Below are 57,671 nucleotides of genomic sequence, written 5' to 3' on the forward strand. Positions count from 1 at the left end.
TGCCAGGAAATTCAGCGCTCTAAAGCCGGCGTATGACGGAGGGGATTGTGGACTTGGCGGAAACAATCAGACTGTAACATTACAAAATAATTACATTTTCGTAATGCTAAATCTCGCTGCGGATGGGGGGAGGTGAAAACGGGAATGTCAGGGTGGATTTATTTTTCTGATGAGCCTGTCTGCCGCCAGAGCGAAGCGCTGCTTCCCTCTCCCTGTGGGAGTGGGTCAGGGTGAACGGGGGATGGTTGACTGCGCCCCTCACCGGCCAACGGCCACATGTCCCCCGCGGGGAGAGGGGTACGCGGCGGGAGAAATGGATTATTCCCTTGAAAGCTGGTAGACAACCACCCCACGCTTGCGGAGGTTGCTGATGTAGGCCCGGTTGCCGCTGTCCACAATTAGGTCGTCGGGTGCGATCAAGTCGCCCGGGCCGAAACCGTGCTTGGCAAACTCGGTAATAAGGGCGAAGTTGCGGTCAAAAACCATCACCACGCAGCGCAGCTTGTCCACCACCAGGTAGTTGCCGTTCCGGTCCACGGCGACACCGGTCGGTACACCGAAGAGACCCGGCCGGCTGCCTCGGCGGCCATAGGTTCTGCCGTTCGTGCCTTCACTGCTCACTGTGTGCAGCTTTGCCGTGGCCGGGACCGTGAAAGCAAAGCCACCGTCCCGGTCCAAGGTGAAGCCGCCCAAGCCGGTGTCGTTGCGCTCCTGATCGGAGTAGCCGGCCGCCAGGGCCAAGTCGACGGCACGGATAAAGGTACCCTGCTCATCGGTCACCACAAGCCGCATGCCGCTCATGCTGACCAGATACAAGTGCTTGTCGCGATCATAGATCCGGTTGGGAGTGAATCCAGTGAGTTCAGGAGGAAGTCCCTTTAATGGGATTTCACCCAGTTGTTCGCCCCGGTAGTTGCAGAGCATGAGTTGAAACCTGTTGTTTTTGCTCGTCAGCAGCATCAGTTTCTGCTCACTGGTGACCGCGATGTCAACAATCGAGCCGATAGACGCATCGGAATCAATGCGGAAGATTTCCATGCCGCTGGGGTTGAAGACGGAGACCGAGTCGCCATTAATGACATAGACCTCGCCCTTGGCAGGATCAGCCTTGAGCCGAGAGGAGTTGAACGGTTTTGCACCGGAAAAGTCCGACAGTTTGTGGAGAAAGGTGGCCTTGTATTCCTCTGCCTTTACCGCGGCAGGCTGCTCAGGTTTGAGGGCTGTTGCGCCCGGCTGCTCCCCAGCGGCGTGAGCCGGGAGGAGGACCATCGCCAGATGAAGGAAGGAAAGCAGGGGCAGGATGTATAAAAAACGTAATGCCACGGAAGAACCTCACTGTTCAGTGTAAGGGTGTGGGTGAACTGCAAAACCCTGTTAATCATAACCTGCTGATACCCTTCAAGTAAAGAGCAAAACTGGAGCTGGGTTTCGCCCTGCGTTGCAGAACCGGCTTGTTTTAGGTGCAGGAGGGTGCATAAGAGCAAAGCCCAATACCGGCCGTGCTGTCGTGCCTGCATTTTGGCGCGTTGCATCGGGCGCTATGTACGGCTGTTCATATTTTGAATTGATTTCAAGCCGCAGTCGTAGTTTAATGTGTCGTCGTCAAACCCAGCGCGGAGGAAAACTTATGAAAAAATGTTCCATACTTGCGACAGTTGTGACAGCCGTCATCCTGGTGGCCGTTCCGGCTCTTGCGGATTACCGAATTGGCATGGGGGCATACAGGGTGAAAGACTACAAATGGGCTATGAAGGAATTCAAGGCCGATCAGAAGAACCCCAATTCCCTCTACAACTTGGGAATCATGTATTATAAGGGGGAAGGCGTCAAGGCCGATCATAACCAAGGGATTGAGTGGATTCGCAAAGCCGCCGAAAAGGGGCATGTACAGGCGCAGTTCCTGCTCGGCACCTTTTACGACTCAGGTAAGGACCTTGCCCAGGACCGTGCAACCGCAGCCCAGTGGTATCGCAAGGCTGCTAAGAAGGGCCACACCCAGGCCCAGTTCAATCTGGGGCTGATGTACGTCAATGGCGAGGGAGTCGAAAAGGACCACGGCAACGCGGTGGTCTGGCTGAAAAAAGCAGCCCGCGGCGGGCATCAGGATGCTGGCAGACTCCTCAAGACCATGGGTGAGGATGTGCCTGCTCAGGCCCTGCCCAAGAAGGGCAAGGCCGCGGAAGGAGCAAATGCTCCCGCTGCCGGCACGCCGTCAGCATTGCCACCAGGTCACCCTCCAATGCAGTAGATTTGCAGATGCACCATTCCGTTCGTCCGGTTCCGCAGGGGCGAAGCAAAAGCTTGACTTGCTTCGCCCTTTATATTGTGCCTTTCTACCACTGAGATCAAAGCTGGGCGAAGCTGATAAGCCTTGCTCCGCCCCTAAGGGCAATGTTTTTGATCGGGAATCAAGGACGATGTTTCTTGCCATATTCATTCCAACTGCCTCAACCGTCTCAGCCAGTCCCGGGCCATGGCGGAATCCGGTTTGATCCGTAACACCTGCCTGAAGTATCCGGCCGCCTCGTTATTCCTGTTCTGTTTGGTCAGAAAAACCCCGTAATTGAAATTCGCCTCCACCGAATCAGGGTCTATCCCCAGCGCCTGTCTGAAATAGTCGGCCGCTTCGTCGAATCGCCCCTGCTGGGCAAGCTCGACGCCAATGTTGACCGGGGCCCTGGCCGAGTGGGGCTCAAGCCGCAGCACCGCCTCGTAATGCTGCCGGGCCTCATCGCGGCGTCCGCTCTTCAGGAGCAGGATGGCCAGCTGAAGATGCCCGTCGCTATTTGACGGATCCAGCTTCAGGGCCCGTTCATAACAGGTCAGGGCCTCGTCGACCTTCCCCAGGCCGGCCAGTGATTTGCCCATGTTGACCACGGCCATCACGTAATCCGGCTTGAGCCGCAACGCCTCCCGATAGTGTTCGATCGCCTCGGCGTACCTCCCTTTACGCTCCAGCACGGTCCCGATGTTGTTGTGGGCAGTTACTGAGCGGGGCCAGATCCGCAGCGCATCCTGGTAGAGTTGCAGGGCGGATTCGTAATCGCCGGCTTGGTCCATGGCAATGCCGTAGTTGTTCAGGATCAGGTAGTTGTTGCGGGTGACCGCCAGGGTGTGGCGGTAGAGTGTGATGTTGTTGCGCCAGTAGCCGATCTGGACCCAGGTCGTTGCCGTTATGGCGCAGACGGCCAGTCCGGCTGAAATCATCAGGGCTTCCCGGCGGCAGCGCCACTTCTCCAGCAGCTGCGGGACTCCCCACGCGAGCATGATGAACAGGCCGGTCAAGGGGATGTAGGTATAGCGGTCGGCATGGGACTGGCCGCCGACCTGGACCAGGCCGATTACCGGCAGCAGGGTTATCAGGAACCAGAGCCAGCCAACCGCCAGCCAAGGGAAGCGGCGTCCCACGTAGAGCACCCCTGCCGAGATTAGTGCCAGCAGCAGGGCGGCGCCCACCAGCTGCCCCAGCAGGATGAATGTGGGAAAGGGGTAGAGCATGGCCAGATCATGGGGCCAGAAGGCGTCCACTATGTAGGTGGCATAAGCGATCACGGCATTGCCGAAGCGCAGCCCGAGTGGGGCTTTGTCCAGAGTCGCCATCGCCCCGCCGTGGTGCTGGGCGTAGATGGTAAATGCCGAGGAGAGCACCGAGAGCAGCAGAAAGGGGATTTTCTCCATCGCCAGTTTAAAGACTGCCGGTTTTGCTGCGGCAGTTCCCCCGCCCTCTGCCGGGCAGAAACGGTTCAACGGCCACCAGTCCAGCAGCAGCATCACCAGCGGCAAGGTCACCAGCATCGGCTTGGTCATCAGTCCGACAGCGAAGCAGGCCAGGGTCGCACCGTAGCGGCCGGCACCAGGATTTTTGACATAGCGGGCGTACAGGAGCAGGGTCAAGGTCCAGAAAAGCCCGCTGAGGACATCCTTACGCTCGGCAACCCAGGCCACCGATTCCACGTGCAGCGGGTGCAGTGCAAACAGGGTCGCCACAAAGAGGCTCTGCCAAGGTGCGGCAGTGATCTGCGCGAGCAACAGGAATAGCAAGAGGGCCGAGAGGGTGTGGATGATCACGCTGGTCAGATGGTGGCCGTAGGGGTTGAGGCCGAACAGTTGGACATCGGTCATATGGGAGAGCCAGGTGACCGGGTGCCAGTTAGAGGCGGTGGTGGCAGTAAAAGCCCAGGCGATGGTCCAGGCTTTGAGGCCGTCCTTGACCACCGGGTTAGTCGTGACATAGAGCGTGTCGTCAAAGTTGATGAAATCATGGTTGGCGGTCTGGGCATAGACCGCCAAAGTGACCAGAAGCATCAAAATGCAGAGCAGATGGGCTGGGCGCATGGGATTCCTTTCATTGTTCGATGAGCACTGACCGTATTCCGGCAAGACCGGGGCGGCGGGTCGCCTGTACGGTTTTTACCGTTTCCCCGTCAGCCGGAGCAGGTTGTTCCTGGCGTTGGCGTTCTGGGGATTGAGGTTGACCGCCCGTTGTAATTCGATGATCGCCTCGGCGCTCCGCCCGCTCCTGTCAAGGGCGATGCCCAGGTTGTGATGGACCTCGTCGTAGTCGGGGATGATGGCGGCGCAGGCTTGGTATTCCCGGATCGCCCCGGCGAGGTTGCCCTGGGCCAGGTAGATATTTCCCAGGTTATAGCGGGCCATGGCGTCCCCCGGTTCCAGCTTCAGCACGGTCTGGTACTGCTTGATGGCGTTGTTAAAATCCCCCATCTGCTTGTAAACAATCCCCAGGTTGTTGTGCAGCTCAAAGTTGCCCGGCTCGATAACCAAAGCCTGCTGCAGTTCCCGGCGTGCTTGGTCGAGGAGCCCCTGCATGCCGTAATAGAGAGCCAGGTTCTGATGGGGCCTGACTTTGGCCGGGCTCTTTGCAGCAGCGTCCTGCCAGAGGGTAATCTCGCTCTGCCAGACCCGATTGCGCACCACTGTCGCCGCGCAGAGCGCGACGATCAGAATTGCCGCGATGATGCAGAATGGTTTTTCATCTCGGGCATATCGACGCGACCACGCGGCGCCGAGGGTGGTGACGGCCATGATGACGCCGATGGAGGGGAGGTAGAGCCGGTATTCGGCCTGCAATTCCCCCAAGGGGATGATGCTGGACTCCACCGAGAGGGCCACGAAGAACCAGATGATCCCGAAGGGGATGATCCGGGATTGCGGCGTTTCGTTGTTCCGCAACGAGCGAAACAGTCTACAAGCTGCCCATGCAAAAAGTGACAGGAGCAAAAGGAGCGAGGCCAGCACCGGTAGGGAGGCCAGGCTGTGCTGCACGGGGATGTCGTGGTCGATGTTCTGCCCCGCAGGGAAGATGAGCATCCGCAGGTACAGGACGATCACCCGGAACTGGGTCAGCAGGTAATCGATTCGTGAGATCTGGGATGAGTCGGCGGCGGTTATGGTGCGCATGGTGCTGTCGAGAGCGGTGACGCTCCCCTTCTGGAGAAAGACCAGCAGCGGAATGATCGGGAAGGTCAAGGCCAGCGGCGCCAGGGAGCGGAACCGCTCGCGCAGGCCGGCGCGGAAAAAGGAAACCTCGTAGAGGGCGATCAGGAACGGCAGGGTAAAGGTGAACTCCTTGCACAGCATTCCCAGGGCGGCCGAGAGGACGGCCAGCGTCTGGAAGAAGCGGCCGCGTGCCGCCGGAGCTGTGCGGAACCTAATATATGAAGCGAGCGAGAGCAGGGAGAAGAAGGAAGCCAGCAGCACGAAACGGGAGGTGATGTAGGTCACGGCATGGGTCTGGATCGGGTGGCAGAGAAAGAGCAACGCCGCGGCCAGGGGCAGCAAAACGGAGGCAGGTTCTCCCTCCCTCTCAGTGCGGGCGCACGTCATCCCCCTGAAAGCGTGGTCCAGTATGGCGTAGAGCAGCCAGGCATTGAGGATGTGCAGCAGCAGGTTGAGCACATGGTAGCCGACCACGCTCAGCCCGCCCAGTCGGTAATTGACCGCCAGGGACAGATACCCCAAGATGCGGGTCATGAAGGCAGAACGGAGGGCGGGGGGGATGCTGGTGGGGGAGAGGGAACTGCCCCCGGCTATATCACCCGGGGAGAGAAAGGTGCTGAAATCCCTGATGGCCGGGTTGTTGACGACATAGGCGTCATCGTCGAACTGGAAGGGCACCGAAAAGGTACCGGCGTACGCCAGCAGGCCAACCAGAGTGATCAGCAGCGGGATGATGTATGGTTTGCGGAACAGGTTTGTCATATAGGTATTCCGTGTGGTGACCGTCAGGCCGCCCTGCTGCAATTGTTCATCAGATTTGTAGTGGGCAAAGCAAATGTTTCTCTTGCTTTGCCTTGTCGGCCAGGGGGCAAAGGCGGGCAAAGTTTGCTTGCCCCCTTCAAAATCCCAAACTTTAGCGCAGCAGGTTGTACTTGAGAATGCAGCGCAGGGCGGACAGGCCATCCTTCCAGCCGATCTTTTTCCCCTCCTGATAGGTTCGCCCCGCGTAGGAAATGCCCACTTCGTAAATCCTAATGTTAAGCTTCGCAAGCTTGGCGGTGATTTCCGGCTCGAAACCGAAGCGGTTTTCCTCGATGGTTATCTTTTCCAGCACCTCTCGCCTGAAGACCTTGTAGCAGGTCTCCATGTCGGTCAGGTTCAGGTTGGTCAGCATGTTAGAGAGGAGCGTCAGGAACGAGTTGCCCAGCATATGCCAGAAATAGAGCACACGCCGGTATTCACCGGTTACGAAACGGGAGCCGTAGACCACATCCGCCTTGCCTTCCAGGATGGGCTGAATCAGTTTGGGATACTGGCCAGGGTCGTACTCAAGGTCGGCGTCCTGAATGATGACGATATCGCCGGTTGCACTATTGAAGCCGGTCCGAAGCGCAGCACCCTTGCCCATGTTGCGCTCGTGCCGTACAACCCGTGTGTCCGCGCTTTCGAGTCCGCTGAGGATCTCGCGTGTGCCGTCGGTGGAACAGTCGTCTACCAGGATGATCTCTTTTTCCAGGGGCACGGCCCGTACGCTCTCGTAGAGTTCAACGATGGTAGCCTTTTCGTTGTAGACCGGTATGACGACAGATAGTTTCATGTTTTTCCTTTCGTTCATTTCTAGCCCTTGCTACTACAATTAAATCAAGTTATGCAAGGTCAAAACTAACGTCTCACCTGCTTTGGCCTTGCTGCCATGTCAATCCAAGGTGAATGCCTGCTTTGTCCAACCCTGCTTTGCTCTATCCTGTCCGGAACCGTGCGAGCGAAAGAGCCTTGACGATCATCTTTCAAAAATTTTTGACAAGCAGACCCCCCACTTGCTGAGGCGGAACTGCAGCGATGTTTTCAGAACACCCAGGCCATACGTGACGCTGCGGCGAAAGTTGATCGACGAGGCATCTTCAAAATATTTCGTGGGGCAGGTGAGTTCTCCGATGCGGTAGCCGAACCAGATAATCTGGGCAAGCATCTGGTTGTCGAAGACAAAATCGTCAGAGTTTTTCTCAAGAGGCAGCTTTTCGAGGATTTCCCGGCTGAAGGCACGGTAGCCGGTGTGATATTCCGAAAGTTTGTGGTGCAGCAAGATGTTCTCGAAAAGAGTCAGGAAACGGTTGGAAATGTATTTGTAAGCCGGCATGCCCCCTTCCAGTGTGCCAGGCCCTAAGATGCGCGAGGCCAGCACCGCATCGAATTCGCCGTAGGCAATCATGGAGGCCATGGCCGGGATCAGTCTGGGAGTGTACTGGTAATCGGGATGAACCATGATGACAATATCCGCCCCCAGTTCCAGAGCGGCCTTGTAGCAGCTCTTCTGGTTGCCGCCATAGCCCTTGTTCCTTGTATGCACGATAGTATGGATGCCGATGCTACGGGCAATCTCCGAGGTGCGGTCGCGGCTGGCGTCATCCACCAGGATCACGTCGTCGACGATCTCTAAAGGGATTTCGTGGTAGGTTTTTTCCAGAGTCTTTTCGGCATTATAGGCGGGCATGACAACGATGATCTTTTTCCCGTTCAGCATGGTTGATTCCTTTGTCGTGATGTGATGTTCTCTGCAACTAAAACTCTACTTTACGAGCAATCTTTGTGCGGCTTCCAGGCCCTTGCGGGCTTCCGCAAAGGAGGGGTTGATCCGCACTGCGGCACTGAAGTGCTCCACCGCATCAGACATGTTCCCCGCTCGGATCAGCGCGATCCCGAGGTTGTAATGGGCCTCGGGAAAATCGGATTTCAGGGTGACTGCCTTGGTCAGATAACGGACTCCGCCGGCGATATCGCCTTGCATTGCCAATGCCAGCCCCAGCGAATAGCATATCTCGGCCTCGGCGGGCTTGAGCCGCAGCGCCTCTTTGTAGTGAACTATCGCCTCGGCCGGCTTTCCCGTCTCGATCAATACATTGCCCATCTGGAAGTGGGTATCGACGGAGTCAGGGTAGGTGCGGAGTGCGGCAGAGAAGTGCTCAACCGCCTCATTGTACCTTCGCTCTTTTGCCAGGACTACACCCAATTCGGTATGGCTTCGGTCGTCGTCGGGGCTGATCCGCAGCGAGGCCTGAAAAGCGCGTTCTGCCCCGGCCATATCACCCTGTTGGGCCAAGGCGCTACCCAGGAAACGGTAGGCAATGAAATTACCCGGGACTACCCTGCCGGCGTGTTCAAAGAGGGTGACATTGTCCTTCCAGAACCCGAGCTGGTGCCAGGTGCACACCGCGAGTAAAGAAAGAACCGCACCGGCCGAAATGACAAGCGCGTTCTGCCGGAGGTTCCAGCGTTCGGCGCAAGCCGGCACCCCCCAAGCAATCATAATGAAGATCCCCATCAGGGGAATGTAGGTATAACGGTCGGCCATAGCCTGCTGCCCGACCTGCACCAGCCCGATGACCGGCACCAAGGTGCCGAGATACCAGCACCAGCCCGACAGCAGGTAGGGATGGCGGCTGCGCAGGTGCCAGACCACAACAGAAAGGGCAAGGAGGGCCAGACCGGTCAGCAGGCCGCTGGCGATCGTCAGGGTTGCTGGCAGCGGGTAGATGATCGCCAGGTTCTCCGGCCAGATCATATTGCCCAGGTACCTGACATAGCTGAGCAGGGCGTTGATCAAGCGGAACGGGAACGGCATCGTATGGATCGAGGCCACCGCGCCTGCCTGAAACTGAGCATAATAGGTGACGCCGCACGACAGCAGCGAAAGGACAAAGAAGGGGAGTTTTTCCATCACCAACCGAACGACCGGGACAGTTCTCTGTTCATCATCCCCCCTTCCCCATGGCCTGAACCTCTGCAATGGCCAGATATCCCACAGCAGCAGCACAAAGGGAAGGGTGACCAGCATCGGTTTGGCCATCAGCCCGGCAGCATACGCCATGAGGGCGGAGAGGTAGAGAACGGCGCGAGGTTTCTCGCGGTCAAGGCTGTACAGCAGGATGGTCGCCAGCATGAAAAAGGCGCTCAGCATATCCTTGCGTTCGGCGATCCAGGCGACTGATTCGACATGCAGCGGATGGAGCGCAAAGAGAGCTGCAACGAAAAAGCTCTTAAGATACTCGCCTGTTGTACGGTAGAGCAGGCACAGCAGCAGGAGCGTGTTCAGGATGTGCAGGAATACACTGGTCAGGTGATGCCCGGAAGGGTTGACGCCGAAGAGCTGCACATCCAGCATGTGGGACAGCCAGGTCAGGGGATGCCAGTTCGCTGCCGAAGTCGTTGTGAACGCCCAAAGAACGCCGGTCCGGGTCAGCCCGGCTTTGACGGTGGCATTGTCGGTGACATACAGGTGGTCGTCATAATTCAGAAAACCATGATGGTACACCTGACCGTACACAAGCGACACGGTAAGGACGAGCAGCGCAGCAAGCACTGTTTTGCCCCATAGTGATACCCCTTCGTGATGATGGCTGGTTTGAACGGGCACTGCACTTCCTCCCTGCGGTTATCTGGTCGGGGCTCCGGACAACGCCCGGCGCAGCCGTGCGATCCGCTGCTCGCCATCCGTTTTGTATTCGAGATAGGTCATGGGCACAACCTGCATGAACTGTTCGTACTGCTGCAGTGCCTTCTGCGGTAGGCCCCATATTTCATAGATCTTGCCAAGGTTGAAATGCGCCATCGCTTTGTAGGGGTCAGCTTTGCCGTTCGGCGACAGCAGTGCGATGGCGTAATACCGCTCTGCGCTCCGCAGGTCCCCCTTCATGGCGGCCAGCGTTCCCATCTGGGTCAGGGAGTCCGAGTTGGCCGGATCGATGCGAAGGGCCGATTCCCATTCCCTACGGGCTGCCTCAAGATCGCCCTTGTCTTTCAGGGCGGTGCCGAGATGGTAGTGCGCCTCGGCTGAACCGGGATTGTTTTTTACCCCGCTAGCTGCAAGAGAATAATAATCCTTCCACTCCCGGTTACGCTGGACCGTCACCGCGGAAGAGGCGGCAACAAGGGTCGCAACCACCACTGACAAAATCAGGCGGGCCTTATCCGTTGAACGGACCCATGCGGCCAGGGCACCGACTACCATGAAGAAGCCGATGGCAGGCAGATAGAGGAAACGCTCGTTTACCGGGTCGCTTGGGATCGGGACGATATTTGAGATCGGCACATAGTTTATCAGGACCCAGGCAAGACCGAAAAGCGCGACCCTGTTGCGGCTGCGCACCATCAGGCAGATGGCAGTGAGCAGTGCCGCCCAGGCTGGGAGGAACCAGGGAGAGGCAAACAGTCCCCCTTTCGGCACCGTGTGAAAGATGGTCAGATCTGAGGGGAACAGCAACAGGGTGAGGTACTGGGGTACTATGTAATAATTTATCGCCAGTCGGCTGAGAAGGCCCTCGGCCGGAACAGTTGTGCCCACCATACCGTGCAGGGAGTAGGAGCGCAGGGCAAAGTACGCGAGTGTGGCGAACAGAAAGGGGACAAGGGTGAGCAGACGTTCCCGCCACGGCCGCCGATCATCCTCCTGTCCAGGCAGCGCAACCAGGCAGTAGATCGCAATCACTGCGATCAGCATGAGGCCGGTCTCCTTGCTGAGCAGGGTACAGAAGAAGAGCAACGCCGACAAAAGCGGCAAGCGCAGCCCCCTTTCCCGGGCTTTCACGAAAGCGAGCAGTGACGCCAGGCTGAAAAAGAGTGCCAGCAGGGTGTTACGGGCCGAAATGAAATTGACAGCTTCCGTGTTGACCGGGTGCACGGCAAAGAGCAGTGCGGCGATCAGCGCCGCTTTCGGGTCCGCTAGAAAGCGGCGGCAGACCAAGTAGAGCAGGATCACGTTGCCCAGGTGAATGATGATGTTGACGCCGTGGTACCACGCGGGGTTCATGCCGGCCAGTTGATAGTCCAGCAGATAGGTGGCCCGGTTGAGGGGACGGTAATACGGTTTGACCACATCCGGAGAAAGCAGTACGTCCGGAATGCTCCGCAGAGTCAGCGTCTGGGGGTTATTGACGATAATCACCTCGTCGTCCAGGACAAAGCCGTTGTTTATGCTGACCGCATACACGAGCAGCGTGGCGGCTAGAAGGATCAGGAGCGGCTGCCAGAGCTGGGAATTGCTGTTGTGGGGAATGTTGTCAGATGCTGTCATGTCACCTTTCTATCTGGAACAGATTTTATAGTTCCTCTGTTTTTTTATCGTTCATCCGTGGCGTAGGGGCGGCCACCACAATCAGGGTCCCGCCCTTGCCCAGCAACGTACTTAGGGTCAGCACCGGCAGCGACAGCAGAGTAAGCAGAGAACCGAGCAGGCAGGCGTAGACCCGCCCCCCCCCGCCGGTTTCCCCCTGTTTGCCGGTCAGGGTCTCGAAGAAAACGTTCGGCTCCGGCATCAGGTAGTTGAGGGCGCTCTGGGACCATCCCAGCAGATCGTATTCAATTTCCTGGTGCCAGGTCCGTTGGACGGTGAAGCCGGCCCCGGCCAGCGCGTGCCGCAGCGCTCCGATGGTGAAATGGTAGAGATGGCGCGGCACGTCGACATGGAGCCATTTCGGTCCGTATAACCGCGCCTGCCAGCCGCCGAAGTCGGGCACGGCGATGATCACCCGCCCTTCCGGTTTGAGCAGCCTGGCAACATTATTCAGCATGTGCGGTATGTCACGCATGTGTTCCAGGGTGTGCCACATGGTGATGCAGTCATAGGTGGCATCCTCGCGGAACTCGGCAATGTCTTCCTTGACATCCAGCCCCTCTTGGCGGGCCGCCCGGGGATCAAGTTCGGTTCCGACCACGTCCCAGCCCCTATGCCGTGCCGCCAGTAGGAAGGAGCCGTCGGCGCAGCCGATGTCGAGCAGCCGCCGTCCTGGTTTGCCGGGCAGCGCGGCAGCGATGAAGCCGAGGCGCCGGCTGATGCAATGCCGCAAAGTCAGGCCATGCCGGTTGCCGTAATAACGATGGCCATAGTAGCGGCCCAAGTCGTCAGGCTGCGGTGAGGTGTGCCCCAGACCACACCAGGTGCAATCTGCGACCGCGAACGCCTCCCCGGTCAGGGGATCATGCGCTTCCGGGTACCGGGTTACCAGGGCCCCTCCGCACACGGTGCATTTTTCTGGTTTCATAATATTCTTCCTCGAGATCGGAAGCATCTTATACTTTTCCCCGGGAAAAAACCCGGTGCGACCGTCATCCTGTTTGATTACGTTTTTGCCGAGGACGGGCGGGTTGTATCCGCTGCATCCCCCTTTGCCTCTCTCTGACAGCCGGCCCTGTAGCTAGAACCAGGGCGAAAGCAGCCTGCAGATGCCGCGCCCTCGCCTGTCAGAAGGTGTGACACGTCCGGCAGTACTCGGTTTTGTAGTCCGGCCCCCTGTAGTTGGAAAGGAAAAATAGGGAGTCACCGGCATGCGGATTATGGCAGGATACACAGGAAAACTCGGAGCCTGGCTTGAGGGGGTTGCGAGGCAGCAGCAGGGGATGTCCTCCCCCTGAAAAACTTTCAATGACGTGCGGGGTTTTAGGGACGAGATCATGGCATGTGGTGCAGAGGTCATACGGGCTCTTCCTTAAAAGGGAACTGAAGGATGCGGCATGGGGGTTATGGCAGACGATGCAGTCGTCGTCAACCAGCGGGCCGTGAATGTATTTTTTTGATTTCCAGAGAGAAATCGGCTCCTCATGGCATTCCACGCAGATGCGTTTGTTTGCTGACAGGGCGCCGGGCGCGCCCTTGCCGGATAATTGGGTATGGCACGTGAGGCAGGACCATACCGCTGCCGGCCCATGAACAACCGGATTGTCGCTCAGCAGTTTCTTGTGGCAGATGTAGCAAGGTGATTTTTCGCCGGTTCCCGCTGCATCCACCTGGCCTTTGAAGTCGATTCGATGGCAGGCGTCGCAGAGTTTGCTGGTGGTGCCATGAAACTTATAGTCGGTGAAACCTTCAGGCAAGCTGACATTTGCCGGTGAGAGCGGCACGCGTAGCGCAACGGTCCGTATGTGCTCGCCGACCTTCTTTTGGTCCTTTATGGTGACGACCCTGATCCGGTTTTCGCCGGGAGACAACATGACGCCATCAATGCAGACGATTTTTCGGTCCGTCGGCACGGATACCGTCTTCTGCTTGCGGTTATTGACGAAGATCTGCACGGTATCCAGTTCGAATCCGCTGTGTGAGAGTACAAGCGCAAGCCACTCACCCGTGACGGCACTCCTGTCAGGTGGAGTGATCATGGACACTGTCGCCTGTACAGGCTGAGAGAATAGCGCGACCGCCAGGACGGCGTACAATGCACTTGCCATGCGACGAAATATAGGTTTCTGATTCATCGGGTCGGTTGCCGTAAAACCGTCATGCTGGGATATCCTTCCGGGCTGCGGTATAGAGTTCGGGCAGAAACGGGAGCTATTGCGAGAATCGTGTCGTTCACCGGGCCTGAAGAATCTTTTCGAGGGCCTGCAGGTAGGACGAGGCAGCTTCAGGCATGCGCCCCTTCTCTTCCAGCAGTTTTCCCTTGTATTCATAAATGACTGGATCACGCGGGTTGATCTGTGCCGCCTGTTCAAACAGCTGCATCGCTTTGTCCATATCCCCGCTGCGCCCATGGGCCAGTGCCGCATAGGTAGTGCATTCCGGCAGGGCGTTCGATATTTTCAACGCCTTTTCAAGCAGGGTGACTGCCTCACCTGTTTTCCCCTGTTTCAGCGCAATGAGCCCAAAATCACATAAAGCCATGACGTTGGCGGGGTCACGTTGAAGCACCTGTTTCAGTTCTGTGCTGGCACGGTCATCCGCCCCGCGCTGGGAGTACACCCTAGCAAGTGAGATTCTCGCCAGCAGGAATTCGGGGTCGGCTTCGACGGCTTTTTTCAGCCACATCTCGGCATTGTCGGCGGTATATTTCGACTTCTGCAATGCCTTTGCCATGTTGAAAGCCCGGACTGCCGCAGGGGCGGGCTGGCGCGAAATCGTGCCCGTAGCGGCCGGCTTCCTTCCTTCGATCGTTTCTGCAATGAATTCAGCCAACTGCTCGGCGCCTTCCAAGGGGTAGCCGGACAGTTCGAACCTAACGAACCTGCCGCCATCCACGACTACGGTGGAGGGAAGCGCGATGACGCCAAAGTCGTTGAATGCCGCCAGCCCCTGGTCCAGCAGCACCGGATAGCCCAGCGCGAGTTTGTCGACCATCGCCTTCACAGCGGTGATGGTCTGATCGCTCAGGTTCTGTTCGTCAGCATTCACGGCGATAACAGTAAAGCCCCGGTCGCGGTACCGGTCATAGAGCTTCTGCATCCGGGCGAGGACTTCGCCGGACTTGGAGCTCCAGGTCGACCAGAAGACCACGGCGGTAAGTTTCTCCCCCTTCAGTTCGGCGAATCTCCTGTTCTCGCCCCGGATTCCCTTGAGAGTGATATCAGGCGCCTGCATGCCGACCTGCAGCCGCTGCAGTGCGGCAGCGGCCGGGGTGTTGGCCAGCCCGCACACCAGCAGCACCCCGATGAACAGGATTGTCGGCATGAAAGTCGTTTTCGCCATGGATTTTTTTCTGCACGGAAGCTCTGCCATTACCGTCTCCCCTGCCGGAATTTACTGATCCCCTCTTTGAATTCGGCCACCGCCCGGTTGAAATCACCCTGTTTCTGATAGATCAGGCCGAGTTCATAATGTAGCCGGACCGGGTCGGGGCTCTGGAGCAAGGCCCCCCGGAGCAGTTTCTCGGCTGCCGCGAGATCACCCTTCCGGGCTAGAACCGTCCCCTTGCCGGCCATTGCCTCGACATTTCCGGGATTGATCCTGAGTGCCGTTTCAAAATAGCCGAGCGCCGCATCAAATTCACCCCGTAACAACAAAGCATTCCCCAGCTTGGCATTGGCGGCAGCACTGGTGACATCGACCGCCAGCATAGCCCGTGCTGCGGCCAGGGCGTCGTCGCTCACCGCCATCCTCACCTGCGGCGTCTCGTCCGGCGCCGATTGGCCGCCGTATGCTGTCAGCCGGCAGAGGGCAAGTGCCATCGCAAGGCATACGCCGGGCAAAATTGTTATACCTGACCGCTTGGACACGGCACGCTCCAGTTTTTATATGCGTTCTGCTCGAATGTTGCACTATATCAGATCAGGCCAGCAGCTTACAGGCCAAAATATCGCCCTGCCCGGGATGCTCCCCCGGCGTGCCGGCCGAAGATCAATTCTTGATTTCATGCTCCCTGTCATAGGAGAACTTCTTGTGACAGCCGGGCAGGCAACTCCCCCCCCCGTCCGTCTTTGTGAATCCCACCGGAAGATTCCAGTTGGCTGAGCCGAACGGCACGGAGTCCCTGATGTGGCGCGGGTTGTTGGTGGCGTGGGCATCGTGGCATGCACGACAAGTGCGTCCCTTGACCGGTTTGTTGACATGGACGAAATGAAGGTTCTTCTGGTAATTCCTGAATCCGGTCAAAGTTGTGGTCAGTTTTACACTGGCAAGCGACTTTTCGTGGCACATGAAGCACAGCTTGTAATTGTCCGGGTCGTAGCCTGCATAGAAAAGCGGCGGGAAATTTTCTCGCAGGATCCTGAAGTAGTTTGAACCGTGGGCATTGTGGCAGCCGGAGCAGTCATTTTGTCGTATCGGGCCATGATGGTCCTTGTTTTTTTCCAGCAGTTCCTTCATGTTCTCCAGTCGCCCGCTGGCTGAGGTATAGACGCGGTCATGGCACCCAAGGCAGAGGTCGCCCGACTGTTTGACGAGCATTTTGGGATGTTCGCTGGCGTGGGCGTCGTGGCAGGCAGTACACCCCTTGTCGGTATCCAGCCCCTTGTGCTTGACGCTTGCGGCCAAGATCTCATTGTTCTTCTGCCGGTGGCAGGAGTAGCACAGGTTGGTACTGTCGGCTTTCACCATATAGCGATAGGGAGCGCTGTGGGGGTTGTGGCAGTACAGGCACGACTGTTTGACCGGGTCATGCAGAAATTTCGCGTTTTTTAACTGATCCGCCTTGTCGGTATGGCACGAAAAGCAGAGGTCATTGCCATCGATCAGAAGCAGCTTTCTCATCTGGCTCTGATGACCGGCGTGGCAGGCGTTGCAACTGCCGACGGCCACCGGCCCATGGACGAACGTACTGCCGGCAATGGATTTTTTGTGGCACAGAAAGCAGAGATCCGCCCCCGCTGCACGCAGTTGGTACTTGTTGGCGGATTGGTGAGGATCATGGCATTTTATGCATTGCCTCTGTTTAACCGGCTGGTGGACCACGGCAAGGGGTGCGCCCTGCTCGTGGCATTCGACACACTGTTTGCCGCTGTCAGAAATAGGTTTAAAGGAGTGTTTTCCGGTCTGAACATGACAGTAGGTGCATTCTCCGCGGGCAATCGGGCCATGGACGTACGACAAGGTCCCCATCCCTTTGTGGCATTCGGAGGTGACGCAGGCGGTTTGCAACGGCGGAGACGAAACCGCCTGATCCGGGCTCGCCGAGGCCTGTCCATACAAAAGGATGATCAGGCACGCTGCAATCATGGTAATCATTGACGTGCAGGCGAATAACGGATTCTTTCTCGCGTGAAAAGGTTTCACGTCGGCGGGCATTCCTTCCTCCTGTCCTTATCGGGTCAGCGAACTAATTAACCCAGCATATTCCGGCAAGGTGCGTATAGCGTCAAGATCACGGTCATGGATAAGTGCGTATTTATCACTGAATCCCAGCGCAAGTGATGACTGCAGGTGTTGCAGCGCAGCACGCCTGTTGCCGCTCAACGACTCTACGCAGGCCAGGTTGTATTCGACGTCGGCATTCGTGCCAGAATGGGAAACAACCTTTTGCAAAAAAAACCTGGAATCGGCCAACCGGCGTGTCCGCAAGGTGATTATGCCCAACTTAAGGTTGGCTTCCCTTGACTCCGGCTGCAAGGTCAGCGCCTTCCGGAAGGCTGTTTCAGCATCTCCCAGGTCCCCGGACTGGTAGTAGTTCGCGCCGAGTTCGAGAAATCCTTGGGGCAGTTTCGGGTAATAGCGGGTAACGTCCAGCAGGTAGGGGCGCCCCGCCAGCGGCATGTTCTTGGCCCGGTACAGGGAGCCGAGATGGGCCAAGGTGTCAAGATGACGCGGATTTTTCTGCAGAATGCGCAGGTATACCGGAAGCGCCGCATCCAGATCGCCCGAGTTCTGAAGTGCCTGGGCCCAGCCATAGAGTGCCACATAGTGGGTAGGCGCCTTGCGTGCCGCGTCGTTCCAGAGCGTCAGGTCGTTTTTCCAGACCCCGGCCCGTGAAAATGAGAGCAGGGCCAGAGCCGTGAATACCAATCCGGTCAGCAGTAGTGCCAGTGCCCTTTGAGCGCCGGAACAGGTCTCAAACCAGTAGGCCAGGCTGCCGAAGCATACTGAAGCGCCCAGCATCGGGAAGTAGAGATAACGGTCGTTCATCAGCGTAACAATCGGGACGATCTGGGAAACCGGCAGCAGTCCGATGAAGAATAGGCTATACCAGAACAAAAGCCCGCGCTGCCTGCGATAGAGCATGATTCCAACCGCCACCAGAAGGGCCAGAATAGCTGCCCCCAGCAGCACGGCGCCATCAACTCCCGTTCGCACGGGCGGGTCGTAGATTGTGCTGAGCCCTGTCGGCCAAAACAGAAGCTTCACGTAACGGGTTAACACGGTCAGCATCGTGAAAAATGTCGCAAGCCGGCTACCACCGTGGTAGCCGGTGCGGCCGCCCCCCAACCCCGGCATTTCGCCCGGAAGCTGGCTTTGCATAGTCACCCAGGCCATGGCGGCAGCGGCACAGAAGAACGGGATGATTGCCAGATGCAATTTGTCGCGCTTTGACCTTTCCACGTAGCAGAGGTCATACAGAAGCAGCTGGAGCGGAAAGATGACAGCGACCGATTTGGAAAGCAACGCGCATACAAAGCAAGTAAAGCTGGCCAGGTACGCTTTCCCTCCGCCATCCCGGCCGCGCTGTCGGTAGGTGATGTACGCCGCAAAACCGCACAGACAGAAAAACATCGCCAGCAGGTTCTTGCGTTCTGATATCCAGGCCACGGATTCGACCTGCACCGGATGGATGAGAAAAATGAATCCCGAGGAAAAGGCCTGCAAGCGGCTGAAACCGAGCCTGATGAGGAGCATGTATAGGATGAGCCCATTACAGGCATGGAGGGTGATGTTTGTCAGGAAATAACCCGCCGGCTTTATGCCCCAGGCCACATGGTCGATCATGTACGAAATCAGGTGAAGCGGGGCGTAATTGCCGAGATAGCTACGGGCGAACACACTCTTCAGGTTCTCAAGGGTCAGTTTTTTCACCGCCTGATTGGCCAGGACGTATTTTTGATCGTCCCAAAAGATCTGGAAATCATGTCCTAGGATGCGAATATAGACGGCTATGGTAATGACGAGTAAAACCGCTGCTGGAAGCAGATGGGGCGTTATTTTTTCAGAGTAGTATCGCTTCATTTCTCCAACATCCAAAAGCATGCCACCTGGGTGGATCGCCCTTTTGCAATGAACCGAACTTGCATGCAACCTGAAGCTGTCGGCCGTTGATGCATGACATACAAAAAAGACAATCGCAGGCCCAGGGGGATTGGCCGCACACACTGTGCCTCTACAGAATCGTATAGGGCCCAAGGAAAATTGGAACCGGCCGAAGATCATCTAACTGTGGTTTCAATTACCATGTTTTGATAGGCTAGTGCCAGCAAAATATGGATCTTGGCTATTTGTACCGCACCATACACCGTTGGATCGTAGCGTGCGCTCAGCTGCGGTACACCAGCGCGTGAAGGTCTTGACAATTAATCGGGCTGCTATTACATTCAAGCCAAAATTATAAAAGAACAGCACCCGTTCTGAACCGTTTGGCGAAGCACGGTCAAAATCAAGCGCAACCGGAGGATTAGTGATGCAACGACTCATATGTATTATGCTGTGGTGTGCCTGCTTACTTTTGACGGGTCCAACCCTTTCAGGAGCCGCATACTTTGACGGCATGGAGGCCTACCGGCTGGGCGATTACAAAACAGCCTTGCGGGAGTTCAAGGCATCGGATGACGATGTCAAATCACTATATATGCTTGGCGTAATGTTCGAAAAGGGCCATGGGGTAAAAATCGATTTTACCGAGGCTGCCGCCTGGTATCATAAAGCTGCCGACAAGGACAGTGCGCCGGCCCAGTACCGCTTGGGGCGTCTCTATGAACGGGGCCAGGGGGTCGAACAGAACCTCAATGAAGCCATTAAGCTGTACAAGAAATCTTCGCGGCAGGGGAACCAGGACGCCAAACTTGCTTTGAAAAGAATTGAAACACCGTGATTTCTAATCCTATCCCGGACCCTTGATCAGGCAAAGCGTAAGCACCTGGTGTCCACACCGTAGATAGCCCTCTTATCGAGGCTTGGACGCCGATGCCGTCATCGGGTGCGTGCAAAAATCATGACGTAGATTTCAAGGGCAGGAAGCCCAGTAACGAACCCCATACCTCCGATACCGACCTCGATGCCCGCCTCTATCGCAGGGTAGGACGAAAGAGGCAAAGTTGTCCTGCCAAAGACATACGTTGATGAAAATCGTAGCGGTCTGATCGTGAAGACCACGGTAACCTAAGTGAGTGATACCGGTGAGTGCGAAGCTACTAAAAGATGCTGCAGCGACTGACAGAACGACCCAACGCATGACCTTGGGCGCTGACAAGGAGTACGAGACCAAAGGGTTCGCTCAGTGACTGCGTCGGTACATTGCGTGTCCTGCCTGCCTTCTTCATACAGCCAAAGCCTTCTTGGATTGGTATTCCCACCATCGATTCCTGTAGTTCTTAAATAGAGAAGATCGCCACGAACTTGGCCTACTGACCGCCACTTAACAACCTATTCCGAATGAGGAACCTCGGCCTTGTCGCCTGAGGCTGGAAAGATGCCTCTTGGGGGGCCTCTGGTTGACCAGTAACGAGTTGTAAAAGAGCAAAAACGGCTACAGTAGCGAGTAACGCTTCAAAAAATCACTGGTGGAGCGGTCGTCGCTTCACGTAGGGATGAACCTGTCATAATACACTGCAGCCATGTCGGTCCTAAACCTTCAGTGTCAATCGGGTTACTTTACGGTGCTGTCACCCGTAATCGTCGCCATTCCACGACCGCTAATGAAATCAGGGCAATTCCTCCTGCCACGCTGATAAGCAGGCCAATACGCACCTCTCGCGGCTCATAGTTCATTTCTAGTACGTGTTTCCCAGCGGGCCAAGGCACAGCTCTGACCGCATAATCAGCCCGCCATATCGGCACATCCCTGCCGTCTATTTTTGCACGCCAGCCAGGCCAATACGAGTCATTGACGACCAGAATACCATCTTCTTTTGAGACTGCCTCGATCCGCAGATGGTTGGACAGGCGAGTACTGGCGAGAACCGAGCCTGCCCCAAGAGCTCCTGCCGGTGATGCACCTTCGAGAACTACCGATGCCCCCCCCCGTTCGAGAATGCCGGTCAACGCCTCCAGCGCTTCTTTTTCTCCTGGCACGAGTGTGACCTGCTCCGCAAACATTGCCCACGGACGGTGAGGGACTTGCCATCCTGCAAAGTCCCAGTCGGGATTTTCCAGCACTTTGTTGCCACCTGTGCTCGCAGCCCTTGCCACCTCGGCTTCATTGTCAGAGTGCGGGTTCTTGATGATCACATGGGTCAGTGCATAGCGCCTCAAGGCGGTTAAGGCCTGGATGCCAAACTGGCGATTAAGAGTCGCTATCAACAGATCAAAGCGCCGGGGGCGCAGCCCGGTATAGGTATTGATTTGGTCAATGTGCGATGCAACATTGTATGACGGTGCTCCCATGTGGGATTGGCCGCCTGTCTGGGCGTCGAATTCGTCTATCCCCATCTGATAATTGTAGTTTTCTTCAAATGGTGTCACAATTCTGGTCGGCTCGCCGCTGATTGCGACTTTCTGCAAGGGCAACGGGTCAAGGACGGAGCGAGTTCCTGCGTGCAATGCATAGTGCGCGCTGAAAAGCCCCTGTGCGAAGACCAGCCCTGCGGCAGCCGCGGGGAAGAGAGAGCGCGTTGCAGCCCAGTGCCCAGCAGCGGCGATCAGGCAAGCAAGCGCAAGGAGCGGCACGCCTGCGTGAACCAGTCCTCTCGCAAGATTACGGATCGCCTGCGGTGCAGCGCCATTGGCAGCGGTTCCCGTCAATAATGTTTCGAGTCCCTGCCAGTTGGGCAGCAGCAGCGCCAGCCCTAGACATGCAAAGCCGACGCCTGCAGCAAACAGCAAACATAGTTTTGAAGGGCGCTGTGCGATCCGCTCGGCGCCGAAAGCGGCCAGCAGTGAGAGACAGAGGGTTAGGGGACCGACCATTTTTTCAGCGTATCGAAACTTGCCCCATACCGGCATGAGATGTGTGAGCTGTTCTGCCCCGAGGCTGGTGCCAAGCGCCAACCAGAGTGCTATCAGGGTTGAAACACCGAGTATCCTAGTTATGCGTGAATGCGCTACCCCTGCGAGCGCCAGCAGAAGCATGCATGCCCCCATATGTACGCTGGGCAAGAAAGGCATCTCCAGCCCCGGCCTGGCAAGCCCGCCAAGCCACATGAATACAGGCCATTTGGTCACCCCTTGGCCGGGACTGCCGAAAAAACCCGGCGCGATAAACTCAAGAATGCGCCATGGCGGAAGAGCCCACTGCAGCCGGTCGAATAAGTCCAGATCAACCCCGCGGGTGGTTTCGCGTAAAAACAGCAGCGTCGGGACCAGTTGCAGGCCGGACAGCGCGGTTCCGACGGCTATGCCTGTCAGGGCTCTCCTGAAACCGCGCCCCGCCCCCCCCTCCAAAGCCAGCGCCGTGCCGAGCAACAGCGCAACGATTGTCCATTGGGGGTCTCCCGCGAGATGCATCGCTGCCGTTGCTGCGGCAGCGATGACAACACCAAAGCGGCGCTCGTCGCCAGCCCCCCTGATTGCCGCAATGCACCACGGGGCCGTGGCTGCGGCGCACAGGTACTGGGTATTTGAGCTCAATCCAAGCACATACCCAGAAAGGCCGAAGCCGAGGCCGGCCAGCGCGGCTGCTCCGTATGAAACACCGAGCAGGCGGGCCAGGAGCGCGCCACCGATGGCGGCCAGCATGATGTAAATGGTTATAAAAACATCCAAACCAGCCTGGGGGAACAGGAATGCACCGATCACGGATACAGGATGGAGAACACCGTGCATCAGCTGCGCGAAGAGAGGAATGCCGAGTACTTCATACGGGTTCCAGAGCGGCAGTTGAAGATTTCGTAGTGCATCTACGACGAGCGGCCGGATCGGCTGGAACAGTTTCGAGGAGTCGCGCCAGACGAGGGTGTGACCTGTTGCAAGCACCACCAACGCAGGGGTAACCGCCCCTACCGCCACTGCGGTAATCCAGATGAGAAAATTGCGCCTTGACATGAATTCTTTCTATCATCTTTCATGGAACCATTTCCAGAGAAATCGATTGAGGAGGGTAGAGCGTTATTGCGTACTGTTGGCTTGCCAATATGTGGCAAAGGATGCTAGTATGCCCAAGATAGTTTCCGCGGCCCTTGGGCGGCATCAAAAGACAGGGAGTACACAATGAAGCACTATGTAAACAGGTTATTTTTTTCTCTTATTCTCTCTATGTCGGTTGCAGGAACCTGCGCAGCTGCAGTGCAGGAAGCAGAGCAGGCAAAACCTGATGGGAGGCCGGGGATGGGTAACGATGTGGCTACCGGCATCGGCGGTAAGATCGTCGAAACGATGACAAGCGGTGACTATACATATGTTAACCTGGAAAAAGACGGGAAGAATGGCTGGGCGGCGTTCCCTGCAATGCCTTTGGCTGTGGGACAAGAGATTAGCGCCGTCAATTGCACACCGATGATGAATTTTCAGTCCAAAGCCCTCAACCGCACCTTCGATAAGATCATGTTCTGCAACAGAATATTGACGCCCGCCGAGGCGGAATTGCTCAATAAGAAGTCAATGGGCAGCAATGTGGCTGTGCCAATCTCTACAGAAAAGATCGTGATCGATCAGTCAAAGGGTGAGAACATGTATACCGTAGCCCAATGCTATGAACAGAGCGTTGATCTGGACAAGAAACTGGTCACAGTAAAGGCGAAGGTAATGAAGGTTTCTAGTGGGATAATGGGCAAAAACTGGATACATCTGCAGGATGGAACGGGTGAAGCGTTCAGCAAGACCAACGACTTGGTGGTCACCTCTAAGGAACTCCCTAAGGCAGGTGATGTAATTATCATTTCCGGCACACTCTTCAGGAATAAAGATTTCGGATCGGGTTATAAGTACAAAGTGATATTAGAAGAAGCGACAATCAAGAAATAAATGTTCTTCTGAGAATTCCGCGAGGATTTATAAACGACAGCGGCAGCACTGCTGTATCTAGATGGTCCCCACCAATCTCGATACGCAGGAGGCTGCCGTTGTCAGTTTGTGACTACATTTCAATCGCTGGAGGCTGGGAAGGATATCGTGTAGCTGAACTCGGTCCATCGAGGGACGGCAACCAGAAACGCATTGAACTCGAGTTGGGTCCACCATTCGAGGCAATATGGTCTCAGTCCCCTGTGGTCAACACGGTTCTACGGTATATTAAAACGCAAAGAGGACCTGGCGCGACCGGCCAACCTCTGGATGCTCAGACCTTTCTGGTCGTTCTTCTACAAAACTGTTGTGTCCGCACGGTGGGCCTGCTCTTAAGAATCTTTCCTGGGGGGAAATATGCGAGGGTTACTACTAGGCTGGCAGCAAGCGTCGCCAAGCTTTGCGATTTCGTTGCTATAAAGCGCTGCATATATGGGTTTATCGTGGAACCAGATGAAGGACGATTGACAAGCGCTCGCCGAGAGATCGAGTTGGAACCGTCGATCCGTCTATGGTCGAGGTCATCGGATGGACGAATTCGCTCTGTACAAGGGACATCGCTACACAACGGTAATAGTCGAGCCGAGCCGGAAGGAAGTACTCTGTATAGGTAAAGGCAGGAGTAGGGAGAGCATTCGCCCTTTCTTCAACTTGTTAGGCGAAGACGGATGCGAACGGTTGAAAGCCGTCGTTATGGACATAATGGTCTCCATGAGGAGGAGAACAAAGAGCACTCCCCGCAAGCCAAGAGCGTCAGCGACCTCTTCCACTCTGCCGCAAAATTTCGCAGAGAAGTAATAGACAGAGTTCGGTGGATGAAGCAAGCAGGCTAAGAAAAGACAAGAAAGTAAGAAAGGTTGTAGAAACAGCACGATGGCTATTGCTCTTCGCAACAGCTGAAAACGCCAAAGACGCAGACATGCTTCGCCTCCAAAAGCTGTTTGAGGCCAACAACAATTTCTTCACGGTTTAACTACTTAAGGAAGACTTCATGAAACTATGAAGCCCCCCATGTCTCGAAGAGGCTGAGATGTTTTGGGGTCAGTGGAGCCGAAGGGCGCTGGAGAGTGGAAAATCCGCTGGCGCTTTTTACCCGGCGGCTCGAACTACCAGAGAGGGATTCTAAACCAATGCCAGTGGCCGCTCCAAACAGGCAGCTTCGAAGGGCACAAACAACAAGATCAAAGTAATCAAGATAATGGCTCACGGCTTCCGGGGCCACGATTACTTCTTTCTCAAGATAAGAGCAGCTTTCCCTGAAATTACCGGATGAACCGAAATAAAGGCCCTTTGTCAGTTTATCCGGAGAAGGGATGGCCGCTACACACAAGCCGGGAACTGTTGCAAAGACCCGGCTTGTGTTTCTTTTCAATTTCCCTGGTCTGGCTGCTTCGTGATTTCACTGAAAGAGTTAATATCACGTGTCAGCTTCAGGTTCGCTTGGTATGCCTTATTTCGAGGATCGAGGCGTACCGCGGTTTCAAAACTCAGTAGCGCTTCATTCATCCGCCCAGTGTTTGCCTGAGCGTTACCCAAGTTGAACCAGGCTTTAGCGAGTTGAGGATTCAGCTTTATCGCCATGCGAAACTGCTCAATGGCACTGTCCGTCAAGCCTTTGGTGCCATAGGCTGCACCCAGATTGTTGTGCGTGTTGGCGACGTCATTTCGCGGCCCGGAACCCTCCCGGAGTTTTATAGCAGGAGGGTACAGTCTCAATGCAGTTCTGAACTGGTTAATGGCCTCGTCTACCAGTCCCCTCTGTAGTAGCCCTTCTCCGAAACCATCGTGGGTCAGGGCCACAGCCGGAGCCTTTTTCACCGCATCGCCCCAAAGCGTGAAACTGTCCTGCCAGACACCAATTCTGAGGGAGCTGACAACGGCGCATGCGACGATCAACCCGGCCATTAAGAGCACGCGCAGCATGGACCTTCCGGAGCCTACCCATTCCTTCCAGGTGACGCTGGGCAGCACCGTGCCACTCAAATATGCCGCAGCGCCCAGCATCGGAAAGTAAAGATAGCGGTCGTTCATCAAGGTTACGATGGGAACGATCTGGCTTACCGGGATCAGGCCTACGAAGAAGAGCGCATACCAGAAGAAGTGTTCCCTTTTCTGCCGGTAGAGCCACCATCCAAGCCAGATCAACATAGCGCACGCCCCAGCAGCCAACGCTACTGCTGCATCAATACCGCTCTTGATCGGCACATCATAGAAGGCACTTAGATCAGTAGGCCAAAAGACAAGACGCAGGTAACTGAGCAGTACTGGGATCATCGTCAAAAATGTGGCAAAGGGGCTGCCGCCGTGATACGTGGTTATACCGCCATGTGTTTCCGAGTGGCTGATCAGGGCTATGAAAACGGTCCAAGCGGCAAGGGCCATGAACGGAACCACGGCGACAATGCTTTTTTTGAGACATCGCCCGCCGCCGTAGCACAGGTCGAAAAGAAGGATGACCAGCGGCATGACCACAACCACTGATTTCGTCAACAGCGCCGCAAGGAAAGAGATCAATGATAGCAGGTACCAGCCCCGTGTGGAGCCTCCGCTACCCTCTCGGTACTCACGGTAGCAGCTCAGGCTGGCCAGAAAGAAGGACATCGCCAGCACGGTCTTCCTCTCCGCGGCCCAGACGACCGTTTCGACCTGCACCGGGTGCAGCAGGAAGATCAGGCTAGCAAAGAATATCCATATTCTCTCCCCTGCTAACCGTCGGAGGAACGCATACAGCAGCAAGCCGTTGAGCGTGTGCAGCACTATGTTGGTGAGAATGAATCCGAAAGGCCGCATCCCCCAAATTTCGTAGTCGATCATATAGGAAACGAGGTGGAGTGGAGCGTAGTTGCCGAGGGAAAAGGTTGTGAACGCCGCTTTCAGGTGTTCAGCTGTCAGCCCCCTGATGGCGTCGTTTTCCAGAATATACTGCCGGTCATCCCAATTTATCAGGAAATCATGACCCAGCGCCGGCCAGAAGAGTGCCAGCGATAGGGCTGACAGTAGAGCCAATGAAAAGTAAAAAAACAGCTTATCGTTTGAACTGCTACTGTTAGGCATGTCTATAACGTGGGCACCTTGGCTGGTCTAAACTCTGTGTTGAATGCATTGGGTACATGCCTTATTTCGATCACGGCGTCTGGCTCAATTCTTGCTGATAATTTTACAGTTATCTGCTTGTATTTTACTCAATGAATTAATGCGGCACCTGACCCGTTGTTTATCAAGGCGTGGGTTTGTCTTGTGACAGTGTCTGAAGCATTTGTTTTGCCGAAAGGTTCCCCTGCTGCGCCGAACGATTGAACCATTCTAGTGCCTTCTGGTGGTCAATCTGAACACCCAGACCATATTCATACAGAGTTCCTAAATTGTACGACGCCATGGAATTCTCCTGTTCAGCTGCCTTAGTGTACCACGTGAACGCTGTGGAATAGGATTGCCCGACACCGTCACCCCGGGCATATAAATTGCCGAGATTGAACTGTGCATCACTATCGCCCTTTTCGGCGGCTCTTTGGTACCACTTGGCAGCAATGTCAAACTCTCGCTTGCCACACAATCCATTTTCAGTGAGGTATCCTAGCATAGCTTCCGCCTTAGTGTGACCCGCCTGTGCCGCCTGAGTCAGCAGGATAACAGCCTGAGCCGAATTGCGCTGCCCTCCCATACCGGAGTGATAGAGCATGCCAAGACGGTAGCTGGCGTCGACAATGCCGTTATCGGCAGCCTTTTTCAACCATACTGCCGCATTTGCTTCGTTCCTTTTTACACCAATTCCCTCAAGGAACATCAAGCCGAGACGATACGAGGCGAGAACATTACCTTGTTCCGCGGCCTTCTGATACCACTCTACTGCTGCGGCCTCATCCTTCACAACACCCTGTCCTAGCTCAAGCATAACCCCTAGGTGATACTGGGAATCTGCCCTACCCTGCTCCGCAGATTTTTGATACCAACGTGCCGCTTCGGTTGGGTTTCTGTCCATGCCACGACCTTCCTCAAGAAGTAAACCCAATTGGTACTGGGCATCACTTTGCCCCTGTTCCGCGGCCTTGCGGTACCATACTGCAGCCAAAGATTCGCTTTTCTCAAGCACATGACCTTCCTGAAACATCCCTGCCAAATGGTATTGCGCTATCGCTAATCCCTTGTCTGCGGCCATTTTGATCAAGTCAGCGGCCTGAGCATGATCTTTATTCAGGAGACGACCTTCCTCGAGCATCAACGCCTTGGCGTAGAGAGCTTCAACCAAGCCTTGTCTGGCAGCCATTGAAATCAATTCTGTTGCACGGGCCTCATCTTTGTTCAGATCCCGCCCGTCCAGCAGCATCTTCCCCAGACGTAATTGAGCCTCGGCAAGCCCCAGCTCGACGGCTTTATTCAGCCACTCGACAGACTGCACCATATCTTTCTCACCGCCGCGCCCCTCCTGCAGCATCACAGACAAATGGTATTGGGCCTCAGCGTTACCCTTTTCGGCAGCTTTCCGGAACCAACCGACTGCGGCAGTTTCATCTTTCAGCACACCACTTCCCCGTTCGTACAACAGCCCGAGACGGTAGCACGCCGGGGTAATCCCCTTATCGGCCGCTTCCCTGTACCACGTAGCAGCTCTTGCCGGGTTTAGCGCAATACCGTTCCCTTCCTCATAGAGCAGCGCCAATCGATACTGTCCCATAGCGTGCCCCTGCACTGCTGACCTAATAAACCACTGAGCTGCAGCCTTTTCATTTTTTTCAGCACCTTTACCCTCCAGATACAACAGTCCCAGTTCATAACATGCATCAGGGTCATCCAGATCTGCCGCCTTACTGAGCCAATAAGCAGCTGTACGATCGTTACGCGGCACCCCTCGCCCTTCACGGTAAATTTTGCCAAGTGATGTCATGGCGATCGGATCTTTATCAACGGTTGCCCGTCGAACGATTTCGGCCATTCCCGACATTTTCGACAGTATGCCTAGTGCCTGATCATCAACACTGTCGGCACATGCAGGTTCCGGAATTGCTAGCCTGACGACGATCAATACAACTGCAATACATGTCGTGGCACCAACGGCTGTGTAGTATTTTGGGGACATGATCATTTACGTCCTTCTGCTTCATAGATGATACAAGAGGGGACATCGTGTGTTTCAGCGGTTATAACACCACTGCAGACGCGCTGGCTACTGGTGAAGATGATACATCTTCTAGTATTTATTTAATTTACTGTCAAAAAATTAATACTTCCCGGCAGAGACAGCGGCATTGCTGGCCCTTCGAGACGGCCTGCTCCCAACCGATTCGGTCAAAATAAAAACCAAAATTGCAATGGCAAAGCATGCTTTAGGAACTATCGAACTCGAGTCCCTACCAGAGATAGAAGGGTACCTCTAGAAAGGTACCTCGTTAACCCAATGGTGTCCCATGACACACATAAGAAATGGAGCTCTAATAACTGCTGATGATATATTGAGTTCGCCAAAATAGCAATACAAACAACGAGATCGGAGCCGTGACCCATAGTAGCATAGTGCTAAATCGGGTGATAGCACTTTTCAAGAGTTGCATCGGATTTTGTAGAACGGCTAGCGGGAGTAGCCCATGATCTTGCAGGCTTTGCTGCCGTTCGACAAATCAGCAGCAAGCTCAAGCAAACTGAGCTTCCTCTGTGCTACTTTACTGCTTGTGGCATACCCTTCCTCCTTTAGGGGCAGATTGTCTGGACAACAACTTTTTACCCCGTTCAAGGACGGTATGGCCACTTCTTTTTAGTGACCGACGGTCAGATAAATACCATCACGACACAGGCGGGTTTCGAATTTGATGCATAGGCAATTGCTGAAAGGAGGGGTTGGGTGGGGCGGCCGCCCCACTCAACACTGGAGGATGGATGTACCTCGGGAAGTTCCCATTCATTTATCTCGTGAGCGATGCTATCTGGTTCGTCTCCATCAGTTCCAGCTTTTTTGCACGGCTCAGGAAAGCTGCCGACTCCTCTTTATTTTGCCTAACCCCCCACCCCATCCCATACATGAGACTTAAGTAAAAGTTCGCCTTGGCAGAATCGCACTTTTTGAATTCTACGGCAGCTTCAGCATACCGTTGCTGACGAAAAGCGCTCAAAGCAGAGTCGAAGTCGGCTGAGGCTGATTGAACTGTAACCAGAGAAAAAAACACCAACAATAAGAGTCTGTTCCGAATTTTCATGGTCGACCTCCAACGTAAATTTCGTCAGTCCGGCGTTGCCATGACATGAGCAATGGATGTGCCAAACGGCGATGTGGCGTAAACCACCATAATTAAAGGTTTTCCCCCCGTCGCATCACCCGTAGGGGACCATCAGCAATTGAACACCTACTAACCAGCCAGAAGGTAACCCGCTGCTTTAGCAGAGGAAAAATCCGAACAGGGGGATGCGCAGAGTTAGAACAGCATAGGGCACACCGTTGGTGAGGTAACAGGCAGCCTTTCGGTGCAGTCGGAGAGGGCGAGTAAAGGACCCTTAACTTACAGGGAGAAAAATGGAGAATGCCCTTTCTGCAAAACAGGGCTGCGGGGGAAAGACGAAGCCATCCTCTGTGTGCCAGTGAGGATCAGCTATCAAGCAAGAAAACAACGCCTGGAGCCACAGACCTCCTCAAGAGTACTAATGAGCACCCTCGTCCCGGGGAAAAGCCGAACTCCGCAACTAGGAAGACTAGCACAGGACACCGTTCCGCACGAACTCTTCATTGACACCCCCGACTGGACCTGAAAGCGGTTAGGATTAGGGGCATAGGGTACGAAAAGGAAATGTGTCTTCTGCCGGGGCGCGCTCACCTAAGGAAATATTTCACGTCCCGTCGTGGGGATCGTGGCAATCGGCGCAGGTTGCGCCAAGAGCCGGGCTGCAGCAAAAAAGGGCGAGGGCAGCTAACGCCGTTAAGGCAAAAGACAACATCGCCCTGAAAACAGGGCTAACCCTGATCACAGTTGGGAATAAAGAGGGACTTTAACGACGCCTGCGTCTACGGAAAGCCTGCGCGCTCCCATGCGGTCACCTCAATTTCCGCACAAACTGCCGGCGTGCATATATCAGTAAAATACAAACATCAGCATAAAGGTCTTAAACAGTTAAAGACCTTCCCGCCTCGTCCAGGGGGCATCACTGTGACGGAGCGGGCAGGAGTTTGACGGGAAGAGCAAGCAAAAGGAGGCGGGATTACCCCTCTGGGTAGTCGGAGAGGGCGAGGAAGGTCTCCTTCAGTTCGAAGGAAAAGATGGAGAACATCCGATCGGCCAAACGGGTGGTGAGCACCGGGGGAAACAGCGGCACGGCGAGACGGTAGATCAGGTCCAGCATGCCGTCATGGGGGTTCTCCTCCAGGAACAAGGCGCCGTACTGCAGGACGGGCGCGAAAAGGAGCGCCTCCTCCATGACCGCGTCGTCCTCGCTGAAGTAGGGAAGGATCATCTCCAGCGAGAAGCAAAGCCCTGAGCCTCCGGCGTCTTCGGAGATGCTCAATAACAGTTCGTCCTGGGGAGAGCCGTATTCCAGCGCCTCGGGTGACACATTCCCCGCGGGGAGCACCATCACCTTGCCGTGTACGGGGTCAATGCCGTAGGGGGCGCCGCGGTTGGCAAGGAACCGCTCCAGCTGCTGGTACCCCTTGGTCTGCAGTCGGCCCATGCCGCGGTAGAAGGCGGGGCGGAACAGGTCCCGGTTGGCGATCAGTTCCTCGAGGGGGACGAACTCCTGCTCGGCACCCAAAGGCCTGGCGCTCCTGATTTCCGCGTTATTTACCACGAGCTTGAGGTGCGACCTCTTACGCTCGTCTTTGTCCTTGCTCACGTGATACCCCCTGATGCTGACTGCTCCTCTGTAATACACCTCCGGCAAGACGGGTGTCAACCAGCAAAACCGAGACGGGCCGGCGCGTTGCCGCACTACTCGGGAAAGGATCACAAAAAAACGCCGGGAGCGCTTACTGTGCGCGTCCCGGCGTCTGTACGGCCAGGGTGAGAGCGCCCCGCCCCTGTCTAGAAGAAGCGGGTGCCCGCCTTGAGATCGGAGACAGAGATGGTCACCTTGCCCCCGTCAACCTTGGCGGGAAGGTGGGAGGGGTTGCAGCCGCCGGCGGAAGCAGCGCCGATCTTGTTGATGGCAAATTTCTGGTTGCAGTTCAGGCAGTTCATCTTGTCACCCGCCTGCTCGTACCCCTTCTTCTCGCGGTAGCAGACGTCACAGGCGTCGAAGGCGACGTGAAGCTGGCCGTCGCTTCCCTTGACGATGAAGAAGTTGATCTCCTTGCCGGCGTCGGCGAACTTGTAGTAGTGCGCCTTGCCGTCGCTGACCTTGTCGGCGGGGATGGTGACGCTGCCGCCGGAGGCCTTCACCTTCTCGTATTTCCCCATCCCGGGAAAGCTGAAAGCAAAAGCGACGCTCGCCATGGCCACAACGGCAACTGCGATGAGAAGGAGGGTCTGGAATCCTTTTTTGCTCGACTGAACCATGTGTTGCTCCTTTTGGGGCCTGACGGGCAGGCTCGTGCTGGATCGCGCCACGCGGGCGTGACGAAAACTCTTTATTGGGCGCCGCCGCAGCCGCGCTGGCCGCAGCATCCACCAGGGGCAGCCTTGCCACCGACGTCACGCCCGACCACGCTTTTGAACTGCTGCGGGGTGATCACCTGGGCCACCTGGGAGTGGAAGCCGCTCTTTTGCACCGCCTGGGCTAGCTTCTCGGGCGCGGTTTGCTTGGAATCGTAGCCGGCCACCACCAAGCCCGACTCCAGGTCCACCTCCGCCGCAGCCACCCCCTTTTGCGACTGCAGGGTCTCGGTGATCTTCTTGACGCAGCTGCCGCAGGTCATTCCGGAGGTGCGCAGCACCACCACCTGGTCGGCGGTTGCCCCCACCCGCACGTAGAAGGCGAATACGGCCAGCACGGCGACCACGGCCATTATCAGGGCGGTATTGAGGATCTTGTTTTTCATGGGCGGCTCCCGATCGGGCGCTGCAGGCGCGGAATGCGCCCGGCTTGCCCGGACGCTCCTCCTTTTTACAAGGAGCGTGCCACGGCGCCCGATGGAGCTAACTACTAAAGATCACTGTGTTGGCTGCGCCGGCAGTTTCAGTACCCTGCACCACCCTGTGGAATATCCTGCAGGCGCAGTAGGATTTTCCACAACCTCAAGCCGGGACCGGGAGCAGCACCTTGAAGGTCACCCCCCTGCCCGGCTCGCTCGCCACCTCAACGCTGCCGCCGTGCCCCTCCACGATCTTCTTGGTGATCGGGAGCCCCAACCCCGTGCCGCTCCCCTTGGTGGTGAAGAAGGGCTCGAAGATCTGGTCGATGGCGTCGGCGGCGATGCCGCCCCCCTGGTCGGTGAAGCGAATCTCGGCCATCCCTGACTCCCGGTCGAAGGCGGTGGCCACCTGGACCGTCCCCCCTTCCGGCGAAGCCTGAATGGCGTTCAGCATGATGTTCAGGAAGGCCTGGCGCAGCTTCTCCGGGTCCGCCACCAGCCGCGGCACGGTGCCGCAGGAAAGGTCGAGGCTCACCCCGCAGCCGTGCGCCTGGGCCGAGAGCAGGGTTACCATGTTGGCCAGTTCCTGGTTGATGTCGCATTCCCTTTTGTCGGCCGGCTCCGGGCGCGCCATGCGCAGGAAGTCCTCCACCACCCGGTTGAGCCGGTCCGACTCCTTGACCAGGATCTCCAGGAACTCGCCGCGCCGCTCGGCCGGGACCCCCTGTTCCATCAGTATCTCTGCGGTGCCACGGATGGAGGCGAGCGGGTTCCTGATCTCGTGGGCCAGGATGGCGGAGAGTTCACCCAGGGCGGAGAGGCGCTCGGCACGCCGCAACTGCTCCTCGATCCTGATGATCAGCTCGGATTGGCTCTTGAGCTGCCGGTAGGAATCCTCCAGGCCCAGGGCGGTCCGTTCCAGCTCCTCGCGCCGGCAGCGCTCCTGCTGCGATAAAAACCCGGTGATCCCACCCACCACATTGTAGAGGATCACCTCCAGGTACTTCTCCATTTCCATCGCGATGTGTCCGCCCCACTGGAACAGGATGTGCGGGGCGTAGGCCACGGTGACCAGGATGGCGCAGCCAATGCCGCCGCGGAACCCGAACCAGTAGGCGGCCAGGATGATGGGGATGTAGTACAGGCGCTGGAAGATGTCGTGCAGCATCCCCAGCCTGAGCGGCGTCAGGTAGTGCAACAGGCTGATCGCCACCACGCAGGCGAACAGGGCGCCCCCTTTGATGAGACCGGCGGGCCTGCTGGCGTGCGCCACGCTACTGGTCCTCCCAGCTGATGCACGACACCGGGCACAGTTCCACCGCCTGCGCCTGGATCACGTCCTCCGCAGCGCCGGCAGGGTCGAAACACTCCGACTTGCCGTGGCTGTCGAAGCGGAACACCTGCGGGCAGTTGGCGATGCAGATGCCGCAGCTGATGCATTGTTCCTTGTCCACCCATGGTCTTCTTGCCACCGACTCCCCCTTCTCCTCTCGAGGTCGGCCCGGCCGAATGCCGGGACCACAGGCCACTATAGCGCAGATGGCTGCCAACTTCCCAATGAAAAATGGGGTGAGACAACCTTGACAATCGCACCGGTCACCGGAGAATCATTAGATTACTTTAAGGCTGTAAAAAGGGGGCCGCTATGGGTGTGTGGGGAGACTTGACCGGCAAGATCTGTCTGGTGACCGGAGCCAGTTCCGGGATCGGCAGAGCCACCGCCCTCGCGCTGGCCCGGGAGGGGGCAACGCTGATCGGGGTGGGACGGGACCGGGTGCGCTGCGAGAGGAGCGCCGAAGCGATCGTGCGCGACAGCGGCAACTACAAGGTGGAGTTCTGGCAGGCGGACCTCTCCAGCCAAGAGCAGGTGCGCGTCATCGCTCGCCGATTGCACGCGGTGTACCCGCGCCTGGACCTGCTGGTAAACAACGCCGGGGCGAGGTTCGACCGGCACCTCACCAGCAGCGACGGGGTGGAGATGACCTTCGCCCTGAACCACCTGGGGTACTTTCTCCTGACCCTGCTCCTGATGGAGCGACTGCGCGCGGCGGGTCGGGCCCGGGTGGTGAACGTCGCCTCGGCCGCGCACCGCGCCTGCCCGGCCATCGACTTCGAGGACCTGAACCTGCAACGGGGTTTCGACGGCAGGAGGGCCTATGCCCAGTCCAAACTGGCCAACCTGCTCTTCACCTACGAATTGGCCCGACGCCTGGAGGGGAGCGGCATTACGGCAAACGCGGCGGCGCCGGGGAACGTGCTGACACGTTTCGCGCTGAACAACGGCCTCTCGAGTTGGCTGTCCCACGTTGCGGGCTCACTGAGAAGCGGCAGGCTGGTCGGGCCGTGCCGGGCGGCGCGTACCGTGCTCTACCTGGCCTGCGCCGGCGACCTGGCTGGCAAAAGCGGCGGCTACTACTTCGAGGAGAAAGAAGAGCATTCCTCACCCGCCTCCTACGACGAGGCTGCAGCAGGGCGCCTTTGGCGGGCGAGCCTGGAACTGACCGGGCTGGCGGACCAGTCGAAAGATGGGAGGCTGCCATGAAAGCAGTTGGGGTGTTGACGTTGCTGCTCGCCGTGGCCGGTAGCGCACGCGGCGACGGGACCTACTACCCGTACCAGTTCTACGACGAGTACTACCGGCAGCAAGAGGAGCAGGCGCCCCCCGCGGCGGAGTCGCGGCAAGGCGAGCGCCCGCGGGGGGCGCCGTCAACGGCGCAGCGGGCGCCGCTGTTTCTGTTCCCGGCGGAACTTGGCTTCGGGGTGGCGGCCGGGCGCGGCGAGGATCTCTTCTACCTCGCCGACAGCTATTTCAAGGTCAGCGGCGGGGTCTGGTACCGTGCCAGATCCTGGCGCGGACCGTGGCTTCGGGTGCCGCGCGGCAAGCTCCCCCCCGAACTGGGCAAGCGCACGCTTGCTCAGATGCGCGTACTGCGCGACCGGGAGTTCCGCCTATTCTGGGAGCAAAAGGGGAGCTACCGGGGACGGGTGTTCCGTCCCGGCACGGAGCCGGCCAAGCCGACGGTAAAGCGGCCTAACTAGGCCACGATGCTGCCGCCTCAGGTGAACCCCGAACCGACCGTGCAGGCGTAGCAGTGATCGGCGGCGGCGATGGGGGTGCCGGGTGCGGGGAGTTCGTCAAGATCGGCGATGAAGCGTGCTGCGCCGCCGAGAAAGAGGCCTTGGGCCAAGTGAAAATCGCAGTCGTAGAGCCGCCCGCACCAATCCACGGAAAGCTGGCTGCGGCACATGAGCCCGGCCACGGCGCAGGGGTTGAAGCCGGCAGTGAGTTTCTCCAGGTAGTCGTCCAGGTTCCCGGAGCGCTCGAGGAAACGGCGAAACCGCCCCAGCGGGACGTTGGCGAAGGTGTAGAGGTTATGGAAACTGACGCCGTGCTTGCGGGCCAGGTCGCGCTGGAACTTCTCCTGGGCCTGGAGCTGAGGCGCCGGCAGAAAGGCGCCGGAGGGGTTGCTGACCAGGTCGAGCTCGAGAGGACTGCCGGGCAGGCCGTAGCCCAATTCGTTCAACCTCTGCAGCGCCCGGATGCTTTTCTGCCAGACCCCGGCCCCGCGCTGGGCCTCGGTCTGGGCCTGGTTGCCGGCGGGAAGCGAGGCGACCAGCACCACCTTCAACTCGCGGTACAGCTGCAACAGCTCCTCGCCCCGCTCCCCCTCCAGCGAGACCAGGTTGGTACGCACGATCAGCCTCCGGGTCTCCGGCGCCAGTCCCCGTACCAGGTAAGGGAGGTCCGGGACCAGTTCAGGGGCGCCCCCGGTCAAATCGATGCTGTCGAACCGGAAGCGACGGGCGCAGCCGATCACCTCCGCCATGACCGCCCGTGACATCATCTCGCCGCGGGCCGGCCCCGCCTCGAGATGGCAGTGGCCACAGCTGAGGTCGCATGCCAGCCCCACGTTCACCTGCAGCGCCGTGGTCCGCTCCCGGGTCAGTGCAAGCCCGTGGCGGGCCAGGCGCTCCCCGAAAGGCTCCCCCCGCCGCTGTTTTGACTCGTCCATCCCGTCTCCTAAAGCGAAAGTTTCTCGGCGATCTTGCGCATCTGCACGCCGTGCACCAAGGAAGCGCCGCCGCGGATAGCCGTCACCACGTGCAGCGCTTCGGTCATCTCGCCCAGGTGCGACCCCTTTTCCAGGCAGGCCCTGGTGTAGGCGTCGATGCAGTAGGGGCATTGCACGGTGTGAGCGACGGCAAGCGCGATGAGCGCCTTTTCCCGCTCGGTCAGCTCCCCCTCGGCGAACACCTCGTTGTAGTAGTCGAAGAACTTGCCGGCGAGTTCCGGCGCATCTTTGCCGATCTCGGCGAAGCTCCCCAGGTCACGGGGATCGTAGTAGGTCTCCATCGTGTTCTCCTTTTGCTGTGTGGTACGGTCAGCGCGCGCCAGCATACCGGAAAAAGCCGCCGGGGGTAAAGAGGGAAAGGCGGCTTTCACTCATTAGATCAACGGGGAACGGGAGAACGGACGAGGCCCGTGCGGCGTCGGCGGCGCGGCGGCAACTCCAACGTGAACGCTGCCACCACCTCAGTTTCATGAAAAAGTCGCTTGAAATGGGGCAAGCTGTCATTATACTTGTGCCGAATCGACAGACAACAGCAGGGAGGATGCATGGAGAACGAGGGGAGGAGGAAGTTTCTCGGGGTCTGCGTGGCCGGAGCCACGGCCGCCGCTGCGGTCGCCGCGGGGTACCCGGTTTTCCGCTACCTGGCGCCCAGGTCGGGCCAGGGGGGGGCTGCCAAGCTGGTGATACCGGCGGGGGAGCTCAAGGAAGGGGATGCCAAGTTTTTCGAGTTCGCCGGTTCCTCGGCGGTACTTATCAAGACCAAGAGCGGCGAGTTGGTCGCACTCTCAGCGGTCTGCACCCACCTAGGCTGCATCGTGCAGTGGGTCAAGGAGAAGCAGCAGTTCCAGTGTCCCTGCCACGGCGGCCAGTTCTCCACCGACGGTACGGTGCTGGGGGGCCCCCCGCCGCGTCCGCTCGCCAAGATTCCGCTCACCGTCACCGAAGGCAACATCACCATCGGCTAACCGTCCAGGGAGGCAAACGCCCATGCTAAAGAGGCTGTACCGCTGGCTCGACCTGCGCATCGGGGTCGGCGAGATCGTGGAGAAGGAGCTGACCGGCTACCTGCTGCCGCGCAATATCAATGAGTGGTATTCACTGGGAAGCGTGCTCCTGGTCATCTTCGCACTGCAGGTGATCACCGGCATGCTGCTCATGATCTACTATGTCCCCGACGCCGACAAGGCCTTCAAGAGCGTCACCTTCATCATGAACGAGGTACCCTTCGGCTGGCTGATCCGCCTGTGCCACGCGGTGGGCTCCAACATGATGGTGGCGGTGCTTATCCTGCACATGCTCTCTACCCTGCTCATGGGGAGCTACAAGGCGCCGCGCGAGCTGAACTGGGTGACCGGTTTCACGCTGCTCGCCCTGGTGCAGGGGATCTCGCTCACCGGCTACCTGGCCCCCTGGAGCCAGCTCTCCTTCTGGGCCACCACGGTTGCCACCAACAGCGCCAGCGCCGTCCCGGTTGTGGGGCCGTACCTGGTGGAGTTTCTGCGCGGCGGCAAGCTGGTCGGCCCGCCCACCCTGGGACGCTTCTTCGCCCTGCATGCCGCAGTGCTCCCCGTGGTGATTGCGGCCTTGATCGGGGCGCACCTGTTCCTGTTAAAGCGTACCGGCATCTCGGCGCCCCCCTTCGGCCGGGAGGGAACCGCCAACCCCTTCGAGGCCCAACAGTACCACTACCAGGGGCACCCGGGGGGGATCCCCTTCTTCCCCAACTACGCGCTCCAGGACCTGAGCTCGATCTCCATCTACTTCGCCATCTTCCTGGCCGTGGTCTTCTTCTGGCCGGGCATGCCGTTCACCCCGGACGCTTTCGTGCCCGCCGACCCCTTCAAGACGCCGGCGCACATAAAGCCGGAATGGTACTTTCTGGCCAACTACCAGACCCTGAAGATCTTCCCGAGCGAGCTTTTGGGGCTCTCGGTGCAGGCGGCGGCAATGACCTTCCTGGCGCTGCTCCCCTTTATCGACCGTTCCCCGGAACGGCATCCACTGAAGCGGCCGGTATTCCTGACCCTGGTGATAGCGGGCATCCTGCTCTGGATCGCTCTTAGCGTATGGGGGCACCTGTCATGATTCGCAAAAACACCCTGGCCATCCTGCTCCTTGCCTCGCTCGCCTTGGTAAATCCGGTCCAGTCCGCCCCGGCAGATCAGCCGGAGACGGTCTGCATCCAGTGCCACGGCACCCTGCCTGACCGGCTCGGGGCGCCGGTGAACCTGTGGCGCAGCAGCATCCACGCCGAGAACGGCATCTCCTGCAACAGCTGTCACGGCGGCGACCCCAAAGACGCGGCCAACGCCATGACACCGCAACGCGGCTTCCTCGGCGCTCCCAAGGAGAAGGACATACCCGCCTTCTGCGGTCGCTGCCATCCCGGCGTCTACAAGGATTACCTCTCCAGCGCCCACGGCAGGGCGCTTGGCGCCGGCGGTCCCACCTGCGTGACCTGCCACAGCAATCACCAGGTGGTGAAGGCGTCCCTGGCCCTCATCAACGAGAAGAGCTGCACCCGCTGTCACAGCTTCGACAGAGCCCGCGCCATCCGCGACGCCATGCAGCAGACCGAAGGGTATATCGACAACATCTCGCGCCGGATTGCAGAATACCAAGTGAGCGGCGTGGACACCGAAAAGATGGGCAAGTCCCTGTTCGCGGTGCGAAACCGCTTCCACACGCTGTTCCACGACGTGGACGTGGCCCGGGTCAAGGCGGAGTCGGCGTCTATCAACCAGGAGTTGGGGAAACTGGATGCGACCCTCAAGCAGATCGAGCAGTCGCACGAGAAGAGGCGTGTTGCGGGAGGGATCGCGGTCGGCTTCATGGTCCTGCTCGCGATCCTGTTTCACCTGATGAAGAAGAGCTACGACTAGAGTTTTTTGAGTCCGAAGAGGAACTTCTGGTACTGGACCTGGCCGTTGTGGGTGAGCGGCTGGGTGATCCGGGCCAGGGGTTCCGCTGCCGGGGGGCCGTAGAGGACGCCGGGGGGGACGTTTTTCGTGACGACGCTCCCCGCCACGACCACGGCCCCCTCGCCTATGGTGACCCCGTGCAGGATGGTACAGTTGGGACCTATGAAAACGTCATTACCAATGACCACCCCGGCCTTGGCATCCTCAGGGGAGCGATCCCCCAGGTAGAAGTGAGCAAAGAGGATGCAGCGCAGCCCGATGGTGACATTGTCGCCAATCACAATCTTTTCCGGGTGCTGGTCGTCCATGTAGACCAACTGGCTGATCCATACATTTTTCCCCATACACACGCCGCGCACCTTGTGCAACCAGGGACGAAATGAATAGCCGCCGGGAACGACCATCGCGAGCTTCCCCAGAACCCTTTGCAGAATCCTGCCACTCATCGTCGCGCGCATCGCCCTTCCCCTACCCTTCGCTGCCAGCACCGGCAGCATCACCCTGTCGCTTGCCTTCCACGAACGCCGCTACCCGCTGCACCGAGTCGAGGTTCTCCGGGATCAGTTCATCATCCGCCACCGCGACCTGATAGCGCTCCTGGAGATAGGCTACCAGTTGCAGGATCCCGGTGGAATCAACGATCCCTTCCCTGATGAAAGAGCTGTCATCAGTGAGCCCACCGGCATCGCCGAAGAGGAAATTTTCCACCACGAAGTTTCTGATCTCATCCTTTAGGTTCATCTGTCGCCTCCTTTTACTGTCGATCATTCCCACTCCACCTCTTCCACCAAAAGCGGGGGAAGGTGCAGGTAGCGCGTGGTCTTGCGCTTGGTATCGATGTCCTGGTACACCATCCGCACCTGTTGTGGTTCGAGCTCCAGCACGGCCGCAGTGCTTTCCGCAGGGACGTTGTGATTTCTGGCGTAGAGACAGAGGTCCATCATCTGGTAGGGGAGTGAGAAGTAGAACTCGTCCTGCCCCTGAGCCAGGGAATAGGTGTCGGTGGTCGGCTTTCTGCTGCGGATCTCTTCCGGGATCCCCAGGAACTCGGCGAGCTGGTACACCTGGGACTTGTACAGGTGGGCGATAGGCTTGATGTCGGCGGCCCCGTCCCCGAGCTTCACGAAGAACCCCTGGTCGTACTCCAGGCGATTGGGAGTGCCGGCAACGGCGTAGTTTAGCCGGTCGGCATGGTAGTACTCCAGCATCTTCCTTATGCGCTGTTTGAAATTGGTCGCAGCCACGATCTCCAGGTAGGGCTGCAGCGGGAGACGCACCGTCGACTGCACCTGCTGGGCGTTTTGCGTGACCAGATAGAAGGAGGTGAAGCGGGGCGGGTTCGCCACCCCCGAGATGACGATCTTGGACGCCCAGCCGTCGCCGTATTCCGGTACCACCATCCGCACCGCGCTGTCGTATTTCTCGTAGAACCCCACCGACTGCAGGATATTGGAGATATCCTCGACGATGGTCGCGATGCCCAGGGCGCCGGCGGCCTTGCCGCTCAGCGAAAGCGTCTCCCGCGCGGAATGCCGTTCCGGCATCTCCAGGCCGATTACCCGCTCCCTTCCCAGCGCTCGCACCGACAGCGCTGCAGTCACGCTGCTGTCGATCCCGCCGGAAAGCGCCACCACCATACCGCCCCGCTTCACCTGGTTACGCATCAACTCCCTGATCCTGGCGCAGATCCGGTCGGCCTCGAATTGCGGGTCGAGCCGGAGCACCTCCTGGGAAAATTCTTCCGTCGTCGTCATAAGGCACCTTCTTTCACGCCCCTGCGCCACGGGCCGTGCAGCATGAATTGAACTTCTCTTGGGCAGCCTCCAGCCTGAGCTTCCCTAGCCACACAGGCTCAGGCATGAGGCGCGGTCGATCTTCCCGCTTGGGTACTTGGGTAGCGCCGCGACCAACCGAATCTCCCCCGGGACCTTGTGCCTCGGGAGCTTGCCATGGCAAAAGGAGAGTAGGGCCCGATCGCTAGGATTGGCCCCCAGAGGGACCACCAGCGCCACCAGCTTCTTGCCCAACAGCGGGTCATCAAGGCCGAGCACTACCACCTCCAGCAACGATCCGCTCGACATGAGCACCTCCTCGACCTCCTGCGGGTCGATCCGGTGCCCCCCCACCTTAAGCAGGTGGTCCTTTCTCCCAGTGACGTATAGGTAGCCTTCGGCATCACGGTAACCGAGGTCACCGGTGTGGTAGCCGTTGACATCAAGCACCCGTGCGGTCGCCTCGGGGTCATTCCAGTAGCCGATCATGATGTTGGGGCCCGACGCCACAAGTTCACCGCACTCCCCGTCGGGAACTTCCTCACCGTACGGGTCCAATACACGGACCGACACGCCCGGGATGGCCCTGCCGATGGAGCCCAGTTTTTCCGGAAGCCGCTCCGGCTCCACGTAGGTGAGCCGCGCCGCCGCCTCGGTGGCGCCGTACATGATGAAAAGCCTGGTGTGCGGAGGGAGGACCTGCAGCAGCCGTTCCTTGATGTCGCGCGGCATGTGCCCGCCCGCCTGGGTGCAGTAGCGCAGGTTCGGGAGCCGGTCCCGGAAAGAGGCCAGCGGTGAGCGGTGCAACAGGTAGGCGTAGGTCGAGGGAACCCCGGAGAAACCGGTCACCCCCTCTTCGGCCATCTGCCTGATCACCGACGCGGTGTAGGCAAAGTTGTTGTTGATCACCACCGTCCCCCCCACGGCCACATGAGTGTTCAGCAGCGACTTGCCCATGACGTAAAAGAACGGGAGCACCACCATCTGGATGTCGTTCTCGGTGAGACTCAGGTATTCGGTGATAGAGCGGGTGTTGCTCACAATGTTACGGTGGGATAGCATCACCCCCTTGGGCTGTCCAGTGGAGCCCGAGGTGTAGATGATGCTGGCCAGCGCATCCGGCGCAACGGTGCTTCCCCCTTCGGGAAGCTCCTCCCCCGTAAGCACCTCGTCCCATCCCCATACCACGCCCCCCCCCCCTTGCGCGAAGGAGGCGTCAGCGGCAAGCAGGAAGCGGAACGAAGCGGGTGCCAGGTGGAACTGCTGCAACAGGTACCCCGCCCCCTGCTCCAAGATAATCCCCGACGGTTGCAGCTCGTCCAGCAGGCGGTTCAGCGTTTCTTGCCCTGTTTCCACGTTCAGCGGTACGGCCACAGCTCCGGCTTTCAGCACGCCGTAATAGCTCGCTACGTACTTCACGCCGTTAGTTAACAGGATCACGACCCTGTCGCCGGGGAGCACGCCCCGCTGAATTAGGAACCCGGCCAGCAGGTTCGCCGCCCGGTTCAGTTGCCGGTAGCTGACCCGCTCGCCGTCGTGGACCAGGGCGACCTTGTCCGGTCGTGCCGCCGCGCTCGATTCCAGGAAACTATGCACCCTCTGCAGTTCCATGGTCTCTCCCGTCCGCAGGGGGCGTCGCAGATTGCCAGTCCCCCCCTTTTATCTTCCGCTCGGCACCGTAACGCACCAGGTCCGGGGTCACCTTCCGCACTCCCCTGTAGGAGGCGGATGCCAGGAACTGCCGGTGCAGGATCTCGGTGGAGAGGACCCCCATCAGGGCCATGTTGGAGAATTCCCCCACCGTCCCCGGCGGGGCCTCGAGCACCCGTTGGTACAGCCGCGCCACCTTTGCGGCGTCGAAGTACCCGCTCGCCTTCAGGCTCTGCCCGGACAGCAGGTCGTCCACATAGTCGGCGGGCGCGGCCGCAGTGAACAGTGCACTTACCGGCGCCCGGTACGGATGCTTGCCCCTGCTGGCAATCCGCTGCGGCAGCAGGTCGCGGCACGCCCTGCGCAGTAAGTACTTCTCCTGCAGCCCCCTCATCTTCCACTTGGCGGGAAGCCGGAAAGCGAAGTCGATCACCCGGTAGTCCAGGAAGGGGTGGCGCATCTCCACCGAGTGCGCCATGGCCACCCGGTCTCCCTGCGAGGAGAGGAGGAAACCCGCCAGGAAGAGCTCGATTTCCAGCACCTGAGCCCGACACATAAGATCCCTGCCGGCAAAGCTCTCCGGCAGCCAGCGGGCCAGTTCCTCCCGTGGGTCGTAGCCGGCAAGGCAGCTGCGGTACTCCGGGGACAGAAAGGCGAGGTTACGGATCCCGCCCCCCCAGCGCACAGCGTGGGAAAAGAAGGGGGCGTCGAGCTGCTCCGGCCTGGCGGCGAAGAACTCTTGCAAGAAGGAGCGTCCCCGCGAGGGATTATTGAAGATGTAGGGGTAGAGACGCTCCAGGAGCCTGGGCCGCCGGGACGAGTCCGGACGCCGCCCCCAGTAATCCCTGACCTTTGCCTCTTTGAACGTCGACGCCAGGCTCCCCGACGGTTCCCGCGTCAATGCGATCATCCCTCCCCTGGCCCTGGACGGCCCGGTCCTCTCAATCCGCCGCTTCGGTCGCGACCCGCTCAGCATGAGGGACCTGATCCAGCTGGAGACCCTGGACGAGCGGATGGCCGAGCTGCTGGAGGGGGCGGTGCAAACGAGGCTGAACATCCTGGTCTCCGGCGGCACCGGCACCGGCAAGACCACCCTTTTGAACGTCCTCTCCGCCTTCATCCCCTCGGATGAGCGTCTGGTCACCATAGAGGACTCGGCGGAGCTGCACCTGAAGCAGGAACACGTGGTGCGCCTGGAAACGAGACCCCCCAACCTGGAAGGAAGGGGCGAGGTGACCTCGCGCGACCTGCTGCGCAACGCGCTCAGGATGAGGCCGGACCGCATCATCATCGGCGAGGTTCGCGGCGCCGAGGCGCTCGACCTGTTGCAGGCCATGAACACTGGTCACGACGGCTCCCTCTCCACGGTCCACGCGAACACCACCCGCGACGCCCTGTCCCGGATGGAAACGATGGTGCTCATGGCGGGGGTGGATCTTCCGGAGCGGGCTGTAAAGGAACAGCTGGCATCGGCGCTCAACATCGTGCTGCAGTTGGTCAGATTCTCCGACGGCACCCGCAAGGTGGTGAAGCTCTCGGAGATCACCGGCATGGAGGGGGGCACCATCGTCATGCACGACATCATGGTCTTCCATCAAAGAGGGATCGATCCCGAGGGGCGGGTGGTCGGGGAATTCCGCGCCACCGGCGTCAGGCCGCTCTTTGCCGAGCGCTTCAGACTCTTCGGGCACGAGCTTCCGGAGATGATGTTCCGGAATTAGGAGCCGAGCATGCTAGTTCCTATCGTGGCACTCGTCTTTCTCGCCACCCTGTGCGCCAGCGGTGCCCTCTGTCTCTATGTCCTGCGCCGCAACGCCTCCGCCAGGACCGAACTGAGAAGGAGGCTGCAGCAGATGTCCCGCGGGGGAAGCCGCGACACCCAGCCCGAACTGCGCGAGGTGCTGACCAGGAAAGCACGCCAGGCGGGAGAGTTGATGACCCGCCTGCCGCAGACGCGCCAGATGGAGAAGAGGCTGGCACAGGCCGGCATGGACATCCCCCCGGCGCTGCTGTTCGGAGCCGTCGTTGCCACGGCCGTCCTGCTTGCCGCCGTTACCGCGCTGCAGACTCGCTCCCTGACCGCCGCCTTGCTCACCGCCACCCTGCCGATCATGGCGACCGAGGGTGTCATCAGGGTGAAGACCGCGCGCAGGATCACGAGGTTCACCGAACTGTTCCCGGATGCCCTGAGCATGATCGCCCGCTCCCTCAGGGCCGGCCAATCCTTGACCACGGCTATCCAGCTGGTGGGAGAAGAGGTGCCGGATCCGACCGGGACGCTGTTCAAAATTGCCTACGAGCAGCAACAACTCGGCCTTCGGCTGGTGGACGCCCTCGCGGACATGAACCAGAGGATCGAAAGCATGGATCTCAGGTTCTTCACCACGGTCATTACCATCAACTCGGACATCGGCGGCAACCTCTCCGAACTTTTGGACAAGCTCGCACTCACCATCAAGGAGAGGCTCAAGATCCGCCGCCAGGTGAGGGTCTACACGGCCCAAGGGAGGCTGTCCGGCTACGTGCTGGGCGCGCTGCCGCTGGTCGCCTTCGGCGCCTTCACCCTGCTCAGCCCCGAGTACGAGACGGAACTGCTCAAGGAACCTCTCGGGCTGTACATCCTCGCCCTCGCAGCGCTGCTACAGCTGGTCGGCCTGGTCATCATCAGGAAGATCATCAGAATCCAGATCTGAGGTGCGTCATGCTCTACCTGATCGCTTTCACCGTATTCTGCTCGGTGCTGTTGCTGTCGGTGGCCCTCTCCCGGGTACTGCTGTCGAGAAGGAGCCCGGTGGCGCAGCGCCTGGCGGAATTTTTCCCGACCGACAAGGCAGTGCACCTCATGCCGGAAGTGGAATCCGGCACCTGGGCCTCGAAGCTGCGCCGCATCGGCGAGCAGATGAAGCTCCCGAAACAGGAACATTCGCGCTACAAGAAGGCGCTGGTGGCGGCTGGGTTCCACCGCGACAGCGTGCACGTCTTCCTAGGGAGCAAGCTTCTCCTTGCCGTCGCGCTGCCGCTCCCCTACCTGCTCATCGCTGTCGCGCCCAAGCATGCCTATTTCGACGTCGTCAGCATCGCGGTCATGTTGGCCCTAGCCATCGTCGGCTACCTCCTGCCGAGTTACTGGCTCTCCACCAAGGTCAAGCACCGCCAACTGGTTATCTTCCATACCCTGCCCGACGTGCTGGACCTAGTGACCCTCTGCGTCGAGGCTGGGCTCAGCATGGATGCCGCCCTGCTGCGCGCCTCCGAGGTCCCCCAGTTGGATCAGAACCCGCTGGCCCTGGAGATCCGCCAAGTCACCATGGAAACCAGGGCCGGCAAGCCGCGGGTGGATGCACTCAAGGACATGGCGGAGAGGACCATGGTCGATGACATGAGATCCTTCAGCGCCATGCTGGCCCAGACTGAGCGCTTCGGCACCAGCCTGAGCCAGGCCCTGCGTTCCTTCTCCGACGACCTGAGGACCAAGAGGAGGCAGGCAGCCGAGGAGGCCGCCGCCAAGACCACGGTGAAGCTCATCTTCCCGCTGGTGTTCGCCATCTTCCCCGCCCTGCTGGTGGTGGTGCTGGGCCCTGCGGTGGTCCAGATCGCTAGAGTATTCAAGTAGCCCCGATCCGGGCAGCACCACGAAGGAAACTAACGTCCAAGGAGGTGATCCCATGAAAGTCGACTTCAACACGTTCATCCTGCTGGTAATCTCCGTACAACTGGCCCTGAGCTATGCACGACTGGCCAAGAAGTAGCCGCACCTCCCCTTGCCGGCACCTCGGGTGCCGGCAAGGGTATCCACCCGCCCCCTTTCCCCCGGAGCCGGTCGCCGCAAAGAGGGGCACCCTCCTGCGGTCTTCTACGCCAGTCACACCCACGCCCGCATGAGCGACAAGCGCCACCTGATACGATACCTGGTCCCCTCGATCGCCGACCAGCTCCTGGCAACGCTGCTCTGCGCGCTGTTCTTCACCACCCCTTCCCTGTTGCTGCTCGACGGCGACACCGGCTACCACATCCGCGCCGGCGAGGAGATCCTGAGGACCCGCACCGTTCCCCTCTTCGACATGTTCTCTCAGCACACCCCGCCGCTGGCCTGGACCGCCCACGAATGGCTCGCGGAGGTGGTCATGGCCCTTTCGCACCAGGCTGCGGGGATGAGCGGCGTGGTCGCGCTGTACGCGCTGCTGTTGGTGTTGACCTTTTGGCTGCTGTTCAAGTGCCTGATCAGCTACCATACCGGCGTCCTGCCGGCGGTGGTCGCCACCATCGCCACCTTGACCTGCTCAATGCTGCACTGGCTGGCACGGCCGCACCTCTTTAGCTTCCTGTTCCTGGTCCTCTTTCACCACCTACTGGAGAACTGGCGCAGAAAGGGGGGGCGTTCGCTGTGGCTGCTGCCGCCGCTGATGCTGGTGTGGGCCAACCTCCATGGCGGCTTCGTGGCCGGATTCCTGCTGCTGGGCGCCTACCTGGCCGGCACGGCCGCAGGGATGGTCGGCACCAGCACCGAGGCCTGCCGCGCGGGCCGCGGCAAGCTAGTGCAACTGGCGGGCGTCATTGCCGCCTGCCTCGCCGCGACCATGATCAACCCATACGGGTGGCGCCTCCTGCTGTTCCCGCTCAAGCTGGTCTCGGACCGCTACCTGATGGACCACGTGGCGGAGTTCTTCCCCCCCGCCATCCACGGCTGGCCTCCATTCAACTGGCTGTTGCTGCTCCTGATCGCCCTCTTCGCCCTCTCCCCGAAAAAGGCCGAGCCGACCGAGCTGCTACTGGTGTTGGGTTTTGGCTACATGGCCCTCACCTCGGTGCGCTACATACCCCTGTTTAGCCTAGTCGCGGCGCCGGCGCTGGCTCTCCGGCTCGGCGCATTACTGCACGGCGGCGGCAGGTGGGCCGGCGTGCTGCGCGACATCTCGGTCCGCCTCGCCCCCCTGGAGCAGTGCGCCCGCCCGCCACTGTGGGGAGCCGTGGCAGTCGCGGTGGTCACGGCAGCCGCAACCGGCGGCCTGGTGCGCCACTCGTTCGACCGGCGCCTGATGCCGGTGGATGCCTGCGAGTTCGTGTTGCGCCACCGGATCGCCGGCAAGGTGTTCAACAGCGACGAGTTCGGCGACTACCTGATCTACCGCGGCTATCCCGACTGCCGGGTTTTCATCGACGGGAGGCTGGACATGTACGGCGCGGAACGGCTGCGGGAATACAACGCGGTCATCGATTTCCGGCCGGGATGGGACCGGGTGCTGCAACGCTACGGCATCACCTGGATCATCTTCGAGGCCGACTCCCGCTTTGCCAGGTTCCTGGAGCAACGGGGGGAATGGCAGCTGGTCTACCGGGACCAAGTCGCCAAGGTTTTCCAGAAAAAGCCCGTCACTCGTTAAGCCTTCCCCATCCGCCTCCGTCCGCCTCCGGAGAGCAGCACCGCACCCCCTTCAATTCCCCTCATTTCGGCTCATGATCACAGCGCGGAAAATGCCCTGCCAGCAACAAAACAGCTAAAGTAAGCGCCCCCATTGCCGATACAGGCAATACGTGTAGAACATCGGTTGTAAATTTCCAACGAGAGGTTTGCCGCAAAAATAAACTCCCTGAAAGGGCAACAGAAATTGGCCAAAAAAGTTTTTGCTAATAAAGCAAACATTATCATTGAAGGCCCCTTCACGGTAGAGCGCGCGGGGGAACTGCACCAGTTCCTCGTGGAGCGCCTCGACGGGGTGCCGGAGCAGGCGGGCCAGTCAACTATCGACCTCTCTCGGGTCGATGACATTGATGCCTGCGGCTGCCAATTGCTCGCGCTTTTCCTGGAGAACCTGAAACGGCGGGGCACAACCCCAGTGCTCGCCGCAGCACCGGCAGCCGTGAGGGACCGCATCAATACCCTCGGGTTCGGCGACCTGCTGGCGCTGCAACCCGGGCCGTGACCCGGGCGACGAACGCAGAACAAAGGAACTGGCATGACGACTCCCAGAGGGGAAAACGATACCGTCGACCTGAACCGCTTCAACCAAGTCTTCTTCGAGGAATGCGCTGAAAACCTGGCCGAGATGGAGCAGATCCTGATCTCGCTGGGCGACCGGGAACCAGACTCGGAGCAGATGAACGCGATCTTCCGGGCGGCCCACTCCATCAAGGGGGGGGCCGGGATCTTCGGCTTCAACGACATGACCGTGGTGACCCACGTCATGGAGTCCCTGCTGGACCGGCTCAGGAACCAGGAGACCCCCTTCGTACCGGGGATGATAGACCTCTTCCTCGAGGCCGGCGACGCCATCGCCATGCAGCTCGCCTGGCATCGCGAGGGGAAGCCGGTGGACCAGGAGGCCATCGACACCGTGCGCGCCAAGCTGCAGCAGGCCATCGCAGCCGACGCCCCCGCCACCGAACTCGCCCCGGCCCAGGGAGATGGTATCCCCTTGCCGCATGAGGAAGAACTGCTGCCGCGCCGCTGCCGGCTCTCCTTCACCCCCGACCCCGAGATCTTCGCCCGCGGCATCCGGATGGAGAGCATCGTCTCCGAACTCGCCGAACTCACCGAGCCGGGTGAGTTGCACTGCCATGCCGAACTCATGGAACTCCCCGAACTGGCCGAAGTCGACCCCGAGCGCTGCCTCACCCGCTGGGACTTCACCCTGCTCACCCGGGCCAGCCGCGAGCAGATCCTCGACGTCTTCATGTTCGTGGCGGACGAGGAACAACTCCAGATCGAGGAGGACGAGCCCGTGGACCGCCGCGTCCCGGCCGGCGAGCCGCTGCCCGTACAGGACGTCATCCCTGCCGCCGGCAGGCGCGCCTACGACAACAACGAAGCCGCTCCCGGCGCCTACGGCAGGCGCGGCGGCGAGGCGGAATCGTCGATCCGGGTCAACGTCACCAAGGTGGACCAGCTGGTGAACCAGATCGGCGAACTCCTGATCACCCAGGCCATGCTGAGCCAGATCGCGGTGGGGCTCGACCCGATCCTGCACGAGACGCTGCAGAGGGGGCTCATTCAGCTGGAGCGCAACACTCGCGACCTGCAAGGGAGCGTGATGTCGATCCGTCTGGTGCCCATCAGCATCGTCTTCAACCGTTTCCCCCGCCTGGTACGCGAGATCGCCGCCAAGCTGGGCAAGCAGGTCGAGCTGAAGACCGCCGGCGACAGCACCGAGCTTGACCGCGGGCTTATCGAAAAGATCGCCGACCCACTGGGACACCTGGTGCGCAACGCGCTGGACCACGGGCTGGAAACGCCGGAGAAGCGGGCCGCCTGTGGCAAGAGCCCGATGGGGACCCTACAGCTTTCTGCGTCCCAGGTCGGCGGCAGGATCGTCATTGACGTGATCGACGACGGCGCCGGGCTGAACCGGGACAGGATCCTCGCCAAGGCGATCGAGTGCGGCATCCCCTGCTCCGAGACCATGAGCGACGAGGAGGTCTGGCAGCTTATCTTCGCCCCCGGCTTCTCCACCGCGAGCGAGGTGACCGACCTCTCCGGCCGCGGCGTCGGCATGGACGTGGTGCTCAAGAACGTCCAGGGTATCGGCGGCCGGGTCCAGATCGCCTCGGAAGCGGGCAAAGGGGCGCGTTTCACCATCAGCCTGCCGCTCACCCTCGCCATTCTGGAGGGGCTCTCGGTCGCCATCGGGGAGGAGAAGTTCATCATCCCCCTCAACGTGGTCATAGAATCGCTGCAGCCCAAGCCGGAGCAGTTGAAGAGCGTCAACGGCCGCGAGGTGGTCCAGGTGCGCGGGGAATACCTCCCCATCCTCAAGCTGCACCAGATCTTCAACCTGGAGGCGGAGGTGACCGAGCCGCAGCGGGGGATCCTGGTGCTGGTGGAGGCGGACGGAGAGCGGGGGGCAATCCTGGTGGACGCCCTTTTGGATGAGCAGCAGGTGGTGGTGAAGAGCATCGAAACCAACTACCGACGGGTGGAAGGGAGCGCCGGGGCCACCATCCTGGGCGACGGGCGGGTGGCGCTGATCCTCGATCTACCCGAGCTGTTCGCGATGCACAAGAGGCTATAGCAGTCGAAAGGAGAAGAGACATCATGCAGACGGCACACGGCAGTGCGGCAGAACAACTGACAGCGGAGGGGGGGGCGGAATACCTCACCTTCACCCTGGGGGGCGAAAGCTACGGCATCGACATCCTCAAGGTGCAGGAGATCCGGGGGTACGACTGTGTCACGCGCATCGCCAACACCCCGGCCTTTATCAAGGGGGTTATCAACCTGCGCGGGGTGATCGTCCCCATCGTCGACCTGCGCATCAAGTTCAACGTGGGCGAGGTCACCTACCACGAGTTCACCGTGGTGATCATCATCAACGTGCTGAACAAGGTGGTGGGGATCGTGGTGGACGGCGTTTCCGACGTGGTCGCGCTCCCCGCGCAGAGCATCAAGCCCGCTCCGGAACTCGGGGCATCACTGGACACCCGGTACATCACGGGGTTGGGAACCTTGAACGACGAGATGCTGATCCTGGTGGATATCGAAAAGCTGATCGGTAGCGACGAGCTGCAGATCGTTGACAGTACCGTGGAGAATACTCAGAAAGAGGCGGTGAACCTATGAAAACTGCGCGATTCAAAGACTGGAAGATTCTGACCAAGATCCTCAGCATCTCGGTAGCAACCATCATCATGATGGTGCTGGGCGTGATGCTCTACGTGCTCCCCTTCATGCAGAACAAGCTCATGGACGAAAAGATCCAGGCCACCAAGGCGGTGGTCGACGTGGCCTACGATGTCCTGATCTCGAACCAGAACGCGGTGAAGGAGGGGAAGAAAACCCTGCAGCAGGCGCAAACCGATGCGCTCAAGCAGATCTCCGAGATGAGATACCACGGTAACGAGTATTTCTGGGTCAACGACATGGACACCAAGGTGCTCATGCACCCGATCAAGCCGGAACTGGTTGGCAAAACCCAGTACGACAACAAGGATCCCAACGGTAAGCGGCTCTACGTGGAGTTCGTCAACGTCTGCAAGGAGAAAGGGGAAGGGGTCGTCGACTACATGTGGGCCAAGCCCGGCTCCACCGTCCCGGTACCGAAGATCTCCTACGTGAAGCAGATGAAGGAGTGGGGCTGGATCGTGGGGAGCGGCATCTACGTCGATACCGTCAAGGTGGAGATGGACAAGATGAAGTGGCAGATCATAGGTGGCACCGCGCTGCTCGCCGTGGTGATCTTCCTGTGCGCCTGGTTCGTGGCGCGCAAGATCAAGGAGGCGCTCGACCAGGCCATCGCGGCCTCCCGGCGTATCGCCTCGGGCGATCTCACCGCCCACATCACGGTAGACAGCGAGGATGAGACCGGCGAGCTGCTCGCCTCGCTCAAGGATATGAACGAGGGGCTGGCACACATCGTGGGCGACGTGAGAAACGGCGCCGAATCGATCGCCACGGCAACCGAGGAGATCGCAGCGGGCAACGCCGACCTCTCCCAGCGCACCGAGGAGCAGGCGAGCGCCCTGGAGGAGACCGCCTCCAGCATGGAGGAGCTCACCTCGACGGTGAAGCAGAACGCGGACAACGCCCAGGCGGCCAACCAGCTCGCCATCAACGCCAGCGGCGTGGCAGTCAAGGGTGGCGAGGTGATCACCCGGGTGGTGCACACCATGGAGAGCATCACCGACAGCTCCAAGAAGATCTCGGACATAATCGGCGTCATCGACGGTATCGCCTTCCAGACCAACATCCTGGCTTTGAATGCCGCGGTCGAGGCGGCGCGCGCCGGCGAGCAGGGCAGAGGCTTCGCGGTCGTCGCGGCCGAGGTGAGAAGCCTCGCCCAGCGTAGCGCCGCGGCGGCCAAGGAGATCAAGACCCTCATCGAGGACTCGGTGGCCAAGGTGCAGGACGGCAGCCGCCTGGTCGAGGAAGCCGGACGCACCACCCAGGACATCGTCACCAGCATCAAGAGGGTGACCGACATCATGGCGGAGATTTCCGCCGCATCGCTGGAGCAGTCCAGCGGCATCGAGCAGGTCAACACCGCCATCACCCAGATGGACGACGTCACCCAGCAAAACGCAGCGCTGGTCGAAGAGGCGGCGGCCGCCGCCGAATCGCTCGAAGACCAGGCCCAGCAGCTGGTGGCGGTGGTGGCGCGCTTCACCTTGGAGCAGGGCCACAAGAGCGCCCCGCCGGCCCCAGCGGAGAAGCGCAAGCTGACCCACGCGGCGGCACGCCCCAAGGTCTCCGAGAGGAAGACCAAACCCGTAGCGGTGGCGGCAGCTGCAAAAGCACAGGAACGTCTCTCCCGGTCCCCCGAGGCCGCCGAGCCGGACGATGATTGGAAGGAGTTCTGAGAACCGGAGCGCGCACGGAACCGGCGCGCCCCTTGACGGGAGGGGGAGGCGCCGCGGAACCGGGGTGGAACAACTTCCAGTATCCCTTCACCGCTGACGACTTCGCCCGCGTGCGCGGCTTCATCTACCGCAACGCGGGGATCTCCCTGGCGCCGGGCAAGATGGATATGGTCTACAGCCGGTTGGCGCGCCGGCTGCGGGCGACGGGGGTGGCCAGCTTCGGAGAGTATCTCGACCTCGTGGAAAGCGGCAATCTCCAGGAGGTGGAGGCGTTCATCAACGCCCTGACCACCAACATGACCTCCTTTTTCCGGGAACCGCACCACTTCCGGTTTCTTGCCGAGCGCCTGCGCCAGTGCCGGGACCGCAAGCAGGTCACCATTTGGAGCTGCGCTTCCTCTAGCGGCGAGGAGCCCTACTCCATCGCGATGACCGCGCTCGACGCGCTGCCGGCGGGGGCGAACCTCAGTATCCTGGCCACCGACATCGACACCAACGTGCTCGGCAGGGGAAGCGAAGGAGTGTACCCGGTGGACCAATTGCCCAAGATCCCGGAGCCGTACCGCAAGCGCTTCCTGCTCAGGGGGGAGGGGAACAACGAGGGGTTCATCAGGGTGAAGGAGGAACTGCGCCGGGTGGTGACCTTCAAGAGGCTGAACCTCTTGGACGAGCAGTGGCCCATGCGGGGCAAATTCGACTTCGTCTTCTGCCGCAACGTGATGATCTATTTTGACAGGCCGACACAGCTCGCCGTCCTGGAACGGATTTCCCGGGTACTGCACCCGGACGGGCTTTTGTTCGTCGGTCATTCCGAAAGCCTGCACCACGCCCAGGAGCTGTTCCGGGTCTGTGGCAACACGACCTACGCCTTGAGGAGCTGACGGTGCCGCACAAGAGTAAAACGGGAATGAAAAGCTCGGGGCATCCCGGCCATGCGAAGCTCAGCTACTTCGACCCGGAGTTCAAGATGGTCGCAGTCAAGATCGTGGCAGGGGAGTTCTTCGCCACCAACGAAGCCGTGGCCATCACCACCGTGCTCGGCTCCTGCGTCTCGGTATGTCTCTACGACCTGGAACTGGGCATCGGCGGCATGAACCACTTCATGCTGCCGGAGCTGCAGCAAGGTGGCAACTCCACCCCCTGCTCCGGAGCCTGCGACAGCAACTCACAAAGCTGCGCCCGCTATGGGGCATGCGCCATGCGCCGGCTGCTGGAACAGCTCGATCTGTTGGGGGCCAACCGCAAGCGCCTGGCCGCGAAGCTCTTCGGCGCCGGCCGGGTCATGCGGAGCAGTACCGACATCGGCGGCAACAATGTGGCCTTCGCCGTCGACTATTTGAAGAAACACGGGATACCGATCATCGCCTCGGACCTGGGGGAGTGCTGCCCCAGGAAGGTGATGTTCTTCCCCAAAACCGGCCGCGTCCTGGTGAAAAGGATACGCGTCCTGCACGCAGGAAGACATTGAATGCCCATAAAGGTGTTGATAATAGACGACTCCGCCCTGATCCGGTCGCTGCTGACCGAGATCATTAACAAGGCCCCGGACCTCCAGGTGGTGGGAACCGCACCGGACCCGCTGGCGGCCCGGCAACGCATCAAGGAGCTGAACCCGGACGTACTCACCCTGGACGTGGAGATGCCCAAGATGGACGGGCTCGCCTTCCTGGAAAAGCTGATGAGGCTGCGCCCGATGCCGGTGGTGATGGTTTCCTCGCTGACGGAGAAGAGTTCTGCCGTGACGCTGAAGGCGCTGGAACTGGGCGCCTTCGACTTCGTCACCAAGCCCAAGATTGACATCCGCAACGGGCTTTTGGAGTACTCCCAGGAGCTTGCCGAGAAAATCCGTTGCGCCCACAGCGCTTTCCGCAGGAGGGGGCCCCACATCCCTCCCCTGCAGGTGGAGGCGAAGCTCTCCGCGGATGCGGTGCTCCCCAACCGGCACCAGCACTTCTCCACCACGGAAAAGGTGGTGGCGGTCGGCTCCTCTACCGGCGGCACCGAGGCGCTCAAGGTCTTTTTGAGCGCGCTCCCCGCCGACTGCCCGGCCATACTGGTCACCCAGCACATGCCCGAGACCTTCACCCGGACCTTCGCGGCGCGGCTGGACGGCCTGTGCGCCATGGCGGTCAAGGAAGCGGAGCACGGGGAGCGGGTGCTGCCCGGGCACGCCTACATCGCGCCGGGCAACCGGCACATGATGCTCGCCCGCAGCGGTGCCAACTACACCATCGCCTTGGGCGACGGACCGCCGGTCTCGCGCCACCGCCCCTCGGTGGACGTGCTGTTCCGCTCCACCGCCAACTGCGCTGCGGACAACAGCCTGGGCATCATCATGACCGGGATGGGGGACGACGGTGCCGCCGGGATGCTGGAGATGCACAACGCCGGCGCGAGGACCTTCGCCCAAGACGAGGAGAGCTGCGTCGTATTCGGCATGCCGCGCGAAGCGATTGCCCGCGGGGGAGTCGACGAGGTGGTCCCGCTCTCCGACATGGCGGGACGCCTGATGGGATGGCTCGCCTCCCACGGCAAGCGCAGTTTCAGGGTGTGAGGCGCCCCCCAAAGCCCAGCGCCGGGAGAAGAACGTGAAGTTCCTTAACGCAGCACGCGAAAAGATATCCATCCCCCTCGTCATAACCGCGGTGATAGTGGCGGTGGTGATGATGGTGGGGAACCACCTCATGCTGGACCAGATCCACGAGGAGGCGGTGCGCCAGGCCAACCGGCAGCAGGAAAACAGCATGATGGCCTTCTGGGAACTGATGAACCGTCGCGGGCGCAACTTCCACATCGAGAACGGCAGGATGATCCTGGGCGACTACTACACCCTGAACGGCGCCAACGAACTGACCGACAAGATCTTTTGCACCACCGGCAGCAGGGCCACCATCTTCATGGGCGACACCCGGGTGGCCACCAACGTACTCAAGGAGGACGGCACCAGGGCCATCGGGACCAAGCTTACCGGCCCGGCCTACGACGCCATCTTCAAGGAGGGGATCCGGTACCGCGGCGAAGCGAACATCCTGGGCGCTCCCTACTTCACCGCCTACGACCCGGTGCGCGACCTCTCCGGCAAGGTGATCGGCGCACTCTTCGTGGGAGTAAAGCAGAGCGAGTACCTGGCGCGTTACGACCGCATCAACGTGAAGATCGGTGCCATCAACGGGGCGCTGGCCGCGGTTTTCCTGCTCTGCGTCATCATCCTGGGCCTGAACCGCAAGCGCGCCGAGAACGACATCAAGAGACAGCTGAATTTCCAGCAGCAGCTCATGGACACCATCCCAAGCCCCATCTTCTCCAAGGACGCGCAGGGGCGCTACAACATGTGCAACAAGGCATTCCAAAGCTACGTGGGGCTCAGCAGCGAACAACTGCTGGGACGTTCGGTGTTCGATCTGTGGGAGCCTGAGCTGGCCCGGAAGTACCACGAGATGGATCAGGCGATCATAGACGCACCCGGAATCCAGATCTACGAATCCCAGGTGACCTACGCCGACGGCAGCGTGCACGACGCTATCTTCCACAAGGCGGCGGTCCGCGACGACAACGGCGTGGCCCAGGGGCTGGTCGGAGTGATCCTGGACATCACCGAGCGCAAGGCGGTCGAGCAGGAAAGCCGCCACATAGAGGCACAGAAGCACCACTCACGCATGATCGAGTCACTGATGATCCAGTTGAACCACGACCTGAACACGCCGCTTACCCCGCTGTTCGCGCTTATCCCCATGATCCGCGCCAAGGTGAGCGATCCGGGCCTAGAAAGGATGCTGGAGATCTGCCAGCAGTGCGTAAACCAGATCCAGGGGCTGGCCGGCAAGGCGCTCGACCTGGTACGGATCTCGTCCAGTCGTCCCCGTTTGATCCCGGTCAGCCTTTGTGCCGCGGTCGAGGGTGCCCTCAGTGAGTTGGCGCCGGCCTTGGCGCAGCGCGGGGTGATCTGCTGCAACGCGATTGCCGCAGACCTCCAGGTACTGGGATCGGCGGAACAGCTCACACTCTTGTTCAAGAACCTGCTCAGCAACGCCGCGCGCTATGCCGCCAACAACGGCAAGGTGATCATCAGCGCCGAACTGAAGGACGAGGAGGTCGAGGTATCGGTGCAGGACGACGGCGTCGGGCTCGACCACGAACAACTGAGCCAGGTCTTTGATGAGTTCTACAAGGCCGACCCCGCCCGCCACGACCTGAACACCCAGGGGCTGGGGCTGGCCATCTGCCGCAGGATCGTGGCCAACCACGAGG

Annotated in this window: 48 protein-coding genes and 2 pseudogenes (1 of these 50 running past the window's edge); 21 read left to right on the plus strand and 29 right to left on the minus strand. The window is 59.5% G+C overall.

From position 1 onward, the window contains the following. Positions 1-318: 318 nt before the first annotated feature. Positions 319-1,323 (minus strand): NHL repeat-containing protein, encoded by a 1,005-nt coding sequence (locus K7R21_RS19840; protein ID WP_224985035.1) that lies wholly within the window; start codon positions 1,321-1,323, stop codon positions 319-321. A gap of 304 nt (positions 1,324-1,627) precedes the next feature. Between K7R21_RS19840 and K7R21_RS19845 the strand changes: the two genes are divergently transcribed. Continuing rightward, positions 1,628-2,248 carry a tetratricopeptide repeat protein gene (locus tag K7R21_RS19845; protein ID WP_224985036.1) on the plus strand — a complete coding sequence of 207 codons (621 nt, stop codon included), beginning with the start codon at positions 1,628-1,630 and terminating at the stop codon, positions 2,246-2,248. A 185-nt stretch (positions 2,249-2,433) separates the two neighbouring features. On the opposite strand, the gene K7R21_RS19850 is transcribed toward K7R21_RS19845, so the two are convergent. The 12 genes from K7R21_RS19850 to K7R21_RS19905 all read right to left on the minus strand — a co-directional run bounded on the left by K7R21_RS19850 (position 2,434) and on the right by K7R21_RS19905 (position 18,808). After that, entirely contained in the window at positions 2,434-4,335 is a 1,902-nt protein-coding gene (locus K7R21_RS19850; protein ID WP_224985037.1) for a tetratricopeptide repeat protein, read from the minus strand. A gap of 75 nt (positions 4,336-4,410) precedes the next feature. Further along, the gene (locus tag K7R21_RS19855) at positions 4,411-6,219 is read right to left on the minus strand and encodes a tetratricopeptide repeat protein (protein ID WP_224985038.1); all 1,809 of its coding nucleotides are present in this window, start codon (positions 6,217-6,219) and stop codon (positions 4,411-4,413) included. A 151-nt stretch (positions 6,220-6,370) separates the two neighbouring features. Beyond that, a complete protein-coding gene (locus K7R21_RS19860) occupies positions 6,371-7,054 on the minus strand; it encodes a glycosyltransferase family 2 protein (RefSeq protein ID WP_224985039.1) in 684 nt (227 codons plus the stop codon). Between the two features lie 183 nt (positions 7,055-7,237). Next, positions 7,238-7,978: a glycosyltransferase family 2 protein gene (locus K7R21_RS19865; protein WP_224985040.1), complete on the minus strand. Its 741-nt coding sequence runs from the start codon at positions 7,976-7,978 to the stop codon at positions 7,238-7,240. Between the two features lie 45 nt (positions 7,979-8,023). Then, positions 8,024-9,868, minus strand: coding sequence for a tetratricopeptide repeat protein (locus K7R21_RS20875; protein ID WP_224985041.1), 1,845 nt, complete (start codon positions 9,866-9,868; stop codon positions 8,024-8,026). Positions 9,869-9,886: 18 nt separating this feature from the next. Then, positions 9,887-11,524, minus strand: a complete 1,638-nt coding sequence (locus K7R21_RS19875; protein WP_224985042.1) for a tetratricopeptide repeat protein — start codon at positions 11,522-11,524, stop codon at positions 9,887-9,889. 25 nt (positions 11,525-11,549) lie between these two features. After that, the gene (locus tag K7R21_RS19880) at positions 11,550-12,491 is read right to left on the minus strand and encodes a class I SAM-dependent methyltransferase (protein ID WP_224985043.1); all 942 of its coding nucleotides are present in this window, start codon (positions 12,489-12,491) and stop codon (positions 11,550-11,552) included. A gap of 199 nt (positions 12,492-12,690) precedes the next feature. Next, positions 12,691-13,602: a cytochrome c3 family protein gene (locus K7R21_RS19885; protein ID WP_224985044.1), complete on the minus strand. Its 912-nt coding sequence runs from the start codon at positions 13,600-13,602 to the stop codon at positions 12,691-12,693. 193 nt (positions 13,603-13,795) lie between these two features. Further along, positions 13,796-14,935: a TlpA disulfide reductase family protein gene (locus K7R21_RS19890; RefSeq protein ID WP_224985045.1), complete on the minus strand. Its 1,140-nt coding sequence runs from the start codon at positions 14,933-14,935 to the stop codon at positions 13,796-13,798. Further along, a complete protein-coding gene (locus K7R21_RS19895) occupies positions 14,935-15,384 on the minus strand; it encodes a tetratricopeptide repeat protein (RefSeq protein WP_224985046.1) in 450 nt (149 codons plus the stop codon). The genes K7R21_RS19890 and K7R21_RS19895 overlap by 1 nt, the downstream gene beginning before the upstream one ends. A 169-nt stretch (positions 15,385-15,553) precedes the next feature. Next, a complete protein-coding gene (locus K7R21_RS19900) occupies positions 15,554-16,939 on the minus strand; it encodes a cytochrome c3 family protein (RefSeq protein ID WP_224985047.1) in 1,386 nt (461 codons plus the stop codon). 15 nt (positions 16,940-16,954) lie between these two features. Further along, complete coding sequence (locus K7R21_RS19905) at positions 16,955-18,808, minus strand: tetratricopeptide repeat protein (protein WP_224985048.1); 1,854 nt, start codon at positions 18,806-18,808, stop codon at positions 16,955-16,957. A gap of 448 nt (positions 18,809-19,256) precedes the next feature. Between K7R21_RS19905 and K7R21_RS19910 the strand changes: the two genes are divergently transcribed. Continuing rightward, the gene (locus K7R21_RS19910; protein WP_224985049.1) at positions 19,257-19,667 is read left to right on the plus strand and encodes a tetratricopeptide repeat protein; all 411 of its coding nucleotides are present in this window, start codon (positions 19,257-19,259) and stop codon (positions 19,665-19,667) included. 779 nt (positions 19,668-20,446) lie between these two features. Here the strand turns inward: K7R21_RS19910 and K7R21_RS19915 are convergent. Then, a complete protein-coding gene (locus K7R21_RS19915) occupies positions 20,447-22,774 on the minus strand; it encodes a YfhO family protein (protein WP_224985050.1) in 2,328 nt (775 codons plus the stop codon). A gap of 165 nt (positions 22,775-22,939) precedes the next feature. Between K7R21_RS19915 and K7R21_RS19920 the strand changes: the two genes are divergently transcribed. Both K7R21_RS19920 and K7R21_RS19925 read left to right on the plus strand, forming a co-directional pair. Next, positions 22,940-23,692, plus strand: coding sequence for an OB-fold nucleic acid binding domain-containing protein (locus K7R21_RS19920; protein ID WP_224985051.1), 753 nt, complete (start codon positions 22,940-22,942; stop codon positions 23,690-23,692). Between the two features lie 98 nt (positions 23,693-23,790). Next, positions 23,791-25,004: pseudogene (locus K7R21_RS19925) on the plus strand (ISL3 family transposase). Positions 25,005-25,099: 95 nt separating this feature from the next. On the opposite strand, the gene K7R21_RS19930 reads toward K7R21_RS19925, so the two are convergent. The 8 genes from K7R21_RS19930 to K7R21_RS19965 form a co-directional block, all read right to left on the minus strand. Next, positions 25,100-26,785: a tetratricopeptide repeat protein gene (locus K7R21_RS19930; protein WP_224985052.1), complete on the minus strand. Its 1,686-nt coding sequence runs from the start codon at positions 26,783-26,785 to the stop codon at positions 25,100-25,102. Positions 26,786-26,948: 163 nt separating this feature from the next. Next, positions 26,949-28,811: a tetratricopeptide repeat protein gene (locus K7R21_RS19935; RefSeq protein ID WP_224985053.1), complete on the minus strand. Its 1,863-nt coding sequence runs from the start codon at positions 28,809-28,811 to the stop codon at positions 26,949-26,951. Positions 28,812-29,625: 814 nt separating this feature from the next. Then, a complete protein-coding gene (locus tag K7R21_RS19940; RefSeq protein WP_224985054.1) occupies positions 29,626-29,916 on the minus strand; it encodes a hypothetical protein in 291 nt (96 codons plus the stop codon). Positions 29,917-30,910: 994 nt separating this feature from the next. Next, positions 30,911-31,540, minus strand: coding sequence for a hypothetical protein (locus tag K7R21_RS19945; protein WP_224985055.1), 630 nt, complete (start codon positions 31,538-31,540; stop codon positions 30,911-30,913). Between the two features lie 188 nt (positions 31,541-31,728). Further along, positions 31,729-32,202, minus strand: a complete 474-nt coding sequence (locus K7R21_RS19950; protein ID WP_224985056.1) for a DUF2318 domain-containing protein — start codon at positions 32,200-32,202, stop codon at positions 31,729-31,731. A gap of 71 nt (positions 32,203-32,273) precedes the next feature. Next, on the minus strand, positions 32,274-32,684 hold the full coding sequence (locus K7R21_RS19955) for a heavy-metal-associated domain-containing protein (RefSeq protein WP_224985057.1): 411 nt from the start codon (positions 32,682-32,684) through the stop codon (positions 32,274-32,276). Positions 32,685-32,880: 196 nt separating this feature from the next. Continuing rightward, positions 32,881-33,990 (minus strand): two-component system sensor histidine kinase NtrB, encoded by a 1,110-nt coding sequence (locus K7R21_RS19960; protein ID WP_224985058.1) that lies wholly within the window; start codon positions 33,988-33,990, stop codon positions 32,881-32,883. Position 33,991: 1 nt separating this feature from the next. Next, positions 33,992-34,189: a ferredoxin gene (locus tag K7R21_RS19965; protein WP_224985059.1), complete on the minus strand. Its 198-nt coding sequence runs from the start codon at positions 34,187-34,189 to the stop codon at positions 33,992-33,994. Between the two features lie 173 nt (positions 34,190-34,362). Here K7R21_RS19965 and K7R21_RS19970 point away from each other — a divergent pair, with 173 nt between their 5' ends. Both K7R21_RS19970 and K7R21_RS19975 read left to right on the plus strand, forming a co-directional pair. Beyond that, on the plus strand, positions 34,363-35,259 hold the full coding sequence (locus tag K7R21_RS19970; protein ID WP_224985060.1) for an SDR family oxidoreductase: 897 nt from the start codon (positions 34,363-34,365) through the stop codon (positions 35,257-35,259). Beyond that, positions 35,256-35,756 (plus strand): hypothetical protein, encoded by a 501-nt coding sequence (locus K7R21_RS19975; RefSeq protein ID WP_224985061.1) that lies wholly within the window; start codon positions 35,256-35,258, stop codon positions 35,754-35,756. Before K7R21_RS19970 ends, K7R21_RS19975 begins: the two co-directional genes overlap by 4 nt. A 17-nt stretch (positions 35,757-35,773) precedes the next feature. Here K7R21_RS19975 and arsS read toward each other — a convergent pair whose 3' ends face one another. Further along, positions 35,774-36,730: an arsenosugar biosynthesis radical SAM (seleno)protein ArsS gene (arsS, locus tag K7R21_RS19980; protein ID WP_224985062.1), complete on the minus strand. Its 957-nt coding sequence runs from the start codon at positions 36,728-36,730 to the stop codon at positions 35,774-35,776. Positions 36,731-36,738: 8 nt separating this feature from the next. Beyond that, positions 36,739-37,071, minus strand: coding sequence for an arsenosugar biosynthesis-associated peroxidase-like protein (locus K7R21_RS19985; RefSeq protein ID WP_199390079.1), 333 nt, complete (start codon positions 37,069-37,071; stop codon positions 36,739-36,741). A gap of 264 nt (positions 37,072-37,335) precedes the next feature. Here K7R21_RS19985 and K7R21_RS19990 point away from each other — a divergent pair, with 264 nt between their 5' ends. The 3 genes from K7R21_RS19990 to K7R21_RS20000 are packed head-to-tail and all read left to right on the plus strand — an operon-like array spanning position 37,336 to position 39,672. After that, entirely contained in the window at positions 37,336-37,755 is a 420-nt protein-coding gene (locus K7R21_RS19990) for a QcrA and Rieske domain-containing protein (RefSeq protein WP_224985063.1), read from the plus strand. 22 nt (positions 37,756-37,777) lie between these two features. Further along, complete coding sequence (locus K7R21_RS19995; RefSeq protein ID WP_224985064.1) at positions 37,778-38,875, plus strand: cytochrome b; 1,098 nt, start codon at positions 37,778-37,780, stop codon at positions 38,873-38,875. Then, on the plus strand, positions 38,872-39,672 hold the full coding sequence (locus tag K7R21_RS20000) for a cytochrome c3 family protein (protein ID WP_224985065.1): 801 nt from the start codon (positions 38,872-38,874) through the stop codon (positions 39,670-39,672). Before K7R21_RS19995 ends, K7R21_RS20000 begins: the two co-directional genes overlap by 4 nt. Here K7R21_RS20000 and K7R21_RS20005 read toward each other — a convergent pair. From K7R21_RS20005 to K7R21_RS20025, 5 genes are all read right to left on the minus strand, one after another. Then, positions 39,669-40,169: an acyltransferase gene (locus K7R21_RS20005; RefSeq protein ID WP_318248354.1), complete on the minus strand. Its 501-nt coding sequence runs from the start codon at positions 40,167-40,169 to the stop codon at positions 39,669-39,671. The genes K7R21_RS20000 and K7R21_RS20005 overlap by 4 nt on opposite strands. A gap of 10 nt (positions 40,170-40,179) precedes the next feature. Beyond that, positions 40,180-40,452: an acyl carrier protein gene (locus K7R21_RS20010; RefSeq protein WP_224985066.1), complete on the minus strand. Its 273-nt coding sequence runs from the start codon at positions 40,450-40,452 to the stop codon at positions 40,180-40,182. Between the two features lie 23 nt (positions 40,453-40,475). Further along, positions 40,476-41,465, minus strand: a complete 990-nt coding sequence (gene nadE, locus K7R21_RS20015; RefSeq protein ID WP_224985067.1) for an NAD(+) synthase — start codon at positions 41,463-41,465, stop codon at positions 40,476-40,478. An 84-nt stretch (positions 41,466-41,549) separates the two neighbouring features. Then, positions 41,550-43,094 (minus strand): class I adenylate-forming enzyme family protein, encoded by a 1,545-nt coding sequence (locus K7R21_RS20020; protein WP_224985068.1) that lies wholly within the window; start codon positions 43,092-43,094, stop codon positions 41,550-41,552. Continuing rightward, positions 43,072-44,109 carry an asparagine synthase-related protein gene (locus K7R21_RS20025; RefSeq protein ID WP_404813679.1) on the minus strand — a complete coding sequence of 346 codons (1,038 nt, stop codon included), beginning with the start codon at positions 44,107-44,109 and terminating at the stop codon, positions 43,072-43,074. Before K7R21_RS20025 ends, K7R21_RS20020 begins: the two co-directional genes overlap by 23 nt. Here K7R21_RS20025 and K7R21_RS20030 point away from each other — a divergent pair. The 12 genes and pseudogenes from K7R21_RS20030 to K7R21_RS20085 form a co-directional block, all read left to right on the plus strand. Then, a pseudogene (locus K7R21_RS20030) lies at positions 44,000-44,854 on the plus strand (CpaF family protein); the annotation flags it as partial. The gene K7R21_RS20025 and the pseudogene K7R21_RS20030 sit on opposite strands and share 110 nt — an antisense overlap. Positions 44,855-44,863: 9 nt before the next feature. Then, on the plus strand, positions 44,864-45,826 hold the full coding sequence (locus K7R21_RS20035) for a type II secretion system F family protein (protein ID WP_224985070.1): 963 nt from the start codon (positions 44,864-44,866) through the stop codon (positions 45,824-45,826). A gap of 8 nt (positions 45,827-45,834) precedes the next feature. After that, entirely contained in the window at positions 45,835-46,746 is a 912-nt protein-coding gene (locus K7R21_RS20040; protein ID WP_224985071.1) for a type II secretion system F family protein, read from the plus strand. Between the two features lie 163 nt (positions 46,747-46,909). After that, the gene (locus tag K7R21_RS20045) at positions 46,910-48,514 is read left to right on the plus strand and encodes a hypothetical protein (protein WP_224985072.1); all 1,605 of its coding nucleotides are present in this window, start codon (positions 46,910-46,912) and stop codon (positions 48,512-48,514) included. Positions 48,515-48,739: 225 nt separating this feature from the next. Further along, positions 48,740-49,054: an STAS domain-containing protein gene (locus K7R21_RS20050; protein WP_224985073.1), complete on the plus strand. Its 315-nt coding sequence runs from the start codon at positions 48,740-48,742 to the stop codon at positions 49,052-49,054. A 33-nt stretch (positions 49,055-49,087) separates the two neighbouring features. After that, positions 49,088-51,139: a chemotaxis protein CheW gene (locus K7R21_RS20055; RefSeq protein ID WP_224985074.1), complete on the plus strand. Its 2,052-nt coding sequence runs from the start codon at positions 49,088-49,090 to the stop codon at positions 51,137-51,139. Positions 51,140-51,162: 23 nt separating this feature from the next. Beyond that, positions 51,163-51,687 carry a chemotaxis protein CheW gene (locus K7R21_RS20060; protein ID WP_224985075.1) on the plus strand — a complete coding sequence of 175 codons (525 nt, stop codon included), beginning with the start codon at positions 51,163-51,165 and terminating at the stop codon, positions 51,685-51,687. Further along, the gene (locus K7R21_RS20065; protein ID WP_224985076.1) at positions 51,684-53,423 is read left to right on the plus strand and encodes a methyl-accepting chemotaxis protein; all 1,740 of its coding nucleotides are present in this window, start codon (positions 51,684-51,686) and stop codon (positions 53,421-53,423) included. Before K7R21_RS20060 ends, K7R21_RS20065 begins: the two co-directional genes overlap by 4 nt. Continuing rightward, complete coding sequence (locus K7R21_RS20070) at positions 53,408-54,304, plus strand: CheR family methyltransferase (RefSeq protein ID WP_224985077.1); 897 nt, start codon at positions 53,408-53,410, stop codon at positions 54,302-54,304. The genes K7R21_RS20065 and K7R21_RS20070 overlap by 16 nt, the downstream gene beginning before the upstream one ends. Before the next feature lie 2 nt (positions 54,305-54,306). Further along, positions 54,307-54,891 carry a histidine kinase gene (locus K7R21_RS20075; RefSeq protein WP_224985078.1) on the plus strand — a complete coding sequence of 195 codons (585 nt, stop codon included), beginning with the start codon at positions 54,307-54,309 and terminating at the stop codon, positions 54,889-54,891. Next, positions 54,892-55,977, plus strand: coding sequence for a protein-glutamate methylesterase/protein-glutamine glutaminase (locus K7R21_RS20080; protein ID WP_224985079.1), 1,086 nt, complete (start codon positions 54,892-54,894; stop codon positions 55,975-55,977). Between the two features lie 34 nt (positions 55,978-56,011). After that, positions 56,012-57,671: the 5' portion of a cache domain-containing protein gene (locus K7R21_RS20085; RefSeq protein ID WP_224985080.1), read on the plus strand. Its footprint extends 140 nt past the window's final position; 1,660 of the gene's 1,800 nt are visible here — the first part of the coding sequence; its start codon is at positions 56,012-56,014; its stop codon lies off the right edge, out of view.

It is taken from the genome of Geomonas agri (assembly GCF_020179605.1).
Lineage (GTDB): Bacteria > Desulfobacterota > Desulfuromonadia > Geobacterales > Geobacteraceae > Geomonas > Geomonas agri.

Excerpts from the sequence above, each read along its gene's own strand:
- K7R21_RS19985 (WP_199390079.1), bottom strand. The coding sequence starts at position 37,071 with ATGGAGACCTACTACGATCCCCGTGACCTGGGGAGCTTCGCCGAGATC.
- K7R21_RS19975 (WP_224985061.1), top strand. The coding sequence starts at position 35,256 with ATGAAAGCAGTTGGGGTGTTGACGTTGCTGCTCGCCGTGGCCGGTAGC.
- K7R21_RS19880 (WP_224985043.1), bottom strand. The coding sequence starts at position 12,491 with ATGAAACCAGAAAAATGCACCGTGTGCGGAGGGGCCCTGGTAACCCGG.
- K7R21_RS19875 (WP_224985042.1), bottom strand. The coding sequence starts at position 11,524 with ATGACAGCATCTGACAACATTCCCCACAACAGCAATTCCCAGCTCTGG.
- K7R21_RS19955 (WP_224985057.1), bottom strand. The coding sequence starts at position 32,684 with ATGAAAAACAAGATCCTCAATACCGCCCTGATAATGGCCGTGGTCGCC.
- K7R21_RS19935 (WP_224985053.1), bottom strand. The coding sequence starts at position 28,811 with ATGATCATGTCCCCAAAATACTACACAGCCGTTGGTGCCACGACATGT.
- K7R21_RS20000 (WP_224985065.1), top strand. The coding sequence starts at position 38,872 with ATGATTCGCAAAAACACCCTGGCCATCCTGCTCCTTGCCTCGCTCGCC.
- K7R21_RS19855 (WP_224985038.1), bottom strand. The coding sequence starts at position 6,219 with ATGACAAACCTGTTCCGCAAACCATACATCATCCCGCTGCTGATCACT.
- K7R21_RS19990 (WP_224985063.1), top strand. The coding sequence starts at position 37,336 with ATGGAGAACGAGGGGAGGAGGAAGTTTCTCGGGGTCTGCGTGGCCGGA.
- arsS (WP_224985062.1), bottom strand. The coding sequence starts at position 36,730 with ATGGACGAGTCAAAACAGCGGCGGGGGGAGCCTTTCGGGGAGCGCCTG.
- K7R21_RS20055 (WP_224985074.1), top strand. The coding sequence starts at position 49,088 with ATGACGACTCCCAGAGGGGAAAACGATACCGTCGACCTGAACCGCTTC.
- K7R21_RS19970 (WP_224985060.1), top strand. The coding sequence starts at position 34,363 with ATGGGTGTGTGGGGAGACTTGACCGGCAAGATCTGTCTGGTGACCGGA.
- K7R21_RS20035 (WP_224985070.1), top strand. The coding sequence starts at position 44,864 with ATGCTAGTTCCTATCGTGGCACTCGTCTTTCTCGCCACCCTGTGCGCC.
- K7R21_RS19865 (WP_224985040.1), bottom strand. The coding sequence starts at position 7,978 with ATGCTGAACGGGAAAAAGATCATCGTTGTCATGCCCGCCTATAATGCC.
- K7R21_RS20005 (WP_318248354.1), bottom strand. The coding sequence starts at position 40,169 with ATGCGCGCGACGATGAGTGGCAGGATTCTGCAAAGGGTTCTGGGGAAG.
- K7R21_RS20025 (WP_404813679.1), bottom strand. The coding sequence starts at position 44,109 with ATGCTGAGCGGGTCGCGACCGAAGCGGCGGATTGAGAGGACCGGGCCG.
- K7R21_RS19860 (WP_224985039.1), bottom strand. The coding sequence starts at position 7,054 with ATGAAACTATCTGTCGTCATACCGGTCTACAACGAAAAGGCTACCATC.
- K7R21_RS19890 (WP_224985045.1), bottom strand. The coding sequence starts at position 14,935 with ATGGCAGAGCTTCCGTGCAGAAAAAAATCCATGGCGAAAACGACTTTC.
- K7R21_RS19920 (WP_224985051.1), top strand. The coding sequence starts at position 22,940 with ATGAAGCACTATGTAAACAGGTTATTTTTTTCTCTTATTCTCTCTATG.
- K7R21_RS19895 (WP_224985046.1), bottom strand. The coding sequence starts at position 15,384 with ATGGCACTTGCCCTCTGCCGGCTGACAGCATACGGCGGCCAATCGGCG.
- K7R21_RS19950 (WP_224985056.1), bottom strand. The coding sequence starts at position 32,202 with ATGGTTCAGTCGAGCAAAAAAGGATTCCAGACCCTCCTTCTCATCGCA.
- K7R21_RS20060 (WP_224985075.1), top strand. The coding sequence starts at position 51,163 with ATGCAGACGGCACACGGCAGTGCGGCAGAACAACTGACAGCGGAGGGG.
- K7R21_RS20065 (WP_224985076.1), top strand. The coding sequence starts at position 51,684 with ATGAAAACTGCGCGATTCAAAGACTGGAAGATTCTGACCAAGATCCTC.
- K7R21_RS19850 (WP_224985037.1), bottom strand. The coding sequence starts at position 4,335 with ATGCGCCCAGCCCATCTGCTCTGCATTTTGATGCTTCTGGTCACTTTG.
- K7R21_RS20020 (WP_224985068.1), bottom strand. The coding sequence starts at position 43,094 with ATGGAACTGCAGAGGGTGCATAGTTTCCTGGAATCGAGCGCGGCGGCA.
- K7R21_RS19930 (WP_224985052.1), bottom strand. The coding sequence starts at position 26,785 with ATGCCTAACAGTAGCAGTTCAAACGATAAGCTGTTTTTTTACTTTTCA.
- K7R21_RS19905 (WP_224985048.1), bottom strand. The coding sequence starts at position 18,808 with ATGAAGCGATACTACTCTGAAAAAATAACGCCCCATCTGCTTCCAGCA.
- K7R21_RS19845 (WP_224985036.1), top strand. The coding sequence starts at position 1,628 with ATGAAAAAATGTTCCATACTTGCGACAGTTGTGACAGCCGTCATCCTG.
- nadE (WP_224985067.1), bottom strand. The coding sequence starts at position 41,465 with ATGACGACGACGGAAGAATTTTCCCAGGAGGTGCTCCGGCTCGACCCG.
- K7R21_RS19995 (WP_224985064.1), top strand. The coding sequence starts at position 37,778 with ATGCTAAAGAGGCTGTACCGCTGGCTCGACCTGCGCATCGGGGTCGGC.
- K7R21_RS19900 (WP_224985047.1), bottom strand. The coding sequence starts at position 16,939 with ATGCCCGCCGACGTGAAACCTTTTCACGCGAGAAAGAATCCGTTATTC.
- K7R21_RS19910 (WP_224985049.1), top strand. The coding sequence starts at position 19,257 with ATGCAACGACTCATATGTATTATGCTGTGGTGTGCCTGCTTACTTTTG.
- K7R21_RS19885 (WP_224985044.1), bottom strand. The coding sequence starts at position 13,602 with ATGATCACTCCACCTGACAGGAGTGCCGTCACGGGTGAGTGGCTTGCG.
- K7R21_RS20080 (WP_224985079.1), top strand. The coding sequence starts at position 54,892 with ATGCCCATAAAGGTGTTGATAATAGACGACTCCGCCCTGATCCGGTCG.
- K7R21_RS19940 (WP_224985054.1), bottom strand. The coding sequence starts at position 29,916 with ATGAAAATTCGGAACAGACTCTTATTGTTGGTGTTTTTTTCTCTGGTT.
- K7R21_RS20040 (WP_224985071.1), top strand. The coding sequence starts at position 45,835 with ATGCTCTACCTGATCGCTTTCACCGTATTCTGCTCGGTGCTGTTGCTG.
- K7R21_RS19915 (WP_224985050.1), bottom strand. The coding sequence starts at position 22,774 with ATGTCAAGGCGCAATTTTCTCATCTGGATTACCGCAGTGGCGGTAGGG.
- K7R21_RS20010 (WP_224985066.1), bottom strand. The coding sequence starts at position 40,452 with ATGAACCTAAAGGATGAGATCAGAAACTTCGTGGTGGAAAATTTCCTC.